Origin of the sequence: Aggregatibacter segnis ATCC 33393, assembly GCF_000185305.1 — a bacterium.
Taxonomy (GTDB): domain Bacteria; phylum Pseudomonadota; class Gammaproteobacteria; order Enterobacterales; family Pasteurellaceae; genus Aggregatibacter; species Aggregatibacter segnis.
In genome coordinates, this window is record NZ_GL622200.1 from 1,046,789 (window position 1) to 1,104,459 (window position 57,671).

The window sequence follows — 57,671 nt, forward strand, 5'->3', positions numbered from 1 at the left end:
TGTTCTTTCGTATTCTTATATTTGGTGTTGATTTCTGTTTCAATCAACTCCGTAATTTCCACCTCTTTTTCTAGCCATTTTTGCTTTAATTCCTGAGTTTGCGCGATTAATACTTGCGAGTAATCGGTAAGTTTTGAAAGAAATTCCTCGAAAGTCCCCTCAAAAAAGTGCGGTCGTTTTTCCGGGAGTTTTAATTCGATTCCGGCAAATTTTTTGATTTTTGTCACAATATTGCTTGGTGAAACCAAATTCTTTTGAATAAATTCGACAACAGCATAAGGCTGTGAATAAAAATGCTCACGCCAAATTTTTTGTGCCAAGTGCAATAGCAACTCATCTTCTTCACCGCTTAATTCTAGATTGAAATGAACGCCTGAATTGAAGGCGTATTGCATCAGCATTCGGCGACAGAAACCATGAATGGTATAGATCGCCGCTAAATCCATATTTTGTTCCGCCAAGGTCAGGCGTTGAATGGCAAGCGGTAAGTCGGTGATGCTCGCAACCAATTCGCGTAAAAAATCATCCTGTCCAAATACTGCCGAATCCTGTGTCTGCTGATAAGCCGTCAATTTTTGTTTGGCATCGTAAATACGTTCACGAATTTTGCGTTTCAGCTCCTCTGTCGCCATTTCAGTAAAGGTCACCACCAAAATTTGCTCGACATTCAACGCATAGGGAAAGGTATTTTCTCCTGCTTGCAGTAACAAACGTAAATAAAGGGAACCCATGGTATAGGTTTTGCCCGTACCGGCAGAGGCTTCAATTAGACTAACAGCATTTAACGGGATAGAAATCGGATTGAGTTGTTGCATGGTTAAGATTACGCGAATGAAAAATTTTGAATAAAATAAGGGCGGAACCGAATCCGCCCAATACTCTCGTTAGAAACTAACGACTTTATCTGCCCATAACGTCCATTTAGAAACATCATCTAAGGTGCCGCGAGTCACGCCATCAATTAGCTTTATCTCGGATAAACCACGCGCTTTAGTGCAGCTTGTACAGAGTTTGACTTCAGCACCTTGCGCTATCAAGATTTCCATCACTTGTTGTACGTTAGACCCTTCATTCGGATGTTGACCGGCAATGCCACTTAACACGGAATCACCAAAACAGAACACTTTAATTTCGACTTCTTTGCCATGTTCTTCCTGTAAATTCACGGCTAAACGTAATGCGTTGAAGCTTTTTTCTGTGCCGTATGGCGATTCATTTAAAATAAAAAGAAGTTTTTGCATCATCATTAACCTACCCAGATAAATTTAATTAAGAATAATAAAGAAACCACCCAAACCGGTGCGTTAACTTCGTGCCAACGCCCCGTTCCGAGTTTCATCACACAATAGCTGATGAAGCCAAAAGCGATGCCTTCTGTGATGGAGTATGTAAATGGCATCATAGCGGCAGTAATAAAGGCGGGAGTCGCTTCTGTTAAGTCGTCCCATTGCACTTTAATTAAGCTGGATGCCATCAAAATACCCACATAAACCAATGCGCCCGCGGTGGCATAAGCAGGCACCATGCCGGCTAATGGGGAGAAGAAAATCGTCAGTAAAAACAATAACCCGACAACAACCGCCGTCATACCGGTACGTCCACCGACAGACACGCCTGCACCACTTTCAATGTAAGTACTGATCGCAGAAGTACCGATATAAGATCCGACAACGGCGCTCGCACTATCAACATATAAGGCTTGTTTCATTTTCGGGAAACGCCCTTTTTCATCGCTAAAACCTGCTTTGTCGGTGACACCAAGCAAGGTACCGGACGAGTCAAATAAGTTCACTAATAAGAAAGAGAAGATGATACCAATAAGTGCCGTATCCAAAGCACCGGCAATATCCACTTGGCCAACCACTTGCGTTAATGCCGGCGGCATGGAAACCACGCCATGGAACATCACACTTTCGTCAAAATACAATGCAAGTGCGGTCACCGTGGCGATAGAAATTAACACACCAGAATAAATATTGCGTGCTGCCAATACCACGATAATAAAGAAGCCAAGGATGCCCAATAACACTTGCGGACTGTGTAGATCGCCTAAAGCAACTAAGGTTGCAGGATTTGCAACCACCAAGCCCATATTTTTGAAACCAATTAAGGCGATAAAGAAACCAATCCCCGCGCCGATACCTACTCTCAAACTGAGCGGAATAGATGCCATCAGCCAATAACGAATTTGGAAAATGGTTAATAGCAATAAGCCCACAGAGCCCCAGAAAATGGTGCCCATGCCCACTTGCCAAGAATAGCCAAGTTTACCGACCACTACATAAGCAAAGAAGGCATTCAAGCCCATTGCCGGCGCCAAAGCGATAGGCAAGTTACTGAATAACCCCATGGCAATCGTACCGAAGCCTGCGATTAAACAAGTGGTCACAAAGACAACTTGCTTATCCATGCCCGCATCCCCCAACACAGACGGGTTCACGAAAACGATATACACCATGGTGAAAAAAGTGGTGATTCCGGCAATAATTTCCGTTTTGGAGGAGGTTCCTTTTTCTTTTAATTTAAAGAATTGTTGTAGAAAAGATTGATTTTCCATTGTAATTTCCAATCAGAGACAAAATAAAAACGATGAAAAACAAGGTTATAAGAAAGGTGTTTTTCCCGCTGATTCTAGCAAAAGATCAGAAAGACTGCGACGGGTTTGGAAAAATAAAAAATGAAATGATAACGAAGAAAAATAAAGGAAGAAAAGATGGTGCGACTGGCTGGACTCGAACCAGTGACCCCCACCATGTCAAGGTGGTGCTCTAACCAACTGAGCTACAGTCGCAGTGAAAAGTGCGCTAATAATAGCTACCTTTTTAGGCTAAAACAAGTTTTTTATTTGATTGCATGGATGACTGCAAAAAAATTAACCAATTCATTATAAAGATAAAAACATTGCAAAAACAAACCGCACTTTCCTTGCTAGAAAAGTGCGGTCAAAAATTTCAATGTTTTTTAGAAATGGTGAATTAGAAACTTGACGTATCTTGGAAAAGGCCTACTTTCAAATCGGTTGCAGTGTAGATCACACGACCATCCACTTCCACTTCACCATCAGCCATTCCCATGACTAATTTACGGTTAATCACACGTTTCATGTTGATACGATAAACGACTTTTTTCGCGCTTGGCAGGATTTGTCCGGTAAATTTCACCTCGCCAACGCCTAAAGCACGGCCTTTGCCTTTGCCGCCAACCCAACCGAGGAAGAAGCCGACTAATTGCCACATAGCATCTAAACCTAAGCAACCCGGCATCACCGGATCGCCGATGAAGTGACACGCAAAGAAAGGTAAATCAGGATGAATATCTAATTCGGCTTCAATATAGCCTTTGCCAAATGTACCGCCATCTTCAGTCATTTTCACAATACGATCCATCATTAACATGGTCGGTGCAGGTAGTTGCGGACCTTCTTTGCCAAACAATTCGCCACGTCCAGAAGCCAATAAATCTTCGTAAGTGTAACTGTCTTTAATGTTTGGAGTACAAGTGTTCATTATTAATCATCCTATAAAATCTGGTTAAACAACATAATGTTGAATGCGGGTTGGATTCTAGCAAAGCATTACGTCATTTAAAATAGCTAACACTTGTACGCCAAACTTGTCCGATCAGTTAATTTTTGATGGCTATTTTGATTTAGCGATTTTTTCTCCCGAAAAACACATCCCATAAACTGAATTTGTGAGATTGCTGTTCAGAATATTGATCAATACGTTGATGAATCAAACGAGACAACGGCAAGGTGTCAAAATCATAGGTTTTATTTTCTTGTTCCACCAAATCCCGCTGCAATAAAATCTCACAGGCTTGATCCACCGTTTCTACTGGATAAATAAAAAATTCCTGATTTTTCACCGCACTGACCACCGACTCCGACAAACTGAGTTGATTTAGCACCGCACTTGGGATCATCACACCTTGCTTACCTGTGAGTCCACGACGTTGGCAAATGGTAAAGAAACCTTCGATTTTGTCATTTACACCGCCCACGGCATGGACTAATCCAAATTGATCGATTGCGCCGGTAATGGCAATAGATTGCGGCAATGGCAAAGAAGACAAGGCACTTAATAAGACGCAAAAACTCGCCAAAGAGGCACTATCGCCATCAATTTCACCGTAAGATTGCTCGAATACTAAAGAAGCGGAAAAAGGCAACTGTGACGGCAATTCAAGCACATTGGCCAAGCAGGCTTCAGCAATCATAATACCCTTGCTATGAATATTACCCGCTAGTTCATTTTTGCGCTCTACATCCACAATTTCGCCATCGCCAAATTGCACGATACAACTGATTCGCGAAGGCTCACCGAAAGACAATGGCGTTCCCGGATATTCAATGATCGATAAACCATTAATTTGCCCCACCATCTCGCCTTCAGTCGCCACATAAATTTGTTCCTGTAAAATGCCATCGTAAGTTTGCTCGCGCAAAAAACCAAATTGTGCTGTTTTATGTTGAAAATAACGTTCAAAATCCACTGCGCTCAGAAGATTAGATTCCGTTAAAAGTGCGGTCTCTGTGAGCATCATTTTTAATTTAAGTGGCGATACATTAATCAAATGGCGATTTTCACTATCACGCACCAATAATTGATACAGTTTATTAAAACCGCTTAAATCCGACGCCGGTAACTGATTTTGTTGGGCAACCCATTGCACATAACGCATCCACTGTTGTTGTTGCTCTGCTGTTTCTACGCTGCAATAGCTTTCAATTTCCGCATAATCTGCTAAATGATAGAGTTCTTCTTCCAACTCTTCTAAAGCCGCTAATTCCGTGCGATTATCTAGCACAATCACTTTCAATGACAAAGGGTAACTCGGAATTTCACAAGGCAACGTTTTAAACGGATGCGCCGAATACCAATCAAACATACCGGTCGTTAAAATCTGTTTCAAACGTTGCCATAAATCAAACTGTGCCAATAACGCGCCCGCAGTCACAATCAGCACGCCGTTGTTCAGCTGGTGAACCAGTCCGGCATGAAGCTGAATATCATGAGAAGACGCGTGCACTTTAAGCGAACCGAATAACTGGAACTGATCAAAATATAACGCCGTAGCAACGCTTTTTTTGGCTGCAAAATTATCTTCTAGCGATTGTGCAGGCTCAGCATAAATACGTGGAAAAGAGAAAGAATCCCCTTGTTCTACAGTATATTGCACACCACACACACCCATTTCAGGTTGGTGTTTTTGAATAAAACCTTCCAATAAAGAGGCATATTCCGCTTGATCATCCGCTTTCAATACCAATAAAGTGCGGTGTGAATTTCGAATGAAATGCCGCACGGCTTCACCAGCACGAGGTTGTAAAGCAAAAAAATCCTGAGGTTGTGAAGGAATGTCGGTCACCGTCAATTCCGGACGTAACGCCTGCCAAGGCAATGTAGTGTTAGATAAAGAAGATAAAGTCACGTTAATCTCTGTTGTCTATTTAATTTGCGCGCATTATCGCACATTTCTTCCCGTCTTTCTTCGCATCGCTTAAAAATCTGCTAGAAAAACACCTATAAACAGCGTATAGTGACAGAGTTACCACGTCACTAAATAGAATTCTTATGAAATATCAAAAGTTAGAAAACCAAGAAGCCCACTGGAAATGGGTGTATTTAACGAAAAAAGCCCGTGAAGGTGAAAATGTCACACGCTATGCAGAAAAAAGTTTGCAAGAAGACATCGTTAAACAACTCATCGGCTGCCAAAACTATCCGCAAAAAATTGAAGAATGGATAAAGGCGCATTTAGCCCCTGAATTGGTGATTAAAATGGATCAGGCTATTCGTGCTAGAAGAAAACGTTTCTTCAATGGTGAAAAACAATCTACAAAGAAAAAATCCATTGATTTGGAATATGCGGTTTGGCTTCGTTTATCAAAATATTCCCGCAAAATGAAAATGACGCTCTCGGAAACCATCATGTATATGATTGATGAACGAGAGAAAAAAGCGTTATATGAAAATCAAATGTCGGCAATGAAAGCCGGATTAAAAGATTTACTCAAATAAAAAAAGACAAGTCCAATTGGGCTTGTCTTTATTTCAATGACTAAATAAGGAAATCTTTATTATTCTGCTACCGGAACAATTTTTGTTGCGTGTGAACCTTTGTCACCGTGAATCACTTCAAACTGAACTTTTTGCCCCGCTTTTAATGAGCGATATCCATCCATTTCGATCACAGAATAATGTGCAAAAATATCAGTATCACTGCCTTCTGCAGAAATAAAGCCAAATCCTTTTGCATTATTAAACCATTTAACAACACCAACTTCCATAATTTAAACCTCTTATGGTTTTCGTCCTTTTAGAACTACGTTTACTTCAATAAGACAATTGCCCTATCACCTTGATATGTTGGCATTTATATTTAAATAAATTTCTCTCGCACGCAATAAGAAAAGTTATAAAATCAAACCGAGATCACAAAAAATAATAAAAATTAATCAGCAAAATCCCTTCAGCTTGTATAATTTACCACTTTATTCATTTTTATTTTGTTTTTGTGTATTTTTTTCCCGTAATTGTTTTGCCACTAAGGCAATGGCTTCACCACTTCCCACCCCTTGCGACATTAATTCTTGAATTTTCTCAACGGCAAGCTGTTGCTGTTCATGCGTTAAATTAAGTAAATCATTCTCTAACATTTTCTTTCCTTTATTATTTATATGAAAAGTGCGGTCGTTTTTTTACGTATTTTTTACCATTGAAAAATCTGCATTAAATTTTGCCATTTCTCATCTAACCCTGCCTGAAGCGTAATTGACTGTTGCGTTAACGGATGAACGAAGGTTAATTTTTCGGCATGTAACATTAAACGAGAACAGCCAGTGTGTTCTGTCAAAGCACGATTCTGGTGTAAATCGCCATACTGCGTATCACCTAAAATCGGATGAAAAATATGTTTCATATGGCGACGAAGCTGATGTTTACGCCCGGTTTTCGGTATTAAGCGAACCAATGAATAACGAGACGTGGCATAGCGCCCTACGCCATAAGGCATTTCAACGGTTTTCAATCCGTCATAAAACGTGACCGCACTTTGAGGTTCTTTATCCTGTTGAGCAAATTTATCGGCAATTTTATCCAATTGAACTTTCAACGGATAATCAATTTTCCCCTGCCCTGTCACATAACCACGAACCACGGCCAAATATTCTTTTTCCGTTTGTTTTTGCTCAAATTGATGGCATAACAAATTTGCTGTTTCACTGTTTAACGCAAATAACAACACACCGGATGTTGGCCTATCTAAGCGATGTATGGGATAAACCAATTGTCCGATCTGATCGCGTAAGGTTTGCATCACAAATTGGGTTTCATGACGATCCAACCAGCTACGATGTACTAGCATACCTGCCGGTTTATTCACCGCCACTATATGCTCGTCTTGATATAAAATCTCTAGTCTCATTGTTGTTGCAGCAATTCTTCGATTTCAATGATCGGGCGTAGTAATTCCGCCAAATACGCCTCTTCTTTTAGAGCTTCTTCCAAATAAGGGCTGATCGCGATTTGGCTTGGCAGCGTAGCTTGGCTTTCTAAAAGTGCATACATGCGCGGAATAAAAATCCATTGCAGCCATTCTGTCGGACTCATGGTGTCCAGTGCAAAAGGTTGCTCACTCAAGAATGCGTCTTCTTGAGGTGGCATCGTTTGCCACAACGCTAAACGCTCCATGGTTTGCTGCAAATTTTGTAAATGTAATCGGGTTTGTTGATACATAAAAAAGGCCTCGTAAAGAACGGCTCATTGTAGAAGATTTCGCGTTTTTGCGCCAGCCATGGCAAATTTAGTGTAAAATTCGCCCTTTCAACTTTAACGTTACCGTCTATGTATCTAATCGAAGCCTTTTTCTCTCTACAAAGTGATCTATTTTCTTTAGAACACCAAAGTCATTGCGTGAACCAAATTATTGAGCAATGGCGCTACAATGGGCAAATTATCGGACGTGAAATTCCACAATTTGTTGCCGAACAGGAAAATCAAACGGGGTTAGCTGTACGCGTTACCTGCCCGGAGCAAACCTCTCTTTTAGCGGAATTCAATAATTCCTCAGTGGATGAAGCCATTCAGGCAGCAGAAAAGTGCGGTGTATTTTTTGAGAGTTTTCAGATTGTGGCAGAAGATCTTAATTCAGAAATTACAGCGACAGAACCACCCTCTTGGCAACTGCTCTACACCACCTATTTGCAATCTTGCTCGCCACTACAAAGCGGTGATACTTTGCAGCCAATTCCGTTATATAAACAACTGAAAAACATACCGCACTTAGCAATGGATTTGATCAAATGGCAGGAAAATTGGCAAGCTTGCGATCAGTTGCAAATGAATGGTTCTGTGTTAGAAGAATCCGCCTTGGCACAAATTACCAACACGCAAAGCACGTTGTTTAAGCATGGCTATCATTTAGCACAGGAAATTGCGCGCCACAGCGGCATTCCAACTTACTATTATTTGTATCGCATCGGAGGCGAAAGCCGCGAGGCAGAGCTGCAATCCTGTTGCCCGCTGTGTAAACGAAACTGGACATTAAGCCAACCGCTTTTTGACTTCCTCTATTTTAAATGTGATCATTGCCGCCTCGTTTCAAATCTCTCATGGCATTGGCAATAAGGAAAACTATGCATTATCAAGATCCCAGCCTGAACGCCTTAAAACTCGGTCAGCAAACTCAATATGCGGAAAAATATGACCGCACTTTATTACAACCGGTCCCTCGCCATCTCAATCGCGACACGTTGGGCATTACACAAACACAGCCCTTTTCCATTGGTGCCGATATTTGGACGGCGTATGAAATTTCATGGCTCAACCTCAAAGGCGTTCCCCAAGTGGCGATTGCCGATGTACAAATTGATTTTTGTAGTGAAAATTTAATCGAATCGAAAAGTTTTAAACTCTATTTAAACAGTTTTAACCAAACAAAATTTGCTGACGCTGCCGAAGTGCAACACATCCTGCAACAGGATTTACAGGATTGCGCCAAAGGTGAAGTTAAGGTGCAATTAAATTCGCTGGCAAACTATACGGCACAGCCTATTGTTGCCCTATCAGGCGAATGTATTGATGAGTTAGATATTGAAATTCAGGATTATGCGTTTAACGCTGAGTTACTGAAAAATTGTACTGGGGATAATGTGGTCGAAGAAACGTTGGTCAGTCATTTGCTCAAATCCAACTGCCTTATTACCCAACAGCCGGATTGGGGGAGCTTGCAGATTCATTATGTGGGTAAACAAATTAATCGTGAGCAGTTATTGCGCTACATTATTTCTTTCCGTCAACATAACGAATTCCACGAGCAATGCGTTGAGCGTATTTTCTGTGACCTCATGCAATATGCAAAACCGGAAAAGCTGACGGTATATGCGCGCTACACTCGTCGAGGCGGGCTAGATATCAATCCATATCGCTCAAACTTTGAAGCGTTGCCACAAAACCTGCGATTAGCACGACAATAAACATCAAGTGCGGTCACAAAATTTGTTAGATTTTATGACCGCACTTTTACGTTCTAAACTAAATTCTTGTCACATCAAACTTCGTTAGATCAATACCGTCTTCCGTGCCGTAAAACTTAACTAACGCTTGTCGCAAAGTTTCGGCCCGTTTTGGTAAACCTTTTTCCGCATAGACCTTCACTTGTTCATAGACCGCCTGTTTAAACGGTTGAGTATCACCAGGTTGCCCATTGAGATTATCAGCGCTGGCAAAATAACGAAAACCGGCAGCGGTTGCCAAAATCCATTCTAATGCTTGCGGTTTGACTTCCACTTTTTCAAATAAACGTTGTTGCTCTTCGCTACGTCCATCAGGTTCATACCAATAGCCAAAATCTTCTAATTTACGGCGTTCTTTACCGGCGACCAGCCAGTGGGAGATTTCATGTAATCCACTGCTGTAAAAACCACGCGCAAAATAAATGGCATTGTAAGGGCAATCCTCATTTGCCGGAACATACAATGGCTCATCGCCCCCTTTGACTAATTTGGTGTTGTATTCTTGTTCAAAACATTGATTAAAAATATGGATTAAATCTTCGATATGATGTTCCATTTTGACTCCAAAAAATAAACCCGCTTAAAGAAGCGGGTTGCAATAATAAAGCCTTTGCGGCGAACCGAAAAGGCTTTTTTTGTTTAGTTATCAGAGGAGGCAGAATCGTCGTTTTTTTCTACCGCACTTTCAGGCTGTTGAGTCTCTACTGCTTTAGGCTCTTCAGCTTTTGGCTGTTGAGGCTCAGCGCTATTAGTGCCCTTCGGTTCTTCCCAACCGGCTGGCGGTGTAACCGGTTGGCGATTCATCAACTGTTTAATTTGCTCTTCTTCAATGGTTTCATATTTTACTAACGCATCTTTCATGGCGTGTAAAATATCCATATTGTCGATCAGAATTTGTCTCGCACGTTCATAGTTACGACTCACAATCGCACGCACTTCCTCATCAATCACATGAGCAGTTTCATCAGACATGTGTTTTGCTTTCGCCATGGAACGCCCCAAGAATACTTCCCCGTCATCCTCAGTGTAAAGAATTGGACCAAGTTTATCGGAGAAACCCCATTGAGTAACCATGTTACGAGCAATATTAGTTGCCACTTTAATATCGTTAGAAGCGCCTGTAGAAATATTTTCTTCGCCGTAAATCAAGTCTTCTGCTAAACGCCCTGCGTACAATGTAGAAAGTTTACTTTCCAATTGTTTTTGACTGATGCTGACTTGGTCGCCTTCCGGTAAGAAGAAGGTTACACCTAAAGCACGTCCGCGTGGAATAATTGTTACTTTATGCACTGGATCGTGTTCCGGCACCAAATAACCGACAATGGCATGACCCGCTTCATGATATGCGGTGGACTCTTTTTGCTTGTCAGTCATGATCATGGTGCGACGTTCAGGTCCCATGTTGATTTTGTCTTTGGCTTTTTCAAACTCAACCATCGTAACGATACGTTTATTGGTGCGTGCAGCAAATAACGCCGCTTCATTCACCAAGTTTGCCAAATCCGCACCGGAATAGCCCGGCGTACCTCGCGCAAGGGTCATTGCATCAACATCCGGCCCAACAGGCACTTTTCGCATGTGAACTTTAAGAATTTGCTCACGACCTTTCACATCAGGCAATCCAACCACAACTTGACGGTCGAAACGTCCCGGGCGGGTTAACGCTGGGTCTAAAACATCCGGACGGTTAGTTGCAGCAATCACGATAACGCCTTCATTACCTTCAAAGCCATCCATTTCAACCAACATTTGGTTTAAGGTTTGCTCGCGTTCATCATGACCACCACCAAGCCCAGCACCACGTTGGCGACCGACGGCATCGATTTCATCGATAAAAATCAAACAAGGCGCATTTTTCTTCGCTTGTTCAAACATATCGCGCACACGAGAAGCCCCAACCCCCACGAACATTTCAACGAAATCAGAACCGGAAATCGTGAAGAAAGGTACTTTCGCTTCACCGGCAATCGCTTTTGCCAATAACGTTTTACCGGTCCCCGGAGGACCAACCATTAAAATCCCTTTTGGAATTTTACCGCCTAAATTTTGGAATTTTTTCGGTTCACGTAAGAAGTCAACGATTTCAGCCACTTCTTCTTTCGCTTCATCACAACCGGCCACATCGGCAAAAGTGGTTTTGATTTGCTCTTGTGTCATCATACGCGCGCGACTTTTGCCAAAGCTCATGGCTTTACCGCCACCACCTTGCATTTGACGCATGAAGAAAACCCAGACGCCGATTAATAACAACATCGGGAACCAAGCAATCAAGATTTGAGATAATAATCCTCTTCTTTCCGGAGGCGTGCCTTCTACTTTGACTTTTTTATTTAATAAATCATTCAGTAAGTTTTTATCTTCTAAAGGAATGACTGTTGTATATCTAGAACCGTCTGCTTTGGTAACTAAAATTTCATTGTCTTCAAACTTAGCCTGACGCACCTGACTATTTTCAACATCAGTAATAAAAGTTGTATAGTCCGTTACACTGCCGGTAGAAGTCGAATTAAAACTTTGATATGCCGTCATCATTACAACAGCAACAATAACCCAAAGAATTAAATTTTTTACCATATCGTTCAAGGCATTACCCCATACTTATAAAGTTAATAAAATGTTGCAAGGTTACTATATTTATTTCGAAAGTTAAAGTTATCAAATTGATTGTCTTTCTTTGTTACTTAACCCATTAAAACTTATAGCCACTTGCAACGATATAAACTTCCCGAGAGCGATCTCGAGAGGCCTCAGGTTTCCGAACTTTTACTACACTAAAGAGAGAACGAATCTCTTTTAAGTATTCATCAAAACCTTCACCCTGAAAAACTTTTACAACAAAACTGCCTTTGTTCGCCAACACCTGTTTGCACATATCTAATGCAAGCTCGACCAAATACATTGCGCGTGGAATATCCACTGATGGCATTCCACTGAAATTAGGCGCCATATCCGACATCACCACATCGACTTTTTCTTCGCCAACGCGTTCTAGCAAAGTACTCAGGACATTTTCATCACGGAAATCCCCTTGTAGGAAATCAACCCCTACAATGGGATCCATCTCCAAAATATCGCATGCGATAACGCGTCCATTCCGACCAATTTGGCTGACGACATACTGCGACCAACCACCCGGAGCGGCACCAAGATCGACCACTGTCATACCCGGTTTAAATAAACGGTCTGTTTGCTGGATTTCATCAAGTTTGAAATATGCACGGGAACGCAGTTTTTGCTTATGCGCTTTTTGTACAAAAGGATCTTTAAAATGTTCGTTTAACCAGCGAGTAGAACTCGCCGAGCGTTTTTTCTTGCCCATAACCTGTCTTGTATTTTGTAATGTCGTTATATATGAAGGCTTAAGCTTTACTTTTCAAGCCTTAAATCATCATTAATAAAAAATCCACCTTTCCTCGATTTTTGACAGAAAGGTGGCTTAAATCAGAATGGTGCTTATTGTAGCAATTAAAGTGCGGTCTATAAAACGATCGTTTTATTTTTATAAACGAAAATACGATCGTGCAATGCCAAATCTAAAGCGCGACTCAATACTGTTTTTTCTACATCACGCCCGGCTTTCATCATAGATTCCGCGCTATAAGTATGGTCAATATTGATCACATTCTGCATAATAATCGGTCCTTGATCCAACTCATTATTAATAAAATGCGCTGTTGCACCAATAATTTTCACGCCGCGTTCATAAGCTTGTTGATAAGGTTTCGCACCAATAAATGCCGGTAAGAATGAGTGGTGAATATTAATAACTCGATTAGGATAACGAGCCACAAATTTTGGATTTAGCACGCGCATATACTTCGCAAGCACAATGTAATCCGGTGCAAATTCATCAATTTTTTCAGCGAGCAACTCATCGTGTTCTTCACGGGTTAAATCTTGATGACTAATGCAGAAAAACGGTACATCAAAACGTTCTGCCAACGTACGCAATGAATCATGATTTCCAATCACGGCAGCAATCTCCACATCAAGACCACCATAGTAATTTTTCATCAAAATATCGCCTAAACAATGCGCCTCTTTCGTGACTAAAATCACAATTCGTTTACGTTTTGTACTGATGAGACGGCAATTGGTCCCTTCAGGTAAACTCAGCGCTAAATCGGCCAACAAAGTTTCTTCATTAAAAATCCCTTGTAGTTCCGTGCGCATAAAAAAATGTTTGGTTTCAAAATCAACAAATTCATTATTATGCACAATATTTAATTGATGCTTATAACAAATATTTGTGATCTTAGAAATAAGTCCTTTCGCATCAGGACAATCTGTCAATAATATTTTATTTTCAACCATATTATCCTCTTAATAAAAAAGAAACCCATAAAAATGGGTTTCTTACGATAATTAAAACAATATTAAATTTCAAAATCGGATAAAGATTGACCTTTATCTAATTTTGTTTGAATCGCTTTTGGCGTACGGCCTTGACCAGTCCAAGTTTTTGTTACGCCATTTTCATCCACATACTGATACTTTGCAGGGCGTGTTTCTCGCTTCTTACGAGGAACTTCCGCACCTAAAATCTCAGCTAATTCATCGACGGTAATACCTTCTTGTTTCAATAAATCTTTATATTTAGCGATGCGTTCTTGACGCTCTTTTTCCTCTTGTTGAATTTTCAAGAGTTCTTCTCTTTTTTCAGAAATAACCAGTTGTAACTTTTCTAAAATACTTTCTAATAATTCCAACGATTCGTTTCGAGCAAGTACACGTAAACTACGAATATTTGTTAAAACTTTTAACACTTCAGCCATTAAATTTACCTCCGATATTCATTATTAATATAAAATCCTTAACTATCATAAACAAATAAATATTCTAGGTAAACAGAATTTATCGAATTTATTTATGACGTAAAATTTCATTTTCCTTATTGGCATTCCTCTTTTTTTATTGTAGTCTTGTGGTGTCCTATACATACGTAGAGGTGCAAACGTTATAAGTATATTTTCAGAGTGGATAACGATGAAGAAAATGGAAAGGAACGTTTGCCGAAATCAGTTAAAAGTCGTTTTAACTGGTTGGTGGCGTCTTCGAAAGAACCGTCACTGTCATAGTCAATAACAACTATGGAGCGCTACTGGTTAGGTTGGGTCTTTATTTACCTGCCGTTTTAAATCATTTCTGATTATTCTAAATATTTAAAGTCAGTGGTTCTCCCTTAATTTTAGGTAGAACAACATATGGAACTCATCGATTATTCATCGTCAATTTGGTCAATACTTCCTCCTTTACTTGCGTTAGTATTAGCGATTGTTACGCGTAAAGTTATCCTTTCTTTAAGTGTCGGGATTCTGGTCGGTGCCACCATGTTGGCGAACTTCGAACCGCTGAATACCTTAGTGTATTTAAAAAATAATATTTCTTCCCTTTTCATTACAGAAGACGGTTTGAATAGCAACAACATTAACATTCTGCTTTTCTTATTATTGCTTGGCGTTTTGACCGCACTTTTAAGCATGTCCGGCAGTAACCGTGCATTTGCCGAATGGGCGCAAAAACACATTAAAGATCGTCGTGGTGCAAAATTAGTTGCCGCAGCACTAGTTTTCATTACCTTTATTGATGACTATTTCCACAGCTTAGCTGTCGGTGCAATTGCTCGCCCAATTACCGATAAATTCAAAGTATCTCGCGCTAAATTAGCTTATATTCTCGACTCTACAGCCGCGCCGATGTGTGTGCTTATGCCGGTGTCCAGCTGGGGAGCGTACATTATTACGTTAATCGCAGGCTTATTTGCAACCTACTCACTCACCGGCTACACCCCTATCGGTGCATTTATGGCAATGAGTGCTATGAACTTTTATGCCATTTTCTCCATTTTAATGGTGTTCTTTGTTGCCTATTTCTCTTTTGATATTGGCTCGATGGCACAACATGAAAAACTTGCATTAGAAGCTGAAAATACAGAAGAAGAACAACTCTCTGACATAAAAGGCCATGTACGTAATCTTGTACTACCGATTTTAACCTTAATTATCGTGACCGTTTCCGCCATGATGTATACGGGTAACGAAGCCTTAGCCGCCGATGGCAAACCTTTCTCTATCTTAGGTGCATTTGAAAATACCACCGTTGGCGTGTCATTAGTGACCGGTGGTTTAAGTGCGGTATTAGTTGCTTCACTTTGTATTTTTGCCGATCGTTTGGTGAATACCTCCGAATACATCAAAGCGTGGGGCGTAGGGATTAAATCCATGTCTGGTGCGATTCTCATTTTATTCTTCGCATGGACAATTAATAATGTGGTAAGCGATGTGAAAACCGGTGCTTATTTAGCCTCTTTAGTTTCCGATACATTGCCACTTGCTTTATTACCTGCACTTTTATTTATTTTGGCATCCGTTATGGCATTCTCCACCGGCACCAGCTGGGGAACCTTCGGTATTATGTTACCTATCGCTGCAGCAATCGCCTCTCACGCAATGCCTGGCTCTGTAGAATTTATGTTGCCTTGCTTATCCGCAGTGATGGCGGGAGCCGTTTGCGGTGACCACTGCTCACCGGTATCCGATACGACCATTTTGTCTTCCACTGGGGCAAAATGCGACCACATGGATCACGTTACCTCACAGTTGCCTTATGCCCTTACCGTGGCAACCGCAACTATTGCGGGCTATATCGTTGTCGGTTTCACCTATTCCGGTCTACTTGGTTTTATCACCACAGGTGCTGTACTTGCCTTACTCGTGTTTATCTTTAAAAAACGCTAAATTGTGATCTAGCGCACAAAACCAAAACAAAAAATATAATTTTGTTAAATTTATAAAATGCGGCATAAAGTCGCATTTTTTATACCTAAAATAAAAATAATTTTATAAAAAACCAAAATTAAAATTTAAAAAGAATTTTATACTGGCAAATTCAGAAAAAATTCATTTTTCCATCAAATTTTAAATAGACAACTTAGCTGCTTTCCATTAAAAATAATTTCATTCCTACAAAGTACCCACATTTACGTTGTTTATGTAAAAGTGCGGTAAAAAAAATCAGCGTTTTTTGAAGCAACATATTAAGAGGTGAAAATGAAAAAATTATCGGGAGCAGAAATGGTCGTTCAATCCTTGCGTGATCAAGGTGTTGAATTTTTATTTGGTTATCCTGGCGGTACAGTTTTAGACATTTATGATGCCATTCATACCCTCGGCGGTATTGAACATATTTTAGTACGCCACGAACAAGCCGCAGTACACATGGCTGATGGTTACGCACGAGCCACCGGTAAAGTAGGCTGTGTTTTAGTTACCTCCGGCCCTGGTGCCACCAATGCCATTACCGGCATTGCTACCGCATATGCGGATTCTATTCCGTTAGTGGTGCTTTCCGGGCAAGTACCATCGGGGTTAATTGGTAGTGATGCCTTCCAAGAATGCGACATGGTGGGGATTTCCCGTCCGGTCGTGAAACACAGTTTTTTAGTTAAAAACCCGGAAGACATTCCGACCATCATTAAGAAAGCCTTTTATATTGCCTCTACCGGTCGTCCAGGCCCTGTGGTCATTGATTTACCAAAAGATGTTGTTAATCCATTAAACAAATTTGCCTACACTTATCCGGAAGAAGTCACTTTGCGTTCTTACAGCCCAACGGTGCAAGGTCACAAAGGGCAAATCAAAAAAGCCTTAAAAGCCTTATTGGTGGCAAAAAAACCGGTGCTTTTCGTGGGCGGTGGTGTCATTTCGGCCAACTGCCACAATGCCTTAACACGCTTTGCTAAACAGTTAAATTTGCCAGTCACATCTTCTCTTATGGGCCTAGGCGCATTCCCGGGTACGGATAGACAATTCCTTGGGATGCTTGGTATGCACGGCACTTATGAAGCCAATACGGCAATGCATAACAGCGACTTGATTTTAGGTATCGGCGTTCGCTTTGACGATCGCACCACCAATAATCTCGCGAAATATTGCCCGAATGCGAAAGTGATTCATGTGGATGTGGATCCCACCTCCATTTCCAAAACCGTACCGGTGGCAATTCCAATTGTAGGCAGCGCAGAAAGCGTATTAGACGAATTTTTATCGTTATTGGAAGATGAAAACCTTGCGAAATCCCAATCTGATTTAACCGATTGGTGGAAAGAAATCGAACAATGGAAAGCAGAAAAATGCCTCAATTTCGATCGTCACAGTGGCGTGATCAAACCACAGCAAGTGCTTGAAACGATTTATCGCCTAACCAAGGGTAATGCCTATGTGGCATCTGATGTAGGACAACACCAAATGTTTGCTGCATTACACTACCCGTTCGACCAACCACGTCGTTGGATCAATTCCGGTGGGCTTGGCACCATGGGCTTCGGTTTACCTGCTGCACTTGGCGTAAAACTTGCCGATCCGAAAGCGACGGTGGTTTGTATTACCGGTGATGGAAGTATTCAAATGAACATTCAAGAACTTTCTACCGCCAAACAGTATGATATTCCTATCGTCGTCATTTGTTTGAACAACCATTTCCTCGGTATGGTGAAACAATGGCAGGATTTGATTTATTCCGGTCGCCATTCGCAAACTTACATGAACTCGTTGCCGGATTTCGTAAAATTAGCGGAAGCCTACGATCATGTGGGTATTCAAATCGCCAAACCGGAAGAACTGGAAGAAAAACTCCAACAAGCGTTCAGTATAAAAAATAAACTGGTCTTTGTTGACGTCAACGTTGATGCCAACGAACACGTTTACCCAATGCAAGTGCGTGGTGGCGCTATGAATGAAATGATTTTGACTAAACCGGAGAATGCATAATGCGTAGAATTTTATCAGTATTACTCGAAAATGAATCAGGTGCGTTATCCCGCGTCGTCGCCTTATTCTCACAACGTGCTTTCAACATTGAAAGCCTTACTGTAGCACCAACAGACGATCCAACGTTATCCCGTATGACTATCGAAACCTACGGTGATGAACAAGTGCTAGAGCAAATTGAAAAGCAACTACACAAATTAGTGGATGTGTTCAAAGTGATTAATTTAAGCGGCTGCGAACACGTTGAGCGTGAAGTGATGTTAATTAAAGTACGTGCACAAGGCGCAGCGCGAGAAGAACTGAAACGTTTGACGGATATTTTCCGTGCGCAAATTGTGGACGTCACCACGAAGTCTTACATCATCCAGCTCACCGGCACCAAAGACAAACTGGACGCCTTCGTGAGTACCCTAAAAGAAGAAGCCGTTGTCATCGAAATCGTCCGCTCCGGTTTAGTGAGCTTACCACGTGGAGAAAAAGGCTATTTATAGTCGCTATATAAACACCAAGTGCGGTCAAAATTCGTTGTAAATTTTGACCGCACTTTTTATTTAATTTTTTAAATACGCAAGAGCAAAGCAAATCCCACTTAACAGTTTGATAAGCTTATTTCCACCCAATCCCAGCATATTTTGAACATATAAACAATTTTGTGACATGCATTCCATTTTTAATAAAATGAGATGCTATAATCTACGTAGTTACATGCAAAATTTGTGCAATTTAATCAATCTACGATCTATTTCTGACATTTATAAGGAGTTAATGTGAAATTAGATGAAATCGCCAAGTTAGCGGGCGTTTCTTGCACAACGGTGAGCTACGTTGTGAATGGAAAAGCTAAACAATATCGCGTAAGCGATAGCACGATAGCCAAAGTGCAGGCGCTGATTAAGCAATATGATTTCAAACCCAATGCCATGGCGGCAAGCTTGCGCGTAGGTAAAAGTAAAACTATTGGTTTGATTATTCCTGATTTTGAAAATATCAGCTACGCAAAAATCGCCAACAAGTTAGAAAATCGCTTGCGAGAAAAAGGATATCAGCTGTTAATTTCTTGCTCCAATGATCATATTGAAAATGAACAAGACTGCGTAAAACATTTATTACAACGTCAAGTTGATGCGTTGGTTGTCTCTTCTGCTCTACCTTATAACACAGATTTTTATCAAAATGCCGATGTACCTGTTATTGGGTTTGATCGCCGTATTCAATCCCCCAATGTGGTAAATGTATTGACCGATGATGAAGGCGATGCATGTCGCTTAGCAGAGGAATTTCTCAAACTGCCAAATCAACAGCAGGTGTTATTCTTTGGCGCACTGTCTGAATTGCCCACTAGCAAGGAGCGTGAGCTGGGTTTTCGCAAAGCACTGAAAGATAAAACGGTAAAAGTTGATTATTTATATACAGATAAATTTCATAAAAACAATGCGGCAAATACATTTGCACAATGGTTATCAGAAAAAGGGAATTTGCCAACAACCATTTTTACCACTTCATTTACGCTATTAGAAGGCGTGATGTTGGTATTATTACAACGTTTTGGGCATGTGCCTCATCACTTAACGATTGCAACCTTTGGTCATTTTGAAATGTTGGAGTTATTAGAAAACCCGGTGATTTGTAGCGTGCAAGATTACGATAAAGTATCGCAATCTCTATTGAATTTGGCATTTGATGCTATTTCGAAAAAACATAAAACAACAGTAAATAGCACGCCTTTAAGCCGTAAAGTCATTAAGTACCACTGTTAGCATCCGTCACATCGGGAATCGTCACCGGTGGGGGCAAAGGTTCCGGTACCCCTAAAAAGTGCGGTTCCCTTTCCATTAATAAATCCCACACAGCCTGCAAGCGGGCAAAAAATTCTCGCACTCGCACTTTTGTATAACCTTGCGGATAATCGGCAACGAAACAAATAGCATCAATGTCATGGAATTTTGCAATAAATAGAGCGCGTTCACAGTGGAATTTTTGTGAAATGATCGTGAGAGAATGAGCTTGAAACACTTGATCGGCACGAACCACGGAATCCAATGTGCGGAATCCGGCAAAATCTAAATAAATAAACTCTTGCGGAACGCCCATCTTTTTCAAATCTTTCAACATGGTACGCGGTTCATTGTATTGCAATGTACGGTTATCACCACTTAACAATAAATAATCTACTTTTCTTTTTTCAAACAAACGTTGAGCAGTCAATAATCGATTGTAATAAAAGAGATTCAGAGTGTTATCCGAGAAATATTTTGACGTGCCAAGCACCAAGCCATAAGGACGATTTGGCACTTTTTCGATGTCATAGTAAATGTCATTACGCACATAGTATCCAATGGTCTGATCAACAATCACCAACAAAATCGCAAAAAAAGCCATAAATAACGCCATGTAACGGGAAAGCCGTTTCATCTGCGTTAGTGTGAAATATATTTGTAACTTTTCTTTTAAATTCAATTTCATTGGCTGTTTTATCAGAAAAAATTGGTATTCAACATAATGAAAAAAAGCCTGGAATTCAAGTGTAATTTCGTTATTTATAGCCTTAAAAACTTCCAGATGTTTAGACGTCTAAAATTTCTTGACAAGGGATAGCCGCAGGATGTAACGTTACTCACCTTTACTGATAACAAGAGAAATTGCGCCGGATTTTGCAATGACAATAAAAAAGACCACCGTTTTTACCCATCAACCTTTACAGCTTACGTTAGGCGGTCAACTGGAACACATCGACGTTGCCTATCAAACTTACGGTGTATTGAATGCGGATAAAAGCAATGCCGTGTTAATTTGCCATGCCCTTACCGGGGATGCCGAACCTTATTTTGATCAAGAGGCAAACCAACAAGGTTGGTGGCAAAACTTCATGGGTGACGGATTGGCATTAGACACTTCGCGCTATTTCTTTATTTGTTCCAATGTGCTTGGTGGTTGTAAAGGCACAACCGGTCCTTCTTCAGTTAATCCGCAAACCGGTCGTCCATACGGCAGTCAATTTCCTACCGTCGTAGTACAAGATATTGTAAAAGTACAAAAAGCATTACTAGACTCACTGGCGATTCCACATTTACACGCCATCATTGGGGGCTCTTTTGGCGGAATGCAAGCCAATCAATGGGCGATTGATTACCCTGATTTTGTTTCCAACGTAGTAAATTTATGCTCTTCTCTGTCTTTCAGTGCAGAAGCCATCGGATTTAATCACGTCATGCGTCAAGCGGTTATCAGTGACCCAAATTTCAATAACGGCGATTATTACGACGGTGCAAAACCGGATAAAGGATTAGCGTTAGCGCGTATGCTTGGCATGCTTACCTATCGCACAGATGTTCAGCTGACCAAAGCTTTCGGACGCGCGACCAAAGCAGAAGGCAATTTGCAGGGGGACTATTTCCAAGTGGAATCTTATTTGAGCTACCAAGGACAGAAATTTCTTGCGCGCTTCGATGCCAATAGCTACCTGCATTTACTACGCGCGTTGGATTTATACGATCCAAGCCTCGGTTATGCCGACTTAAAAACCGCACTTTCTCGCATTCAAGCACGTTACACGTTAGTTTCTGTGGATAACGATCAACTGTTCAAATTGCCGGAATTACGCAAAAGCAAACAGCTATTGGAAGAAAATGGCGTGAATTTAAATTATTACGAATTCAGCTCTGACTATGGTCATGATGCCTTTTTAGTGGACTACGCCTTTTTTGAACATAAAATCCGTGATGGATTAGCAGGAAAAATAGAAAAATGAGTCTAAAAAGAAACCGCACTTTAAAACGAAGTGCGGTTTCTTTTTGATGTGTTTTTCATTAGAAAATGGAAAACGCTAAAACAAGAATCACGCTAAGAGAAAGCGCAACCGTCATCATTGCATAACCGAAAGTCCCCATGATTCACCTCTTTTTTTTGTCTTTATGTTAAAAGAGCCTATATCTTAACAAAAAATTCACATAAAAAGCCAACCAAATATGAAAAAGCCGACAGATTAATAAAAATTCTGTGTTATGCCCTTAACCAAAAGTACTTACCTCTTTATAATAGCCAAAATTTTTTAGGGAGAACGTTATGGCTACCATCAAAGATGTTGCCAAAATGGCAGGCGTATCCACCACCACGGTGTCGCACGTAATCAATAAAACCCGCTTTGTGGCACAAGAAACCGAAAGTTTGGTTTTACAGGCCATCAAAGATCTGAATTATTCCCCAAGTGCGGTGGCGCGTAGCCTTAAAGTGAATACCACCAAATCTATCGGCATGATCGTCACCACCAGTGAAGCGCCTTATTTTGCGGAAATCATTCATGCAGTAGAAGAACACTGCTATCGCCAAGGTTATTCATTGTTTCTGTGTAACACGCAAAATAATGCGGAAAAAATCAAAAACCATTTAGAAATGCTAGCGAAAAAACGCGTAGATGGCATTTTGGTTATGTGTTCCGAATACTTGCCGGATTCGTTAAATCTACTTCATTCCTTTGAAAATATCCCGATGGTCGTGATGGATTGGGGCCCGAACGTACACACAGACATCATCCAAGATAACAGCTTTGATGGCGGCTATTTAGCCACCAAACATCTCATTGAAAACGGCCATAAACACATCGGCATTATTGCCGGTGAGCTCACCAAAACAACCGCGAAAACCCGTTATGAGGGCTTTATCCATGCGATAAAAGAAGCCGGTTTAACCGTTAATCCGAACTGGGTGATGGAAGGCTTTTTTGAACCGGAAGACGGCTATGAGTGCATGAATAAAATTTTAAGCCAAGATAACTTACCAACCGCGGTATTTTGTTGTAACGATCTCATGGCGTTGGGTGCGATTTCCGCGATTGGCGAAAAAGGCTTACGTGTACCGGAAGACATTTCCATTATCGGTTATGACAACATTCATGCCTCCCGTTTTTATTCACCGCCGCTGACAACCGTGCACCAATCTAAGTCTCGTTTAGGTGTGCAAGCGGTGAATTTATTGTTTGAACGCATTAACCATAAATCCGATCAAAAAGAAAAAATTGAAATCTACCCTGAATTGGTGGTTCGCAAATCGGTGAAAAAGATAGTATAAGTAAATAAAAAAGGGGCTAAAAAAGCCCCTTTTCTTCGCATTTAAAACACCATAAAAACCGACCGCACTTTCTCCCACAATTATGCTATGATGAGCCCTCAATTTACTGCATGGAATACACAAATGAGCGAATTCAAAAAACTGGATCCCGATACGGCAATTGATATTGCCTACGATATTTTTCTAGAGATGGCACCGGAAAATCTCGATCCTGCCGATATTCTGTTATTTAATCTGCAATTTGAAGAACGTGGCGCTGTTGAGTTTGTTGAAACCGCCGATAACTGGGAAGAAGAAATTGGCGTGTTAATTGATCCGGAAGAATATGCCGAAGTCTGGATTGGACTGGTGAATGAACAAGATGAAATGGATGATATTTTTGCCAAGTTTTTAATTTCTCACCGAGAAGAAGATCGTCAATATCATATTATTTGGAAAGAATAACGCGTATTTCCGTTCATTCCGGCACGTTAATACCCTCGCCCTGTTCGTCTAACACAGGGCGAAAAACACGGTAAAAACCCACCGCACTTTCAGTCTTTCCTATTCCTCTACAGGCAGCACAAACCAACCAATCGGACGTAACTTAACAAAATACTCGGGCTGATTTGGTATGTAATCATTTGGATTTAAATGCACCAATAATGGCAAACCATGCCATTGCACCTGAATCTCCCAATAACTCCCCATAGAAATCGCCGATTGTACTTCACAACGTTCCGCAGGTTCGCCGGTGAGTGCCAAGAACACGCCTTCAGGGCGAATACCGAGCACATAGTTTCCCTCTTGCGGTGGCACATCTGATTCAATCGACAACGCATTTTCTGCCAGAACATAGTTTCCGTTTTTTACGCTTACCGGAAAGAAAGACACCTCGCCCATGAAGTTTGCCGTAAAACGAGAGGTTGGATGATGATAGAGGGTATTCGGCAAACCAATCTGTTCGACTTTTCCTTGATTCATCACCACTACTGCATCAGAAATAGCAAAGGCTTCTGTTTGATCGTGAGTCACATAAAGCACCGTAATACCGAGTTTTTGTTGTAAATGGCGAATCATCTCACGCATCGTACGACGCAAATTGGTATCCAAATTACTTAACGGCTCATCAAATAATAAAATTTGTGGCGTAATCACCAACGCCCGCGCCAAGGCGACACGTTGTTGTTGTCCACCGGAAAGTTGTTCAATACGGCGATGCTCAAACCCTTCAAGTTCCACCATTTTTAATGCTCGGCTAACTTTTTCAGCAATGTCGGAGGAATGGGTTTCCTGCATTTTTAAACCAAATGCCACATTTTCCCCCACCGTTAAATGAGGGAAAAGCGCGTAGGATTGAAAAACAATCCCCACGCCTCGCTGTTGTGGCGGTAGACAGCTGATATCCTTTCCGTCACATAAAATTTGCCCTTGATCGAGATCTTCCAACCCGGCAATAAGACGTAGAATGGTGGTTTTGCCACAACCTGAGGCGCCCAATAAAGTCGTAAATTTACCTTTTTCAAAGGTAAGATTGAAATCTTGCAATACCTTGGTTGAACCAAAAGCTTTATAAACCTGTTTTAATTCAATATATTGTGTCATGTTATCGTCCTAACTTTGTCTCACCAACCCATCGACCGAATAAGCCGATAACCAGCATCATAATCACAATTAAACTGGCGCCGTACGCCACCGCTAAGCCGTAATCGCCGTCTTCCACCCGATTTAAAATAAATGACGTTGCCACGCGGGTGCTTGGTGTAACTAAGAAAATAATCGCGCTAATGGTCGTCATCGCACGCACAAAACTGGTCACCAAAGCAGACAATAAAGCGGGCTTCAATAAAGGCAAGGTAATAAAACGTAACGTCTGAAACGCGCTAGCTTTTAAAGAATAGGCGGCTTCATCCAATGCCGGATCCAGTTGTTTAAAATTCACTAATGCGGCACGCAAACCAATGGGCATATTGCGCGTGACCATCGAAAGCACAATGATCGCCCCGGTGCCGGTTAAATAGAGCGGCACATTATTGAACGCAAGGATGTAAGACACCCCGGCAACCGTTCCCGGCACCGCAAAACTGAGTAACGTCAGAAATTCAATGTGTTTTTGTCCGAAGAAGCGATGACGAGAAAAGAAATACGCCAATAAAAAACCGCTCATGGCAGTAAAAGGTGCGGCGATCACGGCGAATAATACGGTTTGCACTAAAGACGGAATCGCACCGTTCTTCCAGCCTTGTCCGAATAGCGTGATGTAGTGTTGCAAAGTAAAGGTGTGATTAACACCCCAGTTCTGCATCACGCTGCCGTAAAAAATACTGCCGTACAATACGGCATTGAAGCCAACCCAGGCAGCAAAAATGCTCACAACGGTGATTTTTAAACCAAGAGATAACGGCGTACTGCGTCCTTCAAACCCTTTGCCCGAGAGCGTGACATAATTTTTGCGCCCGATAGAATGATATTGCAGCCAGAAAACGCCGAGAGAAATGCTTAACAAAATAATCCCCAAGACACTTGCGGAGAAATAATCGTTTTGCGCCCCCACAATGTAAAAATAAATTTGCGTTGCTAACACATCAAAATTGCCGCCTAACACGAAAGGCGAGCTGAAATCCGCCAAAGATTGCACCATCACGATTAAAAAGGCATTGGCTAGTGCCGGTTTTAATAACGGCAACACGATAAAACGGAAACTCTGCCAACGATTTGCGCCGAGCATGACGGCGGCTTCTTCCAATTTCGGGGAAAGGTTTTTTAATGCCCCTTCCAACAACATAAATGCCATGGGCGTTAATGCCAACGTGTGGGAAATCAGAATACCGTTAAAACCATAAAGCCAATTCGGGTTCACGCCGAAATGTTGCGCGAGAAATTGTGTCACATAGCCTGAGCGACCAAACATCAACATCACGCCTAAGCTAACAACAAAAGGCGGCGTCACCATCGGCAACAAAGAAAAAACCTTACTGATGAAAAAACTGCGTTTGGCAATTCTTGTGGTGTACAACGCCAAAACAAGCGCAAAGGCAACAGAACATACGCCGACCGCAGACGATACCGCCAAGGAATTGCCAATGACTTTCCACAAGCCAAGGTGGTTTAATAACGTAAAAACATTACCAGACTCACCGGATTCGCCGGTAAAAAAGATCGTAAATAATGCGCTTATCGGATAAAAAATAAAGCCGATCACCAACACGGCAAGCCCGGTGGCGACCGCCAATAAAAAACGCTCCCCCCGTAAAAAACCTAAATGCGCTAAGGCATCCACGAATATGGCGCCGATGGCAATAAACAGGAAAATCACCGCATAGCCGAAACGGAAAGCATAGGCCTCCGCCGAGAACCAAATGAAAGCAACCAAAAGTGCGGTCAAAATAACGGTTATTTTTGCGGAACAACGAGAATCAGGCAGTCGCTGAAAAAAGGGGAAAATCCATAATGCACCAAACCACAGCCAACTGATATTGACCTGAACCCATCCCATCGCGGCAAAATATTCTGTTGCGGTCGCCCCGAAAAGACCATAATCCAAGGCTCGCACCGGCAAACAGGCAAATGCCAGAAAAGCGAGTAAAATCCAAGTGATAGGCTGATGGAATAGGTGTTTTAGCATGGATACGTCAGCATAAGATCTTGCTCGGCACAGCATAGGGTGCCGAGCATCGGTAGGATTATTTCGATAATTTGATGTCAGCCAGCCACTTATTAATTAATCGCTTGCCTTCATCTTTAGAACCGAATTTCACAAAATCAAATTCAACAAAATCTAATTTCTTCGGGTCAACGGATTTTGGTGAAGATTCCGCGTTGGCATTGGTTGGGATTTGATATAAACCGAATTCACGCCATGGTATTTCCTGCACCTCTTTCGACAACACAAAATCCATAAAAAGTTTGGCATTATCGAGGTTGCGTGCGCCTTTAATAATACTCGCACCGCCCAACGCATAACCGGTTTTGCCTTGTGGGATCACCGTTTCCACCGGCGCGCCTTTTTCTTTTTCCGTGGCATACGCATGCACAAAACCAACACTCACCGCACTTTCACCACGAGATAAATTCGCTGTCACCAAATTACTTTTCACATATTGCGAGACATTTTCATTAAGCTTTTTCAAATAATCAAAGGCTTTCTCTTCGCCCCAAAGTTGAATCAAGGTTGCCATGATCGTATAAGTCGTACCGGAAGCACGCGGATCCGGCAGTTGAATTTCACCTTTATATTCCGGTTTGAGTAAGTCTTCCCAGGTTTGCGGCGCAGGCAATCCTAGTTGCGCCAATTTTTGTGTATTCACACCAAAGCCCAACACCAACATGTAGGCTACGGAAGTGAAATCACCCTTTTGCGCCATGAGTGGTTTAAACTGCGGTAAAATTTCCGCTTGTTTTGGCGAACGGTAGGCTTCTAACAAACCCAACTCGCCCGCCTGGAAATGAGGCTCAATGGTGCCGCCATACCAAAAATCTGCCTGCGGATTATCTTTCTCCGCGTTGATCTTGCCAAAAATGGTTTCAGTGCCTCCGTGCACAAATTCGGTTTTCACGTCATATTTTTCACCAAACTGCGTCGTTACCTTTTCACACAAGGCATTTTGCACCGTGCAATACACGGTCAAACGTCCTTCCGCCGCCGCCTGTTGGCTAAAAAATAAAGACGAAAGACACACCAAACCTAAACTCTGTTTAAACCATTTTTGCATTTGAACGCTCTCTTATAACTGACATAACGAAAGGCTCAGATTATATGCCATTACATGAAAAAATCGAAACCGATTGCGTTTAATTTTTATGCCAATGAAAGCCGAATAAATACAGGTACAACCAATATCATGTAAACAAAAACGAGGAACTTGTGGGTGCGGTTTAACATTTGTTGGGAAAAAAGACCGCACTTTTCGTTTTTATCTACTCATTTGATTCTTTAGGTGGTTTTAATCTTTATCAAAACATAACATTAAAGGTAGAATAACGCCTTAATTCTCAATTATTTTTATGATTTCTAAGGAGTTTCAATCATGGCCACTGCAATTCAACAACGAGAAGAGCTTCAACGCCGTATTTGGCAAATCGCGAATGATGTACGAGGCGCTGTTGATGGTTGGGATTTTAAACAGTATGTTTTGGGTACACTTTTCTATCGCTTTATCAGTGAAAACTTTGCCAACTATATTGAAGGTGGCGATGATAGCGTTGATTATTCTGCGTTTAATGATGACAACCCTATTATTGCTGCCATCAAAGAAGATACTATCAAAGCAAAAGGCTATTTTATTTACCCTAGCCAATTATTTAAAAATGTCGTGGCAACAGCCAATACTAATCCGAATTTAAATACAGACCTAAAAAGCATTTTTACAGATATTGAAAACTCCGCTACTGGCTACCCTTCTGAACAGGATATCAAAGGCTTATTTGCTGATTTTGATACCACCAGCAACCGCTTGGGCAATACCGTTGCCGATAAAAACAGCCGTCTCGCTGCGGTATTAAAAGGCGTTGCCGAGTTAGATTTTGGTGACTTTGAAGATAATCATATTGATTTATTCGGTGATGCTTACGAATTTTTAATTTCCAACTATGCCGCTAATGCCGGTAAATCGGGTGGTGAGTTCTTTACGCCACAATGCGTTTCCAAGCTGATTGCCCGATTGGCTTTATATGGACAAGACAAGGTCAATAAAATTTACGACCCTGCTGCCGGTTCGGGTTCTTTATTATTGCAAGCGAAAAAACAATTTGATGAACACATCATCGAAGAAGGATTCTTCGGGCAGGAAATCAATCACACCACTTACAACCTTGCCCGTATGAATATGTTTTTACATAACATCAACTACGACAAGTTTGATATCGCCCTTGGCAACACCTTAATGAATCCTCAATTTGGTGACGATAAACCCTTCGATGCTATCGTTTCTAACCCGCCTTATTCTGTAAAATGGATTGGCTCGGATGACCCAACACTGATTAACGATGAACGCTTTGCCCCTGCCGGCGTGCTTGCGCCAAAATCCAAAGCGGACTTCGCCTTTATTTTGCATGCGTTAAGCTATCTTTCAGCAAAAGGCCGTGCGGCGATTGTCTCCTTCCCCGGTATTTTTTATCGTGGCGGTGCGGAACAAAAAATTCGTCAATATTTGGTGGATAATAACTATGTGGAAACGGTAATTGCGCTTGCGCCAAATCTCTTTTTCGGCACCAGTATTGCGGTGAATATTTTGGTGCTTTCCAAACATAAACCCGATACCCAAACCCAATTTATCGATGCCAGCGGTTTATTTAAATCCGCCACCAATAACAATATTTTGGAAGAGGAACATATCGAGCAAATTCTCAAATTGTTTGCCGATAAAGAAGATGTACCGCATTTAGCCAAATCCGTGTCCTTTGAAGACATCGTTAACAATGAATACAACCTTGCGGTGAGTTCTTATGTGGAACAAAAAGACACCCGAGAGGTGATTGATATCGATAAACTCAATGCGGAAATTAAACAAACCGTTGCTAATATCGACCGCTTGCGTGCGGAAATTGACAAGATTGTGGCGGAGATTGAGGGGTAAAACACCATGAAAAACAACCACACTTTTTTAGAAAAATTATTAGATGGGGCTGAGGTTGAGTGGAAGCCCTTAGATGAAGTTGCCAATATCGTCAATAATGCAAGAAAACCTGTCAAATCATCCTTACGAGTGTCAGGGAATATTCCATATTATGGTGCAAATAATATACAGGATTATGTCGAGGGATATACTCACGATGGAGAATTTGTATTAATTGCTGAAGATGGTTCTGCTAGTCTAGAAAATTACTCTATCCAATGGGCTGTAGGTAAATTTTGGGCAAATAACCACGTTCATGTAGTGAATGGCAAAGAAAAATTAAATAATCGTTTTTTATACCATTATTTAACTAATATGAATTTCATTCCATTCTTAGCTGGAAAGGATCGTGCAAAATTAACAAAAGCTAAACTACAACAAATTCCAATCCCCATCCCCCCACTCTCCGTCCAAACCGAAATCGTAAAAATTTTGGACGCATTGACAGCGCTTACCAGCGAGCTTACCAGCGAGCTTATACTACGCCGGAAGCAATATGAATACTATCGGGAGAGATTGTTATCTTTCGATAGTTTAGAACGATTAAATATGGGGGGGGGCGAAGAAGAAACTTATTGATGTGGCTTATTTCCAAAATGGGAAAGGGCATGAAAAAAACATTGATGAAAATGGTTCATTTATTGTTATAAATTCAAAATTTATTTCAACAAATGGAGCTGTAAAAAAATACTGTAATGACCAGCTTGTTCCTTTATTTAAAGAGGATATTTTGATTGTGATGAGTGATTTGCCAAATGGAAAGGCTCTTGCAAAAACATTCTTTGTAACAGAAGACAACAAATATACTCTTAATCAACGTATAGGAAGAATTACAGTAAAAGAAGAGGTGGAATTACTCCCTAGTTTTGTTAATCATTTTTTAAATAGAAATAAACAATTGACAAAATATGATAATGGTACAGATCAGACAAATTTAAGAAAGGATCAAATACTTGATGTTGTAATACCAATTCCTCCACTCGAAGAACAACAACGTATCGTTTCAATCTTAGATAAATTTGAAACCCTCACCAACTCCATCACCGAAGGCTTGCCTTTAGCGATTGAACAAAGCCAAAAGCGGTATGAGTATTACAGAGAATTGTTATTGAATTTCCCAGGCAGAGAATAATATGACTAAAAGTTTAGACGAAATTGCAAAACAGTTAAGAGATTCCGATAAAAAGGTTAATCTAATTTACGCCTTTAATGGAAGTGGAAAAACCCGTTTATCAAAAGCCTTTAAGAATCTTATCGCACCTAAAGAAAATCATGGTAATGAAGAAGAGCTAACACGAAGAAAAATACTTTATTTCAATGCGTTTACCGAGGATTTATTCTATTGGGATAATTATATTCTTAATGACGCTGAATCTAAATTAAAGATTCAACCAAATTCTTTTATTCGTTGGTTGATTAAAGATCAAGGGGATGAAGGCAAAGTGATTGGAAAATTTCATCATTATTGTGATGAAAAACTTATGCCTAAATTTGATATTGATAATAATCAAATTACATTCAATTTTGCACGTGGAGATGATACACCTGAAGAAAATATAAAACTATCTAGGGGGGAAGAAAGTAATTTTATTTGGAGTATTTTTCATACGTTAATTGAACAAGTTGTTGCTGAATTAAATATTTCTGAACCAACAGAACGCTCTACTAATGAATTTGATGAACTTAAATATATTTTTATTGATGATCCAGTAAGTTCATTAGATGAAAATCATCTTATTCAGTTGGCGGTTGATTTAGCGGAATTAGTCAAAGATAGCCCCAATACTATAAAATTTATTATCACTACACACAACCCTTTATTCTATAACGTTTTATATAATGAGCTTGGAGCAAAAAGTGGTTATATTCTAAGAAAAGATGAAAATAAAAATGAAAACGAAAGATTTGATATAGAGGAGAAACAAGGTGGTTCAAACAAAAGTTTCTCCTATCATCTTTTTCTACGAAATCTACTTGAAAAAGTTGAATCTAAAGATATTCAAAAATATCATTTCATGTTACTGAGAAATTTATATGAAAAAACTACCAACTTTCTTGGTTATTCAGGATGGTCAAATCTATTACCCAATGATGATGCAAGACAAAGCTATTACACTCGTATAATCAATTTTACTAGTCACTCTACGTTATCAAATGAGATAATCGCTGAACCAACAGATGCCGAAAAGAAGATTGTTAAATATTTACTTGAACATCTAATTAATAATTATGGTTTCTATATAGAAGAAAAGATTAAAGAGCCACAAACTGATAATACAACAGAGTAAAAATATGAACGACTTAATCATCTACAATACCGATGATGGCAAATCTCACGTTGCTTTATTGGTTGTCGAAAATGAGGCTTGGTTGACTCAAAATCAGATTGCGGAACTTTTTAACACCTCTGTACAAAATATAACCACCCATATGCAGAACATATTACAAGACAAAGAGTTAGATGAGTTTTCAGTTATTAAGGATTACTTAATAACTGCCCAGAATGGTGAGCAATATCAGGCAAAAACATTGTAAATAGATACTAAAGATTTAGAAATTTTAGAAAACTGGCAAAAAGATCTGAAAAAGCAAAAACATTAATAATTAAGGAACCACTCATGACCCAATACAAAACCATTGCCGAATCCAACCATTTTATCGTTTTAGATCAATATAATAAGCTTGTAGAAGAGCCTAATGCTGGTTATCAAACAGAAGGAAGCCTTGAGCGTGAGTTTATCCGTGATTTGCAGGCACAAGGCTATGAGTATTTACAGGGGCTCAATAACCATGATGCGTTGGTCAAAAACTTACGGACACAGTTACAACGCTTAAATAACGTGATTTTCTCCGATGCGGAATGGCGACGTTTTTTAGAGGAATATTTGGATAAACCCAGTGATAGCCTAATTGAGAAAACCCGTAAAATCCATGATGACTATATTTATGATTTTGTGTTTGATAATGGACGCATTCAGAATATTTATCTGCTAGATAAGAAAAATCTTGCCAATAACACTCTGCAAGTCATCAATCAATTCGAACAAACCGGCAGCTATGATAATCGTTATGATGTGACAATTTTGGTGAATGGTTTACCGCTTGTGCATGTTGAATTGAAAAAACGCGGTGTGGCTATTCGTGAAGCCTTTAATCAAATTCATCGCTATAGCAAAGAAAGCTTCAATAAAGAAAACTCTCTCTTTAAATACATTCAGATTTTTGTCATTTCTAATGGAACAGATACTCGCTATTTTGCCAACACTACCAAGCGCGATAAGAATAGCTATGAGTTCACAATGAATTGGGCTACGGCAAAAAATACCTTAATTAAAGATTTAAAAGATTTTACAGCGACCTTCTTGCAAAAGCATACCCTGCTTAATGTGTTGGTGAATTACTGTGTGTTTGATGTTTCCGACACCCTATTGATTATGCGCCCGTATCAAATTGCCGCCACCGAACGTATTTTATGGAAAATTAAAAGTTCTTATTTGGCTAAAAATTGGAGCAATAAAGAAAGTGGCGGCTACATTTGGCACACCACCGGCTCCGGCAAAACGCTCACCAGCTTTAAAGCTGCACGCCTTGCAACGGAATTAGACTTTATTGAAAAAGTATTCTTCGTAGTAGATAGAAAGGATTTGGACTATCAAACCATGAAGGAATACCAACGCTTTTCACCGGATAGCGTGAATGGTTCGGAAAATACGGCGGGGTTAAAACGCAATATCGACAAAGACGACAATAAAATCATTGTTACCACCATTCAAAAGCTCAATAACCTGATGAAATCGGAAGATAAATTACCGATTTACGATAAACAAGTGGTCTTTATCTTCGATGAATGCCATCGTTCTCAATTTGGTGAAGCGCAAAAAAATCTAACGAGAAAATTTAAAAAATACTATCAATTTGGTTTTACCGGTACGCCGATTTTCCCAAGTAACGCATTAGGTGCAGAAACCACGGCAAGTGTTTTTGGCATTGAACTTCACTCTTACATTATCACCGATGCGATTCGTGATGAAAAAGTACTGAAATTTAAAGTGGATTACAATGATGTTCGTCCACAATTTAAGAGCATTGAAACCGAAAAAAGTCTTGAAAAACTGACCGCACTTGAGAAGAAACAAGCCTTTTTACAACCTAAACGTATCGAGCAAATTGCTCAATATGTTTTAGATAATTTCAAACAAAAAACCCATCGTTTTAATGCGGGTAATCATGGCTTTAATGCCATGTTTGCCGTAAGCAGTGTCGATGCGGCTAAAATCTATTACGAAACGTTCAAACGGTTGCAAAGTGCGGTTAAAAATCCACTTAAAATTGCGACAATTTTTTCCTTTGCCGCCAATGAGGAGCAAGACGCAATAGGAGATATTGCCGATGAAAGTTTTGAAGTAGAAGCGATGAATTCTACTGCCAAAGAATTTTTAAAATCAGCCATTGACGATTACAACAGCTATTTTGCAACAAATTACGACGTGGATGGTAAATCCTTCCAAAACTACTACCGTGATTTAGCCAAACGTGTCAAAAACAAAGAAGTGGATTTATTGATTGTCGTTGGGATGTTTTTAACCGGTTTTGATGCGCCGACATTAAACACCTTATTCGTAGATAAAAACTTACGCTACCATGGTTTGATTCAAGCTTATTCACGTACAAACCGCATTTATAACAGCACTAAAAGTTTTGGCAACATCGTGACCTTCCGTGATTTAGAACAAGACACCATTGATGCCATTACGCTTTTCGGTAAGTCCAATACACGCAATGTCGTATTGGAAAAAAGTTATCAACAATATATGGAAGGCTTTACCGATGCCGGTGTTGCTTGTCGTGGATATGTTGATATTGTAACTGAGCTAAAAGAAAAATTTCCTGATCCAAGTGAAATTCAAACGGAAAAAGATAAGAAAGACTTTGTGAAATTATTTGGTGAATATTTGCGGGTTGAAAATATTCTGCAAAATTATGACGAATTTGCCGCTTTGCAAGCTTTCCAATCGCTTGATACTACGGATGAAAAAGCTGTTGAAGCCTTTAAAGAAAAGTATTATTTAACGGATGACGCTTTTGCTGAAATGCGGCCTATTGATATACCAAGTGAACGCAATATTCAAAATTATCGCTCTACTTACAATGATATTCGCGATTGGCTCCGTCGTCAAAAAGAGGGCGAGGAAAAAGCAAAATCAACGATTGATTGGGACGATGTGGTGTTTGAAGTGGATTTATTAAAATCCCAAGAAATCAATCTGGATTACATCTTAGAATTGATTTTCGAACACAATAAGAAAACGAAAAATAAATCTGAACTCATTGATGAAATTCGCTCTATCATTCGAGCAAGCCTAGGAAATCGAGCAAAAGAAAGTTTGATTGTGGATTTTATTAATCAAACTGACTTGGATAACATTGCCGACAAAGCCGGCATTATTGAGTCGTTCTTCCAATTTGCCCAAAAAGAGCAACAACAAGAAGCCGATGAATTGATGAGCAGTGAAGGACTGAATATTGATGCAGCGAAACGTTATATTAACGTTTCATTAAAACGTGGCTACGCCAGTGAACAAGGCACGGATTTAAATGACGCACTCCCTAAAATGAGCCCGCTTAATCCACAATACCTCACAATAAAACAACGTATATTCCAAAAAATCGCCGCATTTGTTGAGAAGTTTAAAGGGATTGGAGGAAATCTCTAGTCAAATAAAAAAGTGCGGTTGAAATTCAATCTATTTTTTCACCGCACTTTTGATCCCCCAAAACATCTTCGGCTCCGTTTTTAATTCAAAATTTGATCTCGCGCACAAATTTTAATAAATGCCTATTTCCGCCCATAGAAAAATCTTCTTTATTTATAACCAGTTATTTAATGTCAACTAAGAGATAAAAAAATATATCGCTTGAATTCTTTATCTCAACACATTATCTTGTGCCCAATTTTTTGGCTTGCAACTATATGTTGTGTTTTGGGTATATATCTAAGGAGTAGCGTCTTTCATGAATAAAGCATTAATGGTCACCAAACGTGACGGCACACTGGAGCCGATTAACCTCGATAAAATCCACCGCGTGATTACCTGGGCGGCAGAAGGACTGGACAATGTCTCCGTGTCGCAAGTGGAATTGCGTTCTCACATTCAGTTTTACGAAGGCATTCGTACCTCTGATATTCACGAAACCATTATCAAAGCAGCTGCAGACTTAATCAGCAAAGATTCTCCGGATTATCAATACCTTGCCGCACGCCTTGCGGTGTTCCATTTGCGTAAAAAGGCTTACGGCCATTTCGATCCGCCGCGTTTATACGATCATGTGAAAAAATTGGTGCGCATGGGCAAATACGATCATGCCTTATTGGATGATTACACCCGTGAAGAATGGGATGAAATGGACAGTTTTATTGACCATTGGCGCGACATGACCTTCTCTTATGCAGCTGTGAAACAATTAGAAGGCAAATATCTCGTTCAAAACCGCGTGACCGGTGAGATCTACGAATCTGCCCAATTCCTCTATTTATTAGTGGCGGCAAGCCTGTTCTCCAAATACCCGCAAGAAACCCGTTTGGATTATATCCGTCGTTTCTACGATGCAACTTCTACCTTCAAAATTTCCTTGCCAACCCCAATCATGGCTGGTGTACGTACGCCAACTCGCCAATTCAGCTCTTGCGTGTTGATTGAATGTGGCGACAGCTTGGATTCCATTAACGCTACAGCGTCCGCCATTGTGAAATATGTGTCCCAACGTGCTGGTATCGGTGTAAATGCCGGTGCGATTCGTGCGCTGGGTAGCCCAATTCGTGGCGGCGAAGCGTTCCATACCGGTTGTATTCCGTTCTATAAATATTTCCAAACTGCCGTGAAATCTTGCTCCCAAGGCGGTGTACGTGGCGGTGCGGCAACCGTGTATTACCCAATTTGGCACTTAGAAGTAGAAAGCTTGTTGGTGTTAAAAAACAACCGTGGTGTGGAAGACAACCGCGTGCGTCACATGGACTACGGCGTACAGCTGAACAAATTAATGTATCAACGCTTAATCAAAGGCGGCGACATTACCCTATTCAGCCCGTCCGACGTGAAGGGACTTTATGAAGCGTTCTTTGCGGATCAAGACAAGTTTGAAGAACTTTACGTACAATACGAACAGGATCCATCCATTCGTAAACGTACCGTGAAAGCCGTGGAATTGTTCTCTTTATTAATGCAAGAAAGGGCATCCACCGGTCGTATTTACATTCACAACGTGGATCACTGCAATACCCACTCGCCGTTCGATCCGAAAGTGGCACCGGTGCGACAATCCAACCTGTGCTTGGAAATCGCCTTGCCAACCAAACCGTTAAGCCACATTAATGATGAACAAGGCGAAATCGCCCTTTGTACCCTTTCCGCCTTTAACTTGGGCAAATTGGACAACTTAGACGAGCTAGACAATTTGGCGGATCTTGCCGTACGCGCATTGGACGCTTTATTAGATTACCAAGATTATCCGGTGATTGCGGCAAAACGCAGTTCCCTAGCCCGTCGTTCTTTAGGTATCGGCGTCATTAACTACGCGTACTACTTGGCGAAGCACGGCGTGCGTTATTCTGACGGCAGCGCCAACGATTTAACCCACCGCACTTTCGAAGCCATTCAATATTACTTATTGAAAGCCTCCATGAACTTGGCGAAAGAACAAGGCGCATGTGAATATTTCCACGAAACCACTTATGCACAAGGCATTTTGCCGATCGATACGTACAAAAAAGACATCGATAGCTTAACCTCCGAGCCGTTGCATTACGACTGGGAAAGCCTACGCCGCGATATTCAAGAATTCGGTTTGCGCAACTCTACCCTCACCGCCCTCATGCCGTCGGAAACCTCTTCTCAGATTTCCAACGCCACCAACGGTATCGAACCGCCACGCGGCCATGTGAGCGTCAAAGCCTCGAAAGACGGTATTTTGAAACAAGTGGTGCCGGATTATGAAAACCTCGGTGAAAACTACGAATTGCTTTGGGACATCCCAGGCAACGACGGCTACTTGCACTTGGTCGGCATCATGCAAAAATTCGTTGACCAAGCCATCTCCGCCAACACCAACTACGATCCGAAACGTTTTGAAGACGGCAAAGTGCCGATGAAAGTGTTGTTAAAAGATCTGTTAACCGCTTACAAATACGGCTTAAAAACCCTCTACTACCAAAACACCCGTGACGGTGCCGAAGACAGCCAAGAAGATTTAGATGATGGCTGTGCTGGTGGGGCGTGTAAGATTTAGTTTTAAGGATATAACATGATAATTTCATTATCTTTTAGCTCTAAATTTTTAACTGGTTATTCTAAAAGCTATTTAGAAGAGTTTATTCGTTTTTCTCAAAATAAAGTGGCTGAAATTTATCCTGATTGCCAATTAAAAATTAGATCTTTAGGACAAATTTATGTGTCATCCGTAAATCTGTCAGAATTAACTTACATTGCCTATCCAGCAATGGAAGAACCGATTCGTACAATTTGTATCACTATAGGGCGATTGTTGCCCCAATTATGGGAACAATTTGTAAAAGAAAACCCATCCGATAGCGCAAGCGTCCACGCTTGTGCTAAGCAAATAAACTAAAGGCACAAGCGAAGACGCTTGCGCCAGCATAAAAAAACATTTTAAAAACTGACCGCACTTTACTCATAAGATTAAAGGACAAAAAAATGGCATACACCACTTTCTCACAAAACAAAAACGACCAGTTAAAAGAACCGATGTTCTTTGGTCAAAACGTTAACGTTGCCCGTTACGATCAACAAAAATATGAGACCTTTGAAAAGCTCATTGAAAAACAACTTTCCTTCTTCTGGCGTCCGGAAGAGGTGGATGTGTCACAAGACCGTATCGACTATGCGGCGTTGCCTGAGCATGAAAAGCACATTTTCATCAGTAACTTAAAATATCAAACCTTGTTGGATTCCATTCAAGGTCGTAGCCCAAACGTGGCGTTGTTGCCGTTGGTATCCATTCCTGAATTGGAAACCTGGATCGAGACCTGGACGTTCTCCGAAACTATCCATTCCCGTTCTTACACGCACATTATTCGTAACATTGTAAACGATCCGTCTATCGTGTTTGACGATATCGTGACCAACGAAGAAATCATCAAACGCGCGCGCGATATTTCTTCTTATTACGACGATTTAATCCGCGACAGCCAACTTTACAGCCTGTACGGTGAAGGCACTTACACCGTGGATGGCAAAGAATGTGTCGTCACCTTACGTAATTTGAAAAAACAACTTTACCTGTGCTTAATGAGCGTGAATGCGCTTGAGGCCATTCGTTTCTATGTGTCTTTCGCCTGTTCTTTTGCCTTTGCAGAACGTCAATTAATGGAAGGCAATGCGAAAATCATTAAATTCATCGCTCGTGATGAAGCGTTGCACTTAACCGGTACGCAGCATATTTTAAACATTATGGCGGCAGGTCAAGACGATCCTGAAATGGCGGAAATTGCCGAGGAATGCAAACAAGAAGCCTACGATTTATTCTTAGCGGCAGCAGAACAAGAAAAAGACTGGGCGGATTATTTGTTTAAAGATGGTTCCATGATCGGTTTGAACAGAGACATTTTGGTGCAATATGTGGAATACATCACCAATATCCGTATGCAGGCAGTCGGTTTGCCATTGCCATTCCAAGCGCGCTCCAACCCGATTCCTTGGATCAATGCGTGGTTAGTTTCCGACAACGTACAAGTAGCCCCGCAAGAAGTGGAAGTGAGTTCTTATCTTGTAGGTCAAATTGACTCCAAAGTAGATACAAAAGATTTCGACGATTTCGATCTATAATCTTTCATATCGCTAAAAGTGCGGTGGATTTTTCGAGTGTTTTTAAACGCCGGTAAAATCTACCGCACTTTTTTATTTATCAAGGATTGCCTCCTCTACTCACTAAAACAAGCATGTAATCCTTTCATAAAAATCACCGCACTTTTATCTCTTTCTTCTTCACAAAATATATTTGATAGCCGTCACAATTTTGTTAAAAAAATGTTTCTAGTTTATTAAAACAATGCTAATAAATAGCAGCCATGGAGGACATTTATTATGCAAACACAAATCCCTTTCTTCGCTAAATATAAAAGCCTGATTATTCTTGTTTTGGATTTTATCTTGATGTTGGTGCTAATCAACACATTGCCCTTCTCACCAAAGGAAAACCGTGGCTTGGCCTTGCTGACGTTCATCGGTATTTTGTGGTTGACAGAAGCCTTTAATATTACGGTGACCTCGCTTATGGTGCCGATTCTCGCCATTGGTTTAGGGCTCATTAACACACAGAAAGCCCTTGCACCTTTTGCTACCCCGATTATTTATATGTTCTTCGGCGGCTTTGTGATTGCGGCGGTATTACAAATTCAGCAACTGGATAAAATCATTGCGAACTACATCGTGCGACTCGCCAAAGGCAATTTAAAACTTTCCGTGGCGTATTTATTTGGGGTAACCACCTTTTTATCTATGTGGATCAACAATACTGCTGTCGCGGCAATGATGTTGCCACTCACCATCGGGATGTTAAAAGGGCTGAATGCAGAAAAAAATTATCGCCTGTATGCGTTTACCTTATTAGGCATGGCGTTCTGTGCCAGTATTGGTGGCATTGGCACTTTAGTCGGTAGCGCTCCTAATGCCATCTTGGCCTCTCAAATTCAAGTGACTTTCACCGAGTGGTTAGGCTATGGCTTCCCGGTAATGCTGTTCTTGCTACCTTCCATGCTCTTTGCCCTTTGGGTGATTTTACGTCCCAATTTCCAAGTTGAATTTTCCCCTTCTCTTGAAAAAGTCTCTTTCACCAAAAAGAACATCATCACTCTCGTTATCTTCAGCGTGATGGCATTACTGCTTCTGTTTAGTTCACTCATCAACCCGTGGTTCTCCGGTTTACTGGGCTTAGAGAAAAAAATTGATAGCTTCGACAGTATTATCGCCTTAACCGTCGTGGTGATTATCGGCGTAACCGGTGTAGCCAAATGGAAAGAAATTCAAGAACGTGTGGAATGGGGCGTGTTAATGCTTTTCGGCGGTGGTTTAACCTTGAGTATCGTGATGAAAGACTCCGGTGCCAGTAAAATCATGGCAGATACCATTGTGCAATTTACCAATGAAAAACCGCTGTGGGTGCTTTGTTTCGTCGTCAGCGCATTCATCATCTTCCTCACAGAATTCACCTCTAACACCGCCAGCGCAGCATTGATCATGCCGATTGTGATTTCAGTGGCGCAAACCTTAAACTTGCCACCAATCGCCCTCGCTGCCATCATCGCCTGTGGTGCAAGCTGTGCCTTTATGTTGCCAATTGCTACACCGCCGAACGCTATCGTGTTCGCGACAGGCCATGTCAAACAAGTGGATATGGCAAAGGTCGGCTTTATTCTCAATCTTTTCTGTATCGGAATAATTGGCGGCATGGCATATTTCGTGTGGATCTAATTTCGATTACAATACGCCCAATGCTATTTAGAGCAGTTTTTTAACTGCTCTTTTTTATTTTAATGATCATGAAAATTCATTTATTACACAGCCGTCAAACCATCGAACACGATAATCAAATCCCGCTCCTCAATCGCTTGGAACAACATGGCATTTACCATGAATACCAATGCCGCAGTGGCTATTGCGGTTCCTGCCGAGTAAAAATAAAAAAAGGCAAAGTGTCCTATGCGGAAACACCGTTAGCCTTTTTACAACCAGATGAGATTTTATTGTGTTGTTGTCAGGTAGAAGAAGATTTGGAGATTGAACTTTAAAAACGCCGTAAAAAATGACCGCACTTTGATCAATGAAGCTGAACAAAAAAGGGGCTTTACTCGCCCCTACTTTTATAGATTATTCAAATCCAACACATCCGTCATATCAAACAAGCCTTTGTCTTTTCCTTCAAGCCATTTCGCGGCACGCACGGCGCCGTTAGCAAAGGTCATACGGCTGGAAGCTTTGTGAGCAATTTCAACGCGTTCGCCGATATCGGCAAACCAAACGCTATGTTCGCCAACCACATCGGAAGCGCGAATCGTAGAAAAGCCGATTTCATCTCGTTTACGTTCACCGATAATGCCGTCACGGCAAAATACGCCGTGGGTTTTCAAATCACGCCCCAACGTTTTGGCAATGTGCTCGCCCATGGAAAGTGCGGTACCGGACGGCGCATCAACTTTGTGGCGATGGTGTGCTTCAATGATTTCGATGTCGCAATAATCGCCCATCACTTTGGCGGCTTTTTCCAATAATTTAAACACCAGATTCACGCCCACGCTGAAGTTAGAGGCAAACACAACGCCAATATGCTCTGAAGCGGCTTTAATCGCTGCTTTGCCCGCGTCATCAAAGCCTGTCGTGCCAATAATCATATTTTTTTGATTCGCCACACAAAATGCCAAATGTTCCAAGGTGCCTTCCGGACGGGTGAAATCAATCAGCACATCGAATTGTTCTTTTGCCGCGTTTAAATCATCGCCCACTTGAATGCCTAAGTTGCCAATGCCTGCCAACTCACCGGCATCTGCGCCCACCAATGAGGAGCCTTTACGCTCAAATGCCGCACCTAATGCCACGCCTTCTGCGTTTTGTACTGCTTGAATCAACTGACGTCCCATGCGTCCGCCTGCGCCTACGATGGCAATTCTTAACTCCATAATCTTCTCCGATTTAAACTAACTCATGATATTCAACGCACCACTGTAAATTAAGTATGCGCCAAATAAAATAAAAATCACGCCTGATGCGTTATCCATATAGCGACTATATCGGCTATAAAAACGTTTTGCAAAGGGACGTGAAAATAAGAGGGAAATCACATAGAAATAAACAAAGGTTTCTATCGTGATAAGCAAAAGTGCGGTCAACATTTGCTGCGTTTCGGTGATATTGACGAGGACAAAAGACATCACGCTGCTGAAATAAATCACCACTTTGGCATTGGATAAATTCACCAACAAACCTTTGATGATTTCATTTTTAGACGCGGTGTTTTGTACCAAATTGCTTTCATCAAATACCGCATTGGTTGTGATACGAGCCATTTTCACACCGAGATAAAACAAATAGCTACCGCCCAATGCCATGACAATGCCTTGCAACGCCGGCATCGTTTTAAACACAATCGCCAAACCTAACACCGCAGCCGTTGCCCAAATGGTGACACCAATCGTGATGCCAATCACACCATAAATTGTGGTTCGCCGAGAATGTATTGCCGCAGCACGGCTGACATAAAAGAAATCGGGCCCTGGCGAAAGCAATCCCATTAAATGAACGAACATTAAATGTAACATGATGTCGCTAGATAAAATGCGCTAAGGCGAGAATGACGAGAATGCTATAACCTGCTGCCAAAATATCATCCACCATAATGCCAAAACCATTGGTAAGTTTTTCATCGAAATAGCGAATCGGATAAGGTTTTAAAATATCAAATAGACGGAAGGTTACAAACGCAATCGCGCACCAAAATAAAGACACTTGCGGCACGGCTAACAGCACCAAGAAAACGGCGACAATTTCATCCCACACAATACTGCCATGATCATGTACGCCCATGTCGTGGCTAGTGCGTTCGCATAACCAAATGCCAAGAAAGAAACAAAGTGCGGTCAATATAAAAAACGTTTTTGCACCGAGCCAAGGCAATAATAATGCGCCAACGATCACGCCAACCAAACTGCCCCACGTGCCGGGCGCCGGGTGCAATAAACCGGAGCCGAAACCCAATGCGAGAAAATGAATAGGATTACGTAACGTCACCCGTTCAAGGGGATTTTGTGGTGCAGTCATAATAAAAGACCTATTTAAAATGATCGAAACCGCCGTGAGTGACAATCTCTACCGGCTGGCCGTTACGTTGAAATTGAATGCGCTTTTTGCCGGCATGGCGAATTTGTCCAACACAGGTATAAGATATGCCAAGATGCGCCAAGGCTTTTTCTAATTTCGCTTTATGGCTATCCGGCACGGTAAAACATAACTCATAGTCTTCACCGCCCGATAAGGCAAATTGCTCCGCTTGTTCCGCACCGAATTCATCAATTAATTGAGGGGAAAGTGGGAGTTTGTCCAACTCAATCACCGCGCCGCATTGGCTACGCGTTAAAATATGCCCAAGATCGGCAACCAACCCGTCTGAAATATCCACGGCGGCATTCACAAAACCGGTCATGGCCAGTTCCATGCCGAGTAGGACTCTTGGTGTAGGATGTAAATGGCGACGAATTAAATATTCTTGCGCAGAATTGACCGCACTTTTGCCTTGTAACAAGAAAGACAAGCCCGCAGCGCTATCGCCCAAGGTGCCGGATACATAGATCCAATCGCCCACTTTGGCGTGATGGCGACAAAGGCATTTGTTCTTCGCCATAATACCTTGCGCGGTAATGGTGACGCTTAACGGACCTTTGGTTGTATCTCCACCAATTAAATCCACGTTGTAATGATCAAGGATATCAAAAAAACTTTCGCTGAATTCTGCTAACCAATCATGATCAATTTTTGGCAAGGTTAAGGCTAATGAAATCCAAGCCGGCTCTGCGCCCATAGCAGCAAGATCGCTTAAATTGCACGCAACGGCTTTATACGCCAAATCGGCAGGACGAATATTCGGCAGGAAATGGACGTTTTCCACCATGGTATCGGTGGTAATCGCAAGATGCTGATTAGGATTTAATTCGGTGACGGCACAATCGTCACCGACAGAAAGGAGGACATCTTTACGAGGCACACGTTTAGAGGCGGTAAAATAGCGTTGAATAATATCAAATTCACCCTCTGTCATTGTGCCTCCTTGTCTCAATGAAGATTAACGTCGTACAACCGGTGCGATTTTATCCAACACACCGTTGATGTATTTGTGGCTTTCATCTGCGCCAAACACTTTGGCGACTTCGATCGCTTCGTTGATCACCACTTTATAAGGCACATCCGCCTCAAATTGCAGCTCATACACCGCTAAACGCAAAATAGCTTTTTCGATTGGATCCAGTTCCTCTAAACCACGATCCAAGTAGCCTTGCATGGTGCGCTCCACTGCCTCCACATTTTCCACCGTTTGGCGGAATAATTTACGGAAATACGGGGTGTCCACGCCTTTCATGTCCTGTTCGGTCATGAAATTGAGTTCCACGATTTCCGGTGAATTTTGTGAAACCGCCCAAGAATATAAGGCTTGAACGGCACATTCACGCGCACGACGACGAGGAGAGATTTTTTTACTTGTTCCGTCATTGTCACTTACGCTGCCTGAATTTGATTTAAAAGATTCACCATTTCTAACGCAACCAAAGCTGCTTCCGCGCCTTTATTGCCTGCTTTGGTGCCCGCGCGTTCAATGGCTTGCTCAATATTTTCCGTGGTTAATACGCCGAACGCCACCGGAATGTCAGATTCCATCGCCACTTTGCCTAAACCGCTGCTGGCTTCGCCTGCCACATATTCAAAGTGCGCTGTGCCACCACGAATCACCGTGCCTAAAGCCACGATGGCATCAAATTTTTTGCTTTCCGCCAAACGACGCGCAACTAATGGCAATTCATACGCGCCCGGCACGCGAACTAAAGTGATATTTTCGTCTTTTACTTGACCGACACGTTTCAACGCATCAAGAGCACCTTCCAAAAGACTTTCATTGATAAAACTGTTAAAGCGTCCGATAACAACGGCAACTTTCGCTTCTGGTGCAGCAATATGACCTTCTAAAATTTTCATGTGATTTCCTTTGTAAGATGAATAAAAAAGAGTGCGCGGATTCTAGCATAAAATTCATTTTCTGGCAGTAAGAAAAAGCCAAAGTGCGGTTAAAAAACACCGTTTTTTATAACCGCACTTTATTGCTAATTAGCATTGCCAATCAGACAGAATTAACGCCAAGCTTTGAATTGATTAATCAAGCCGTTGGTTGAACTGTCGTGGCTTTCAATTTTATCGTTCGTGACCAATTCAGGCAGGATTCGGTTAGCAAGTTGTTTGCCCAATTCCACGCCCCATTGATCGAAGCTGTAAATGTTAAACAACACGCCTTGTACGAAAATTTTGTGTTCATACATGGCAATCAACGCCCCTAAACTAAACGGGGTGATTTTTTGTAACAAAATGGAGTTGGTCGGTTTGTTACCGGTGAACACTTTAAATGGCACGATATCTTCCACTTCCGCCAAGGTTTTACCCGCTTTTAAGAATTCTGCTTCCACTTGTTCTTTGGTTTTACCGAACGCTAAGGCTTCGGTTTGCGCAAAGAAGTTGGAAAGCAATTTGTTGTGATGATCAGACAACGGATTATGGCTTTGCGCCGGAGCAATGAAATCACAAGGAATTAATGTGGTGCCTTGGTGAATCAATTGATAAAACGCATGCTGACCGTTCGTACCCGGTTCGCCCCAAATAATTGGACCGGTTTGATAACTGTCGATCACTTTGCCATCACGGCCGACATATTTACCGTTAGACTCCATATTGCCTTGTTGGAAATAGGCGGCAAAACGGTGTAAATATTGATCATACGGTAAAATTGCTTCCGTTTGTGCGCCCAAGAAGTTGGTGTTCCACAAGCCCACTAAAGCTAGCGTTGTCGGAATATTTTGTGCTAACGGCGCACTGCGGAAATGTTTATCCATTTCATGCGCACCGCTTAATAACGCTTCAAAGTTTCCAAAACCGATAGAAAGCGCAATAGACAAACCAATAGCAGACCATAAAGAATAACGACCGCCAACCCAATCCCAGAATTCAAACATATTGTTGGTATCAATGCCGAATTCTGCGACCGCTTTTGCATTGGTTGAAAGCGCTGCAAAGTGTTTTGCCACATGGGCCGGATCTTTTGCTGCGGCAAGGAACCAATCACGAGCAGACAAGGCATTCGTCATGGTTTCTTGGGTGGTAAACGTTTTGGATGCCACTAAAATTAAAGTGGTTTCCGGATTCACTTTTTTCAACGTTTCAGCAATGTGTGTCCCGTCCACGTTGGAAACAAAATGCATGGTTAAATGATTTTTATACGGGCGCAACGCTTCGGTCACCATGTAAGGGCCAAGATCGGAACCGCCGATACCGATATTGATCACATCGGTAATAGCTTTGCCGGTATAACCTTTCCATTCACCGGAAATCACACGTTCACAGAACGATTTCATTTTCGCAAGCACGGCATTAACTTCCGGCATCACATCTTTACCATCCACGAAAACCGGCATATTGGAACGGTTACGAAGTGCGGTATGTAATACGGCACGATTTTCCGTACGGTTGATTTTTTCGCCGTTGAACATGGCTTCTTTGGCTTCGGTTAAACCACATTCTTCGGTCAGTTGACGCAATAAACCGAGCGTTTCTTGGGTCAGGTTATTTTTGGAAAAATCGACCAAAATTTCGTTGTTAAAGGTTAACGAATAGTTGGCGAAACGATCTTTCTCTTGCGCGAATAAATCTTGAATCGTTGTATTTTTGCGTTGCGCATGATGTTGGGTTAACGCTTTCCATGCGTTCGTTTGGGTTGGATTGATATTTTGCATAAGCACTCCTTTAAATTTAATCAATGTATTCGGTTAATACACGCGGGGTTAATTTGGTGATTAATTCATAACTGATAACGCCCGTAATTTCTGCGATTTCTTCAATCGGTAATTCTTTACCCCACAAGATCACTTCATCGCCGACCTTGTCTTGACTGTCTGCGCCCAAATCCACGGTGAGCATATCCATGGATACTTTGCCCACAATCGGCACACGGCGACCATTCAGATAAACCGGCGTACCTTGCGGCACATCACGTGGATAACCATCACCATAACCAATGGCCACCACGCCGATTTTCGTATCTTTTTCACTTGTCCAAACACCGCCGTATCCCACCGGTTCGCCTTTTTTATGTTCGCGCACGGCGATTAAGGAGGAGGTTAAATTCATCACCGGCGTTAAACCGTATTCTTTACCCGCTGTATTATTCGGAGAAATGCCGTACATAATAATGCCCGGGCGAATCCAATCTAAATGCGCATCCTGCCAGAACAAAATACCACCGGAAGCGGAAATACTCCGCTCACCGGATTTACCTTCCGTTGCCTGTAAAAAGCGGCTTAATTGTTTTTCTGTGTAACCGCACTCTAGCTCATCAGCACGGCTAAAATGGCTCACAAAGCCAATATTCGGATCAACACACGGAAGCGATTTGAGTTTTTGATAGAAGCTATCCACTTCATCCAAATGCACGCCCAATCGGTGCATACCGGTATCAATTTTCAACCACACTTTCACCGGATTAGGCGTTTGGGCTTCTTCAAGAGCCTCTAACTGTTCTTGGCTATGCACGACAGTTTGAATGTTATTAACGGCTAAAATCGGTAGGTCTTTGGAAGAGAAAAACCCTTCTAACAGCAAAATCGGTTTAGTGATGCCGTTGGAGCGTAATTTTAGTGCTTCTTCTAAACGCGCCACGCCAAAGCAATCCACCAGACTTTCGACGGCAGAAGAAACAAACACGACGCCGTGTCCGTAGGCATTGGCTTTTACTACCGCAATAATTTTACTGTTTGGGGCTTTTTGTTTAATGGTTTGAATATTATGTTTTAACGCAACAGAACTGATTTTCGCTGTTGCAGGTTTCATGTGCATTTTTTATCTCTTTTACGCTGTTATCTAATATTCGTCATCATAATGATGATGTTCTGCTAAGTTATCAAAACGGGAAAAATGACCTTGGAATGCCAACTTCACGCGTCCAATCGGCCCGTTACGCTGTTTCCCGATAATAATTTCCGCAATGCCTTTTTCTTCCGATTCACGGTTATACACTTCGTCACGATAAATAAACATAATCAAGTCTGCATCCTGCTCAATGGAGCCTGATTCCCGCAAGTCCGAGTTGACTGGGCGTTTATCCTGACGGTTTTCTAAGGTACGGTTTAATTGTGACAGGGCGATCACCGGCACTTCCAATTCTTTTGCTAACGCTTTCAAGGAACGGGAGATCTCCGCAATTTCCAACGTACGATTTTCAGAAAAAGCCGGCGCACGCATTAATTGAAGATAGTCCACCATGATCAAACTTAAGCCGTTATTTTCACGATAAACCCGTCTCGCACGGGAACGTAGCTCCGTCGGCGTTAAACCGGAAGAATCGTCAATAAATAAATTCGGCTTTTTAGCCAACATACCCATGGTGCTAGAAATTTTCGCCCAATCATTATCATCCAAGCCCTGACCGGTACGAATTTTAGTTTGGTCCACACGCGAAAGTGACGCCAAGCTACGCATCATAATTTGCTCCGCCGGCATCTCTAAACTGAACACCAATACCGGTTTATCGCTGCCTAACGCCGCATTTTCACATAGGTTCATGGCAAAGGTGGTTTTCCCCATGGAAGGACGCGCCGCCACAATAATCAAGTCGGATTTTTGCAAACCTGCCGTTTTCTTATCTAAATCTTTGAAACCGGTGGAAACGCCGGTAACACCGGAATGATCTTTAATTTGACTGAGCTGTTCGATTTTGTTGATGGTGTTTTCCAGAATGGAAATGATATTTTGTGGGCCTTCGGTACCGGATGTACGCTTCTCAGCAATGGCAAAAACCTCTCGCTCCGCCTCATCCAGCAAATGTTTCACATCCTGCCCTTTCGGAGAATAGCTGTTTTGCGCAATTTTGTTCCCGACAGAAATCAACTCGCGCATGATCGCCTTTTCTCGTACCACATTGGCATAAGCCACCACGTTGGCGGCACTCGGCGTGTTATTGGAAAGCTCCGCCAAATAAGCAAAACCGCCCACCTGTTCGATGACTTCGCGACTTTTTAGTGCCTGTTCTAAGGTAATTAAATCCACCGGCGATTGCTGGGCAATCAGCTTTTCCATTTCCTCGAAAATCAGACGATGTTCAAAGCGGTAAAAATCCTCTTTCACCACATTTTCAGCCACATCATCCCAATACATGTTGTTCAGCAAAATACTGCCCAACACAGCTTGTTCAGCTTCAATAGAATGAGGAGGAATGTTCAAATTGGTGGTGTTTTGTTCTTTTACCGGAGGAGAATTTTTAGACGCCATTATTGCCTCAGTGGATAAAAATAAGTCCCTATATGATATACCAAATCGGGGGGCGGTTTAACTTAAAAGTCAAAAAAAGTGCGGTGGAAATTCGCTCTGAAAATCCACCGCACTTTTGTTTGAAATGAACTGCTTAAAAGAAATATTAGCCGTTTAATTTGCGTTTTGCCGCCACCGCATCAGATAACTCTTGTAAGACTTTTTCGCTGTCTTCCCAACCGATGCAGCTGTCGGTGATGCTTTGGCCATAAGTTAAAGGTTTGCCTTCCACCAAATCTTGACGGCCTTCCACCAAATGGCTTTCAATCATCACGCCGAAAATTTTATTGGAGCCGGCAGCAATTTGACGAGCCACTTCACGGCTCACATCCAATTGTTTTTTGAATTGTTTGCAGCTGTTGGCATGGCTGAAATCTACCATCACATGAGCTCTATATCCTGCTTTGGCAAGTTCATCGCATACGTTAGCGACATCTTGTTCGCTATAATTCGGGCCATTGTCGCCACCACGTAAAATAATGTGGCAGTCTTCGTTACCTTTGGTGGAAACGATAGCTGAATGACCAAACTTCGTGACGGACAAGAAATGGTGTGGCGCTTCTGCCGCACCAATCGCGTCTAAGGCAATTTTTACGCCACCGTTAGTCGCATTTTTAAAGCCAACGGCACAAGATAAACCGGAAGCCAATTCACGGTGTACTTGGGATTCGGTGGTTCTCGCCCCAATCGCGCCCCAGCTCATGAAGTCCGCTAAATATTGCGGTGTGATCATGTCCAAAAATTCACCCGCCGTCGGCACGGTCAAATCGTTAATGTCGGACAATAATTTACGCGCCATACGCAAACCGTCGTTCAAGGCATAGGTATTATTTAAGTGCGGGTCATTAATTAAACCTTTCCAACCCACAGTGGTACGCGGTTTTTCAAAATACACACGCATGATAATTTGTAAGGTATCTTGGTATTTTTCGCGCATTAATTTAATGCGTTTCGCATATTCTAATGCGGCTTTCGGATCATGAATGGAACAAGGCCCGATAACCACAAGTAAACGATCATCTTCACCATGAATAATTTTATGCGCTTCGTGACGGGCATTTTCCACGGTTTTCACCGCAACGCTACTTGCCGGATATTTTTCTAGCAAGGCAATCGGGGGTAACACCTGTTCAATCTTGCCAATTCGCGTATCGTCGTTTTCAATGGAAATATCGTTTTTTGTGTTCATTATTCACTCGCTTATCTTCATAAAATTCTAAAATGACCGAAAAAGTGGTATTACTCTACCACTGCAATTTGTACTAGTAAACTAGTTTATTTGATTTCTTTTTAATGACCGCTTAATACCTGTGCTGGTTGCAATTTTGCCGCACGATTTGCCGGATAAAGGCTGGCAAATAAACTGAGAATTAACGCAGAAAGCAACACCAGCAACACATCTTGCCAATGGAGTTCGGTTGGCAGGAAATCCACGAAATAAATGCCGTCGGACAATAATTTCCTGCCGATCAAACCTTCCAAACCCTGTATAAGTGCGGTCAAATTTAAGGCCAAAATCACGCCCAACACAATGCCAATCAGGCAGCCTTTCATGCCTGCTTGCAAGCCATACCAAATAAAAATACGCTTAATAAACCCATTATTCGCGCCAAGGGTACGCATGATGGCAATGTCGCCCGCTTTATCTTTCACCGCCATGATGAGCGTGGACACGATATTAAAACAGGCCACTCCAATCACTAGCACCATGGCAATATACATCACCGTGCGAATCAGCTGAATATCGCGATACATATAGCCGAATTTACTGATCCAGTTTTGCAGGTAAAGCATCTGCGGATAATCTTGCAACATGGAATAATCAAGGGTTTGAATGTTAAACGGATCGGCGGTTTTCAATTCTACCCCACTCACCTGCTCCGCTTGATAATCCATCAACTGCTGCGCCTGCGCCAAGGGCATCAAGGCATAGCTGTGATCCAACTGGCCGTCTAAACGCAAAATACCGGTTACTTGAATCCGTTCACGCAACGGCTGGGTTAAATTTTCCGTGCCTTTTTGTTGGGAAATTAACAGAGAAACCCAATCCCCTTCTTGCACATCCAAATCCCGTGCAATACCAGACCCCAGCACCAAACCGCCATTCTGGGCAAAATTTTGCCATCCTTGATTTAACACAAAATGCCCAAGAGAACTGACTTGATCTTGCAACGCCGTTTCCACGCCTTTAATTTGTACTACTTTTAATTTCGCGCCATTTTCCACGAGAGCGGTAAAACTGACAAAAGGCGAAACGCCAATGATTTGCGGATTTTGTTTCAACTTAGCGGCAAGATGTTGCCAATGATCAATCGGTGCGTTGCTTTGCCCGCTTGCAGAGGAAATTTCCGCATGGGGCACGACAGCCAAAATCCGTTGATTGAGTTCACGTTCAAAACCGTTCATGGCACTTAAGCCGATAATTAATACCGCCACGCCCAAGGCTATGCCCATGCTGGAAAAAAATGAAATCAGCGACACCAAACGGTTTTTATGCTTACTGCGTTGATAGCGCCAACTAATAAAAAATGGCGTATTCATTAGGCATTTTCCTCGCGCAACATGCCATCTTGCATAATTAAACGGCGATTCAATTTTTCCGCCAAATTCAAGTCGTGGGTGACCAATAAGAAAGCAATCTGCTTTTCTTGATTGAGCTGTTGAATTAGTTCAAAAATACTTTCCGTGGTTTTGTGATCCAAATTGCCGGTAGGTTCGTCCGCCAGTACCAATGCCGGATTATTCACCAACGCACGGGCAATCGCCACACGTTGGCGTTCTCCACCGGATAGCGCAGACGGGCGATGTGAAATTCTGTGCTGCAAACCGACCGCACTTAAGATCTGCTCGGCACGATCCTGCGCTTCCGTTTTGTTTTGTTGCCCTATAAGCATCGGCATCATCACGTTCTCAAGTGCGGTGAAATCTGCCATTAAATGGTGAAACTGATACACAAAGCCTAAATATTGATTGCGCAACTTCGCCAACGCATTCGGTGTCATTTGTTGCAAGGATTGCCCTTTGATAAACACTTCACCGCTGCTCGGTTGATCTAATCCGCCCAAGGTATGTAATAACGTGCTTTTGCCCGAACCGGAACTGCCCACAATCGCGACCAATTCGCTCGGTTGCATAGAAAAAGACACCTGTTTTAACACTTCCGTTTGTTGTGTGCCTTCTTGATAAAATTTCGTGATATTTTGGCAAGATAATAATGCTGTATTCATTTTTTCATCTCTTTTTATTCGTAGCGCAAGGCTTCTGCCGGTTCCACTTTCGCGGCGCGATAGGCCGGATAAATGGTGGATAGCAATGACAATAATAAGGAAAACGCGATAATCGTCAGAATTTGCCAAGGCTCAAGTGCGGTCGGCAAATACATCGTTTTTGCTCCTAAGATATTCACGATAGCGTCCAAATTTAACGTCACTAACACGCCCAATATGGCGCCTACCAAGGTACCCATTAATCCCACCAATAAACCTTGATAAATAAAGATGGAACGCACTTGTCCTTTTGTTAAACCGAGGGTTTGCAAAATGGCGATTTCACCCTGTTTGTCCACCACCATCAGGCTTAAAGACGTAATAATATTGGACACTGCCACCACAATAATTAAGCTCACCAACAAGCCCATCATATTTTTTTCCATACGCACCGCTTGGAAAAACTCGCCTTTTTGTGTGCGCCAATCGATGATTTGCTCCGCCGAAGGAAACGCAGCCGGCAATTCAGTAATTTGGAACGGATCTGTTAAAAATAAACGGAAACCTTGTGCTTCGCCCGGCTGAATTCGCATTAAGCGTCCAATGTCCGTTAAATTGGCAAACGCTTCATAACCGGATACTTCGCCCGTCTCAAAATAGATTTCACTGACGGTAAATAAACGTTGCAACGGCACGCGCCCAAATGGCGTGTATTGGCTGTTTTCAGTAATCATTAAACGCACTTTGTCACCGACATGCAGGTTTAATTTCTGCGCCAGTTGATCGCCAATGATAATTTTAAATTCGCCTGTCGGGAGCAAATCCTCAAAATGCTGCTCAGACAATATGGATAAAATCGGGTCATCCGCAAATTGTCGAATCCCAATCACTTGCCCTGCGCTGACACCGCCCGCGGTTTGAAAAATCACATTCGTCATATTTATCGGCACGGCTTTTTGCACGAAATTCGGCATAGTTGGCTCGGCATCGTCGATCTTCACCTTGCCGTTCGGGCTGACAATGGCGTGTGGAATGGAAGAAAGCACTTGTTGCTTTTGATAGCCTTCCAAACCGTTCATCACAGACAGCACAATAATCAATGCCATCACGCCAAGCACAATGCCGAAACTGGCTAAATTCGTCACCAACCGTCCAAAACGATCGGCACTTTTCGCCCGCCAATAGCGCAATGCAATAAAAAGAGGGGTAGATAAGGTCATAAGGGATAAAAAATCATTAAAAATACGAGAAAAACTGCGCGCTAGTTTAGCATAGACCAAGATAAAAAGCAGAAAATCGGCAAAGAATTCTCTTCTTATGCCTACTAGAAAAACGCGCTAAAAAATCACCGCACTTTTAGAGAGATAACATTTGACAGCGCAAGCACATCTTCCTACTATTCCTCCCATTTATTTGAACTTCAACAAACGGAAAGCTTATTTTGAAAAACACCACTGAAATACTAAAAAATGCCCTTGCCCAACGTATCTTAATTTTAGACGGCGCTATGGGCACGATGATCCAAAAATATAAACTCACCGAAGCGGATTTCCGTGGTGAACGCTTTGCTGAAAGTGCGGTCGATTTACGCGGCAATAATGATTTGCTGACCCTCACACAACCGTTACTCATTTCCGCGATTCACGAAAAATATTTAGAAGCCGGCGCGGACATTATCGAAACCAATACGTTCAGCTCCACGACCATTGCACAAGCAGATTATGATTTGCAATCCATTGCTTACGAACTCAACTTTGCCGGCGCAAAACTGGCACGTCTGGCGGCGGATAAATACAGCACGCCGGAAAAACCAAGATTCGTGGCGGGGATTCTCGGCCCGACGAACCGCACTGCGTCCATTTCCCCGAACGTAAACGACCCGGGTTTCCGTAACGTCACCTTTATGGAATTGGTGGACGCCTATTCAGAAGCCACACGAGGCTTAATCGAAGGTGGTGCCGATTTAATTATGATCGAAACCATTTTCGACACGCTAAATGCCAAAGCGGCAGTGTTTGCCATTGAAACCGTGTTTGAAGAATTGGGCGTGGAATTGCCGATTATGATTTCCGGCACCATAACCGATGCTTCCGGCCGTACCCTTTCCGGACAAACCACCGAAGCGTTTTACAACTCCCTGCGCCACGCCAAACCGCTGACATTCGGCTTAAACTGTGCGTTAGGCCCGAAAGAACTTCGCCAATATGTTGAACAACTGTCTAAAATCAGCGAAACCTACGTTTCCGTACACCCGAACGCAGGCTTGCCGAATGCCTTCGGTGGCTACGATCTTGGCGCAGAAGACATGGCGGCACACCTTAAAGAATGGGCGGAAAGCGGCTTTGTAAACATTATCGGTGGCTGTTGCGGTACCACACCGGAACACATCAAAGCCTTTGCCGAGGCGGTAGAAAATATCCCACCACGCAAATTGCCACAAATTAAAACCGCCATGCGTTTATCCGGTTTAGAACCGCTTAACATTGATGATGAAAGCCTGTTCGTGAACGTGGGCGAGCGCAATAACGTAACGGGTTCGGCGAAATTCAAACGCTTAATTAAAGAAGACAAATTTGCCGAAGCCATTGAAATTGCCATAGACCAAGTGGAAAACGGCGCGCAAGTGATCGACGTGAACATGGACGAAGCCTTGCTCGACGGCAAAAAATGCATGACCCGTTTCCTCAATATTATGGCAACCGAGCCTGATGCAGCAAAAGTGCCGGTGATGATCGACTCCTCCAAATGGGAAGTGATTGAAGCAGGTTTGCAATCGGTGCAAGGTAAGCCGATTGTGAACTCCATCTCGTTGAAAGAAGGCGAAGAAATCTTTATCGAACACGCCAAACTGGTGCGTAAATACGGCGCGGCGGTGGTCGTGATGGCGTTTGACGAAGTGGGACAAGCGGATACCGAAGATCGCAAAGTGGAAATCTGTACCCGTGCCTATAACATCTTAGTCAACCAACTTGGCTTCCCGCCGGAAGACATCATTTTCGACCCGAATATTTTTGCCATCGGTACCGGGATTGAAGAACACAACAATTACGGCGTGGATTTCATTAACGCCACAGGTCGCATTAAACGCAGCTTGCCACATGCCAAAATTTCCGGCGGTGTGTCAAACGTGTCCTTCTCTTTCCGTGGTAATAACGTCATGCGTGAAGCCATTCACGCGGTCTTCCTCTATCATGCCATCAAACAAGGCATGGACATGGGGATTGTGAATGCAGGGCAGCTCGCGATTTACGATGATCTGGATCCGGAATTACGCAATGTGATTGAAGATGCTGTTTTAAACCGCACGCCGGATGGCACAGAGCGTTTATTGGATATTGCGGAAAAATATCGCAACCAAGGCAACGATGAAAGTGCGGTGGATTCTGTCGCCGAATGGCGCACATGGCCGGTGGAAGAACGCTTAAAACACGCCCTTGTGAAAGGCATTACTACGCACATCATCGAAGACACCGAAGAAGCCCGCCAAAAATTGCCAACGCCGTTAGAGGTGATCGAAGGCCCACTCATGGCAGGCATGGACGTGGTGGGCGATTTATTCGGTGACGGTAAAATGTTCCTCCCGCAAGTGGTGAAATCCGCACGCGTAATGAAACAATCCGTGGCGTATTTAGAGCCGTTTATCAACGCCACCAAACAAAAAGGCTCTAGCAACGGTAAAGTGGTAATCGCCACCGTGAAAGGCGATGTGCATGACATTGGCAAAAACATCGTGAGCGTGGTGTTGCAATGTAATAACTTTGAAGTGATTGACTTGGGTGTGATGGTGCCGGCAGATAAAATCATTCAAACGGCGATTGATGAAAAAGCGGATCTTATCGGCTTGAGCGGTTTGATTACGCCATCTTTAGACGAAATGGAATACTTCCTTGGCGAAATGACGCGTTTAGGTTTGAACTTGCCGGTGTTGATCGGCGGTGCAACGACCTCCAAAGAACATACTGCGATTAAACTCTATCCAAAATATAAACAACACGGCGTGTTCTATACCTCAAACGCCTCCCGTGCGGTAACGGTTTGTGCCACGTTGATGAACCCGGAAGGCCGTGCGGCATTGTGGGAACAATTCAAGAAAGATTACGAAAAAATCCAACAATCTTTTGCCAACCGTAAGCCGTTGCGTAAACAACTCAGCATTGAAGAAGCGCGTGCCAACCGTTTTGACGGCTTTAACGGCGAATGGGCGGATTATGTGCCGCCAACGCCAAAACAAACCGGCATTGTGGAATTTAAAAACGTGCCAATTGCAGAACTACGTAAATTTATCGACTGGTCGCCATTCTTCCGCGTGTGGGGCTTAATGGGTGGCTATCCGGATGCCTTTGCTCATCCGGAAAGTGGCGAAGAAGCCCGCCGCGTGTGGAATGATGCGCAAGCGATGTTAGATG

Annotated in this window: 51 protein-coding genes, 1 tRNA gene, 2 pseudogenes and 1 riboswitch (2 of these 55 running past the window's edge); of the genes and pseudogenes, 22 read left to right on the forward strand and 32 right to left on the reverse strand. The window is 42.1% G+C overall.

Translation table 11 applies throughout. The features are described from left to right. The 6 genes from recB to HMPREF9064_RS04550 form a co-directional block, all read right to left on the reverse strand. Positions 1-815 carry the start of an exodeoxyribonuclease V subunit beta gene (gene recB, locus HMPREF9064_RS04575; RefSeq protein WP_006718341.1) on the reverse strand. 2,848 nt of this gene lie to the left of the window's left edge, so 815 of the gene's 3,663 nt are visible here — the first part of the coding sequence; the start codon lies at positions 813-815; its stop codon lies beyond the left edge, outside the window. Positions 816-884: 69 nt separating this feature from the next. Then, on the reverse strand, positions 885-1,241 hold the full coding sequence (locus tag HMPREF9064_RS04570; RefSeq protein WP_032998143.1) for a DsrE/DsrF/TusD sulfur relay family protein: 357 nt from the start codon (positions 1,239-1,241) through the stop codon (positions 885-887). A gap of 5 nt (positions 1,242-1,246) precedes the next feature. Beyond that, the gene (locus HMPREF9064_RS04565) at positions 1,247-2,557 is read right to left on the reverse strand and encodes an NCS2 family permease (RefSeq protein ID WP_006718345.1); all 1,311 of its coding nucleotides are present in this window, start codon (positions 2,555-2,557) and stop codon (positions 1,247-1,249) included. A gap of 157 nt (positions 2,558-2,714) precedes the next feature. Further along, positions 2,715-2,791: transfer RNA gene (locus tag HMPREF9064_RS04560), tRNA-Val, on the reverse strand. A gap of 184 nt (positions 2,792-2,975) precedes the next feature. After that, positions 2,976-3,506 (reverse strand): bifunctional 3-hydroxydecanoyl-ACP dehydratase/trans-2-decenoyl-ACP isomerase, encoded by a 531-nt coding sequence (fabA, locus tag HMPREF9064_RS04555; RefSeq protein ID WP_006718349.1) that lies wholly within the window; start codon positions 3,504-3,506, stop codon positions 2,976-2,978. Positions 3,507-3,648: 142 nt separating this feature from the next. Next, positions 3,649-5,433: an AAA family ATPase gene (locus HMPREF9064_RS04550; protein WP_006718350.1), complete on the reverse strand. Its 1,785-nt coding sequence runs from the start codon at positions 5,431-5,433 to the stop codon at positions 3,649-3,651. 143 nt (positions 5,434-5,576) lie between these two features. Here HMPREF9064_RS04550 and matP point away from each other — a divergent pair, with 143 nt between their 5' ends. Next, positions 5,577-6,023: a macrodomain Ter protein MatP gene (matP, locus tag HMPREF9064_RS04545; protein WP_006718352.1), complete on the forward strand. Its 447-nt coding sequence runs from the start codon at positions 5,577-5,579 to the stop codon at positions 6,021-6,023. Between the two features lie 59 nt (positions 6,024-6,082). Here the strand turns inward: matP and cspD are convergent, their stop codons facing one another. From cspD to HMPREF9064_RS04525, 4 genes are all read right to left on the reverse strand, one after another. Next, the gene (gene cspD, locus HMPREF9064_RS04540) at positions 6,083-6,292 is read right to left on the reverse strand and encodes a cold shock domain-containing protein CspD (RefSeq protein ID WP_006718354.1); all 210 of its coding nucleotides are present in this window, start codon (positions 6,290-6,292) and stop codon (positions 6,083-6,085) included. A gap of 204 nt (positions 6,293-6,496) precedes the next feature. Further along, a complete protein-coding gene (locus tag HMPREF9064_RS04535) occupies positions 6,497-6,661 on the reverse strand; it encodes a YoaH family protein (RefSeq protein ID WP_006718357.1) in 165 nt (54 codons plus the stop codon). Between the two features lie 53 nt (positions 6,662-6,714). After that, positions 6,715-7,428, reverse strand: a complete 714-nt coding sequence (gene truC, locus HMPREF9064_RS04530) for a tRNA pseudouridine(65) synthase TruC (protein WP_006718358.1) — start codon at positions 7,426-7,428, stop codon at positions 6,715-6,717. Beyond that, positions 7,425-7,739 (reverse strand): YqcC family protein, encoded by a 315-nt coding sequence (locus HMPREF9064_RS04525; RefSeq protein ID WP_006718361.1) that lies wholly within the window; start codon positions 7,737-7,739, stop codon positions 7,425-7,427. Before HMPREF9064_RS04525 ends, truC begins: the two co-directional genes overlap by 4 nt. Positions 7,740-7,847: 108 nt before the next feature. Here HMPREF9064_RS04525 and HMPREF9064_RS04520 point away from each other — a divergent pair, with 108 nt between their 5' ends. Further along, complete coding sequence (locus tag HMPREF9064_RS04520; protein ID WP_006718363.1) at positions 7,848-8,630, forward strand: Zn-ribbon-containing protein; 783 nt, start codon at positions 7,848-7,850, stop codon at positions 8,628-8,630. An 8-nt stretch (positions 8,631-8,638) separates the two neighbouring features. Then, positions 8,639-9,478 (forward strand): NADPH-dependent 7-cyano-7-deazaguanine reductase QueF, encoded by an 840-nt coding sequence (queF, locus tag HMPREF9064_RS04515; protein WP_032997889.1) that lies wholly within the window; start codon positions 8,639-8,641, stop codon positions 9,476-9,478. Positions 9,479-9,536: 58 nt separating this feature from the next. Here the strand turns inward: queF and HMPREF9064_RS04510 are convergent, their stop codons facing one another. The 5 genes from HMPREF9064_RS04510 to HMPREF9064_RS04490 all read right to left on the reverse strand — a co-directional run bounded on the left by HMPREF9064_RS04510 (position 9,537) and on the right by HMPREF9064_RS04490 (position 14,292). Continuing rightward, positions 9,537-10,073, reverse strand: a complete 537-nt coding sequence (locus HMPREF9064_RS04510) for an elongation factor P hydroxylase (protein ID WP_006718366.1) — start codon at positions 10,071-10,073, stop codon at positions 9,537-9,539. 83 nt (positions 10,074-10,156) lie between these two features. Further along, entirely contained in the window at positions 10,157-12,091 is a 1,935-nt protein-coding gene (ftsH, locus tag HMPREF9064_RS04505) for an ATP-dependent zinc metalloprotease FtsH (RefSeq protein ID WP_006718368.1), read from the reverse strand. Positions 12,092-12,206: 115 nt separating this feature from the next. Continuing rightward, complete coding sequence (gene rlmE, locus HMPREF9064_RS04500; protein WP_006718370.1) at positions 12,207-12,836, reverse strand: 23S rRNA (uridine(2552)-2'-O)-methyltransferase RlmE; 630 nt, start codon at positions 12,834-12,836, stop codon at positions 12,207-12,209. 158 nt (positions 12,837-12,994) lie between these two features. Further along, positions 12,995-13,831, reverse strand: coding sequence for a formyltetrahydrofolate deformylase (gene purU / locus HMPREF9064_RS04495; RefSeq protein ID WP_006718372.1), 837 nt, complete (start codon positions 13,829-13,831; stop codon positions 12,995-12,997). A 62-nt stretch (positions 13,832-13,893) separates the two neighbouring features. Continuing rightward, positions 13,894-14,292 carry an H-NS family histone-like protein gene (locus HMPREF9064_RS04490; protein WP_006718374.1) on the reverse strand — a complete coding sequence of 133 codons (399 nt, stop codon included), beginning with the start codon at positions 14,290-14,292 and terminating at the stop codon, positions 13,894-13,896. Between the two features lie 160 nt (positions 14,293-14,452). Next, positions 14,453-14,626, forward strand: a riboswitch (Lysine riboswitch). Positions 14,627-14,721: 95 nt separating this feature from the next. On the opposite strand from HMPREF9064_RS04490, the gene HMPREF9064_RS04485 reads away from it, so the two are divergent. The 4 genes from HMPREF9064_RS04485 (at position 14,722) to cra (ending at position 20,042) form a co-directional block, all read left to right on the forward strand. Next, a complete protein-coding gene (locus tag HMPREF9064_RS04485; RefSeq protein ID WP_006718377.1) occupies positions 14,722-16,254 on the forward strand; it encodes a Na+/H+ antiporter NhaC family protein in 1,533 nt (510 codons plus the stop codon). A gap of 312 nt (positions 16,255-16,566) precedes the next feature. Then, positions 16,567-18,285 carry an acetolactate synthase 3 large subunit gene (locus HMPREF9064_RS04480; protein ID WP_006718379.1) on the forward strand — a complete coding sequence of 573 codons (1,719 nt, stop codon included), beginning with the start codon at positions 16,567-16,569 and terminating at the stop codon, positions 18,283-18,285. After that, positions 18,285-18,776: an acetolactate synthase small subunit gene (gene ilvN, locus HMPREF9064_RS04475; RefSeq protein WP_006718381.1), complete on the forward strand. Its 492-nt coding sequence runs from the start codon at positions 18,285-18,287 to the stop codon at positions 18,774-18,776. Before HMPREF9064_RS04480 ends, ilvN begins: the two co-directional genes overlap by 1 nt. 276 nt (positions 18,777-19,052) lie before the next feature. Further along, entirely contained in the window at positions 19,053-20,042 is a 990-nt protein-coding gene (gene cra / locus HMPREF9064_RS04470; RefSeq protein ID WP_006718383.1) for a catabolite repressor/activator, read from the forward strand. On the opposite strand, the gene HMPREF9064_RS04465 is transcribed toward cra, so the two are convergent. After that, complete coding sequence (locus tag HMPREF9064_RS04465; RefSeq protein ID WP_006718386.1) at positions 20,026-20,748, reverse strand: SanA/YdcF family protein; 723 nt, start codon at positions 20,746-20,748, stop codon at positions 20,026-20,028. The genes cra and HMPREF9064_RS04465 overlap by 17 nt on opposite strands. A 193-nt stretch (positions 20,749-20,941) precedes the next feature. On the opposite strand from HMPREF9064_RS04465, the gene metX reads away from it, so the two are divergent. The 3 genes from metX to HMPREF9064_RS04450 all read left to right on the forward strand — a co-directional run bounded on the left by metX (position 20,942) and on the right by HMPREF9064_RS04450 (position 23,793). Further along, positions 20,942-22,033, forward strand: coding sequence for a homoserine O-acetyltransferase MetX (metX, locus tag HMPREF9064_RS04460; protein WP_006718387.1), 1,092 nt, complete (start codon positions 20,942-20,944; stop codon positions 22,031-22,033). Between the two features lie 314 nt (positions 22,034-22,347). Then, the gene (gene purR, locus HMPREF9064_RS04455; protein WP_006718389.1) at positions 22,348-23,349 is read left to right on the forward strand and encodes an HTH-type transcriptional repressor PurR; all 1,002 of its coding nucleotides are present in this window, start codon (positions 22,348-22,350) and stop codon (positions 23,347-23,349) included. Positions 23,350-23,472: 123 nt separating this feature from the next. Continuing rightward, positions 23,473-23,793: an HI1450 family dsDNA-mimic protein gene (locus HMPREF9064_RS04450; RefSeq protein WP_032997890.1), complete on the forward strand. Its 321-nt coding sequence runs from the start codon at positions 23,473-23,475 to the stop codon at positions 23,791-23,793. Between the two features lie 99 nt (positions 23,794-23,892). Here HMPREF9064_RS04450 and HMPREF9064_RS04445 read toward each other — a convergent pair whose 3' ends face one another. The 3 genes from HMPREF9064_RS04445 to HMPREF9064_RS04435 are packed head-to-tail and all read right to left on the reverse strand — an operon-like array spanning position 23,893 to position 28,040. Further along, complete coding sequence (locus tag HMPREF9064_RS04445; protein WP_006718393.1) at positions 23,893-24,933, reverse strand: ATP-binding cassette domain-containing protein; 1,041 nt, start codon at positions 24,931-24,933, stop codon at positions 23,893-23,895. A 1-nt stretch (position 24,934) separates the two neighbouring features. Further along, positions 24,935-26,953 (reverse strand): ABC transporter permease, encoded by a 2,019-nt coding sequence (locus HMPREF9064_RS04440; protein ID WP_006718395.1) that lies wholly within the window; start codon positions 26,951-26,953, stop codon positions 24,935-24,937. Between the two features lie 58 nt (positions 26,954-27,011). Beyond that, on the reverse strand, positions 27,012-28,040 hold the full coding sequence (locus HMPREF9064_RS04435) for an ABC transporter substrate-binding protein (RefSeq protein WP_006718398.1): 1,029 nt from the start codon (positions 28,038-28,040) through the stop codon (positions 27,012-27,014). Positions 28,041-28,355: 315 nt separating this feature from the next. Here HMPREF9064_RS04435 and HMPREF9064_RS04430 point away from each other — a divergent pair, with 315 nt between their 5' ends. From HMPREF9064_RS04430 to yfaE, 11 genes and pseudogenes are all read left to right on the forward strand, one after another. Then, a complete protein-coding gene (locus tag HMPREF9064_RS04430; RefSeq protein ID WP_006718399.1) occupies positions 28,356-29,903 on the forward strand; it encodes a type I restriction-modification system subunit M in 1,548 nt (515 codons plus the stop codon). A 6-nt stretch (positions 29,904-29,909) separates the two neighbouring features. Further along, positions 29,910-30,474 (forward strand): annotated as a pseudogene (locus tag HMPREF9064_RS10105) (restriction endonuclease subunit S); the annotation flags it as partial. Positions 30,475-30,522: 48 nt separating this feature from the next. Beyond that, a complete protein-coding gene (locus HMPREF9064_RS10110; protein WP_006718403.1) occupies positions 30,523-31,074 on the forward strand; it encodes a restriction endonuclease subunit S in 552 nt (183 codons plus the stop codon). A 1-nt stretch (position 31,075) separates the two neighbouring features. Continuing rightward, positions 31,076-32,230: an AAA family ATPase gene (locus HMPREF9064_RS04415; RefSeq protein WP_006718406.1), complete on the forward strand. Its 1,155-nt coding sequence runs from the start codon at positions 31,076-31,078 to the stop codon at positions 32,228-32,230. Between the two features lie 4 nt (positions 32,231-32,234). Beyond that, positions 32,235-32,468 (forward strand): annotated as a pseudogene (locus HMPREF9064_RS04410) (hydroxyacid dehydrogenase); the annotation flags it as partial. Positions 32,469-32,560: 92 nt separating this feature from the next. Next, positions 32,561-35,656, forward strand: a complete 3,096-nt coding sequence (locus HMPREF9064_RS04405; protein WP_006718409.1) for a type I restriction endonuclease subunit R — start codon at positions 32,561-32,563, stop codon at positions 35,654-35,656. Positions 35,657-35,954: 298 nt separating this feature from the next. Continuing rightward, a complete protein-coding gene (gene nrdA / locus HMPREF9064_RS04400) occupies positions 35,955-38,225 on the forward strand; it encodes a class 1a ribonucleoside-diphosphate reductase subunit alpha (RefSeq protein ID WP_006718410.1) in 2,271 nt (756 codons plus the stop codon). A gap of 15 nt (positions 38,226-38,240) precedes the next feature. After that, positions 38,241-38,564: a hypothetical protein gene (locus tag HMPREF9064_RS04395; RefSeq protein ID WP_006718412.1), complete on the forward strand. Its 324-nt coding sequence runs from the start codon at positions 38,241-38,243 to the stop codon at positions 38,562-38,564. 86 nt (positions 38,565-38,650) lie between these two features. Beyond that, entirely contained in the window at positions 38,651-39,781 is a 1,131-nt protein-coding gene (gene nrdB, locus HMPREF9064_RS04390; RefSeq protein ID WP_005700384.1) for a class Ia ribonucleoside-diphosphate reductase subunit beta, read from the forward strand. A gap of 258 nt (positions 39,782-40,039) precedes the next feature. Further along, on the forward strand, positions 40,040-41,425 hold the full coding sequence (locus HMPREF9064_RS04385; RefSeq protein ID WP_006718416.1) for an SLC13 family permease: 1,386 nt from the start codon (positions 40,040-40,042) through the stop codon (positions 41,423-41,425). A gap of 68 nt (positions 41,426-41,493) precedes the next feature. Next, positions 41,494-41,742 carry a class I ribonucleotide reductase maintenance protein YfaE gene (gene yfaE, locus HMPREF9064_RS04380; RefSeq protein WP_032998152.1) on the forward strand — a complete coding sequence of 83 codons (249 nt, stop codon included), beginning with the start codon at positions 41,494-41,496 and terminating at the stop codon, positions 41,740-41,742. Positions 41,743-41,814: 72 nt separating this feature from the next. On the opposite strand, the gene dapB is transcribed toward yfaE, so the two are convergent. The 13 genes from dapB to HMPREF9064_RS04320 all read right to left on the reverse strand — a co-directional run bounded on the left by dapB (position 41,815) and on the right by HMPREF9064_RS04320 (position 54,485). Then, a complete protein-coding gene (gene dapB, locus HMPREF9064_RS04375) occupies positions 41,815-42,627 on the reverse strand; it encodes a 4-hydroxy-tetrahydrodipicolinate reductase (protein ID WP_006718418.1) in 813 nt (270 codons plus the stop codon). Between the two features lie 18 nt (positions 42,628-42,645). Further along, positions 42,646-43,266 carry a LysE family transporter gene (locus HMPREF9064_RS04370; RefSeq protein WP_006718419.1) on the reverse strand — a complete coding sequence of 207 codons (621 nt, stop codon included), beginning with the start codon at positions 43,264-43,266 and terminating at the stop codon, positions 42,646-42,648. Positions 43,267-43,273: 7 nt separating this feature from the next. Next, positions 43,274-43,765 (reverse strand): phosphatidylglycerophosphatase A family protein, encoded by a 492-nt coding sequence (locus HMPREF9064_RS04365; RefSeq protein WP_006718420.1) that lies wholly within the window; start codon positions 43,763-43,765, stop codon positions 43,274-43,276. Between the two features lie 10 nt (positions 43,766-43,775). After that, positions 43,776-44,759: a thiamine-phosphate kinase gene (thiL, locus tag HMPREF9064_RS04360; protein WP_006718421.1), complete on the reverse strand. Its 984-nt coding sequence runs from the start codon at positions 44,757-44,759 to the stop codon at positions 43,776-43,778. A gap of 24 nt (positions 44,760-44,783) precedes the next feature. After that, positions 44,784-45,188, reverse strand: coding sequence for a transcription antitermination factor NusB (gene nusB / locus HMPREF9064_RS0109470; protein ID WP_032997891.1), 405 nt, complete (start codon positions 45,186-45,188; stop codon positions 44,784-44,786). A 26-nt stretch (positions 45,189-45,214) separates the two neighbouring features. Continuing rightward, positions 45,215-45,688 (reverse strand): 6,7-dimethyl-8-ribityllumazine synthase, encoded by a 474-nt coding sequence (gene ribH / locus HMPREF9064_RS04355; RefSeq protein ID WP_006718423.1) that lies wholly within the window; start codon positions 45,686-45,688, stop codon positions 45,215-45,217. A 152-nt stretch (positions 45,689-45,840) separates the two neighbouring features. Then, positions 45,841-47,490, reverse strand: coding sequence for a glucose-6-phosphate isomerase (gene pgi / locus HMPREF9064_RS04350; protein WP_032997893.1), 1,650 nt, complete (start codon positions 47,488-47,490; stop codon positions 45,841-45,843). Between the two features lie 16 nt (positions 47,491-47,506). Further along, a complete protein-coding gene (gene alr, locus HMPREF9064_RS04345; RefSeq protein ID WP_197712343.1) occupies positions 47,507-48,583 on the reverse strand; it encodes an alanine racemase in 1,077 nt (358 codons plus the stop codon). A 30-nt stretch (positions 48,584-48,613) separates the two neighbouring features. Next, complete coding sequence (locus HMPREF9064_RS04340) at positions 48,614-50,020, reverse strand: replicative DNA helicase (protein ID WP_006718426.1); 1,407 nt, start codon at positions 50,018-50,020, stop codon at positions 48,614-48,616. A 145-nt stretch (positions 50,021-50,165) separates the two neighbouring features. Further along, the gene (gene aroG / locus HMPREF9064_RS04335; protein ID WP_006718429.1) at positions 50,166-51,248 is read right to left on the reverse strand and encodes a 3-deoxy-7-phosphoheptulonate synthase AroG; all 1,083 of its coding nucleotides are present in this window, start codon (positions 51,246-51,248) and stop codon (positions 50,166-50,168) included. A gap of 101 nt (positions 51,249-51,349) precedes the next feature. Then, positions 51,350-52,600 carry a lipoprotein-releasing ABC transporter permease subunit LolE gene (gene lolE / locus HMPREF9064_RS04330; RefSeq protein WP_006718431.1) on the reverse strand — a complete coding sequence of 417 codons (1,251 nt, stop codon included), beginning with the start codon at positions 52,598-52,600 and terminating at the stop codon, positions 51,350-51,352. After that, the gene (lolD, locus tag HMPREF9064_RS04325) at positions 52,600-53,286 is read right to left on the reverse strand and encodes a lipoprotein-releasing ABC transporter ATP-binding protein LolD (RefSeq protein ID WP_006718433.1); all 687 of its coding nucleotides are present in this window, start codon (positions 53,284-53,286) and stop codon (positions 52,600-52,602) included. Before lolD ends, lolE begins: the two co-directional genes overlap by 1 nt. 14 nt (positions 53,287-53,300) lie before the next feature. Continuing rightward, positions 53,301-54,485, reverse strand: a complete 1,185-nt coding sequence (locus HMPREF9064_RS04320) for a lipoprotein-releasing ABC transporter permease subunit (RefSeq protein ID WP_006718435.1) — start codon at positions 54,483-54,485, stop codon at positions 53,301-53,303. Between the two features lie 218 nt (positions 54,486-54,703). Between HMPREF9064_RS04320 and metH the strand changes: the two genes are divergently transcribed. Further along, positions 54,704-57,671, forward strand: partial view of a methionine synthase gene (gene metH / locus HMPREF9064_RS04315; RefSeq protein ID WP_111704460.1) — the 5' portion only. Its footprint extends 725 nt past the window's final position; the window shows 2,968 of its 3,693 coding nt (coding positions 1-2,968); the start codon lies at positions 54,704-54,706; the stop codon falls past the right edge of the window.

What these genes read in the sequence shown, in the direction of transcription:
- HMPREF9064_RS04535 (WP_006718357.1), bottom strand. Translation starts at nt 6,661, where the DNA reads ATGTTAGAGAATGATTTACTTAATTTAACGCATGAACAGCAACAGCTT.
- fabA (WP_006718349.1), bottom strand. Translation starts at nt 3,506, where the DNA reads ATGAACACTTGTACTCCAAACATTAAAGACAGTTACACTTACGAAGAT.
- purU (WP_006718372.1), bottom strand. Translation starts at nt 13,831, where the DNA reads ATGGTTGAAAATAAAATATTATTGACAGATTGTCCTGATGCGAAAGGA.
- cspD (WP_006718354.1), bottom strand. Translation starts at nt 6,292, where the DNA reads ATGGAAGTTGGTGTTGTTAAATGGTTTAATAATGCAAAAGGATTTGGC.
- HMPREF9064_RS04465 (WP_006718386.1), bottom strand. Translation starts at nt 20,748, where the DNA reads ATGAAATTGAATTTAAAAGAAAAGTTACAAATATATTTCACACTAACG.
- matP (WP_006718352.1), top strand. Translation starts at nt 5,577, where the DNA reads ATGAAATATCAAAAGTTAGAAAACCAAGAAGCCCACTGGAAATGGGTG.
- HMPREF9064_RS04430 (WP_006718399.1), top strand. Translation starts at nt 28,356, where the DNA reads ATGGCCACTGCAATTCAACAACGAGAAGAGCTTCAACGCCGTATTTGG.
- alr (WP_197712343.1), bottom strand. Translation starts at nt 48,583, where the DNA reads ATGAAACCTGCAACAGCGAAAATCAGTTCTGTTGCGTTAAAACATAAT.
- ftsH (WP_006718368.1), bottom strand. Translation starts at nt 12,091, where the DNA reads ATGGTAAAAAATTTAATTCTTTGGGTTATTGTTGCTGTTGTAATGATG.
- HMPREF9064_RS04445 (WP_006718393.1), bottom strand. Translation starts at nt 24,933, where the DNA reads ATGACACAATATATTGAATTAAAACAGGTTTATAAAGCTTTTGGTTCA.
- HMPREF9064_RS04490 (WP_006718374.1), bottom strand. Translation starts at nt 14,292, where the DNA reads ATGGCTGAAGTGTTAAAAGTTTTAACAAATATTCGTAGTTTACGTGTA.
- aroG (WP_006718429.1), bottom strand. Translation starts at nt 51,248, where the DNA reads ATGAACACAAAAAACGATATTTCCATTGAAAACGACGATACGCGAATT.
- metX (WP_006718387.1), top strand. Translation starts at nt 20,942, where the DNA reads ATGACAATAAAAAAGACCACCGTTTTTACCCATCAACCTTTACAGCTT.
- truC (WP_006718358.1), bottom strand. Translation starts at nt 7,428, where the DNA reads ATGAGACTAGAGATTTTATATCAAGACGAGCATATAGTGGCGGTGAAT.
- HMPREF9064_RS04565 (WP_006718345.1), bottom strand. Translation starts at nt 2,557, where the DNA reads ATGGAAAATCAATCTTTTCTACAACAATTCTTTAAATTAAAAGAAAAA.
- pgi (WP_032997893.1), bottom strand. Translation starts at nt 47,490, where the DNA reads ATGCAAAATATCAATCCAACCCAAACGAACGCATGGAAAGCGTTAACC.
- HMPREF9064_RS04395 (WP_006718412.1), top strand. Translation starts at nt 38,241, where the DNA reads ATGATAATTTCATTATCTTTTAGCTCTAAATTTTTAACTGGTTATTCT.
- nrdB (WP_005700384.1), top strand. Translation starts at nt 38,651, where the DNA reads ATGGCATACACCACTTTCTCACAAAACAAAAACGACCAGTTAAAAGAA.
- HMPREF9064_RS04435 (WP_006718398.1), bottom strand. Translation starts at nt 28,040, where the DNA reads ATGCAAAAATGGTTTAAACAGAGTTTAGGTTTGGTGTGTCTTTCGTCT.
- HMPREF9064_RS04385 (WP_006718416.1), top strand. Translation starts at nt 40,040, where the DNA reads ATGCAAACACAAATCCCTTTCTTCGCTAAATATAAAAGCCTGATTATT.
- thiL (WP_006718421.1), bottom strand. Translation starts at nt 44,759, where the DNA reads ATGACAGAGGGTGAATTTGATATTATTCAACGCTATTTTACCGCCTCT.
- HMPREF9064_RS04525 (WP_006718361.1), bottom strand. Translation starts at nt 7,739, where the DNA reads ATGTATCAACAAACCCGATTACATTTACAAAATTTGCAGCAAACCATG.
- HMPREF9064_RS04370 (WP_006718419.1), bottom strand. Translation starts at nt 43,266, where the DNA reads ATGTTACATTTAATGTTCGTTCATTTAATGGGATTGCTTTCGCCAGGG.
- HMPREF9064_RS04520 (WP_006718363.1), top strand. Translation starts at nt 7,848, where the DNA reads ATGTATCTAATCGAAGCCTTTTTCTCTCTACAAAGTGATCTATTTTCT.
- purR (WP_006718389.1), top strand. Translation starts at nt 22,348, where the DNA reads ATGGCTACCATCAAAGATGTTGCCAAAATGGCAGGCGTATCCACCACC.
- rlmE (WP_006718370.1), bottom strand. Translation starts at nt 12,836, where the DNA reads ATGGGCAAGAAAAAACGCTCGGCGAGTTCTACTCGCTGGTTAAACGAA.
- HMPREF9064_RS04450 (WP_032997890.1), top strand. Translation starts at nt 23,473, where the DNA reads ATGAGCGAATTCAAAAAACTGGATCCCGATACGGCAATTGATATTGCC.
- ilvN (WP_006718381.1), top strand. Translation starts at nt 18,285, where the DNA reads ATGCGTAGAATTTTATCAGTATTACTCGAAAATGAATCAGGTGCGTTA.
- HMPREF9064_RS04485 (WP_006718377.1), top strand. Translation starts at nt 14,722, where the DNA reads ATGGAACTCATCGATTATTCATCGTCAATTTGGTCAATACTTCCTCCT.
- HMPREF9064_RS04480 (WP_006718379.1), top strand. Translation starts at nt 16,567, where the DNA reads ATGAAAAAATTATCGGGAGCAGAAATGGTCGTTCAATCCTTGCGTGAT.
- HMPREF9064_RS04415 (WP_006718406.1), top strand. Translation starts at nt 31,076, where the DNA reads ATGACTAAAAGTTTAGACGAAATTGCAAAACAGTTAAGAGATTCCGAT.
- HMPREF9064_RS04570 (WP_032998143.1), bottom strand. Translation starts at nt 1,241, where the DNA reads ATGCAAAAACTTCTTTTTATTTTAAATGAATCGCCATACGGCACAGAA.
- HMPREF9064_RS04340 (WP_006718426.1), bottom strand. Translation starts at nt 50,020, where the DNA reads ATGGCGTCTAAAAATTCTCCTCCGGTAAAAGAACAAAACACCACCAAT.
- HMPREF9064_RS04405 (WP_006718409.1), top strand. Translation starts at nt 32,561, where the DNA reads ATGACCCAATACAAAACCATTGCCGAATCCAACCATTTTATCGTTTTA.
- ribH (WP_006718423.1), bottom strand. Translation starts at nt 45,688, where the DNA reads ATGAAAATTTTAGAAGGTCATATTGCTGCACCAGAAGCGAAAGTTGCC.
- HMPREF9064_RS04510 (WP_006718366.1), bottom strand. Translation starts at nt 10,073, where the DNA reads ATGGAACATCATATCGAAGATTTAATCCATATTTTTAATCAATGTTTT.
- lolE (WP_006718431.1), bottom strand. Translation starts at nt 52,600, where the DNA reads ATGAATACGCCATTTTTTATTAGTTGGCGCTATCAACGCAGTAAGCAT.
- HMPREF9064_RS04365 (WP_006718420.1), bottom strand. Translation starts at nt 43,765, where the DNA reads ATGACTGCACCACAAAATCCCCTTGAACGGGTGACGTTACGTAATCCT.
- nrdA (WP_006718410.1), top strand. Translation starts at nt 35,955, where the DNA reads ATGAATAAAGCATTAATGGTCACCAAACGTGACGGCACACTGGAGCCG.
- HMPREF9064_RS04320 (WP_006718435.1), bottom strand. Translation starts at nt 54,485, where the DNA reads ATGACCTTATCTACCCCTCTTTTTATTGCATTGCGCTATTGGCGGGCG.
- queF (WP_032997889.1), top strand. Translation starts at nt 8,639, where the DNA reads ATGCATTATCAAGATCCCAGCCTGAACGCCTTAAAACTCGGTCAGCAA.
- HMPREF9064_RS04440 (WP_006718395.1), bottom strand. Translation starts at nt 26,953, where the DNA reads ATGCTAAAACACCTATTCCATCAGCCTATCACTTGGATTTTACTCGCT.
- yfaE (WP_032998152.1), top strand. Translation starts at nt 41,494, where the DNA reads ATGAAAATTCATTTATTACACAGCCGTCAAACCATCGAACACGATAAT.
- dapB (WP_006718418.1), bottom strand. Translation starts at nt 42,627, where the DNA reads ATGGAGTTAAGAATTGCCATCGTAGGCGCAGGCGGACGCATGGGACGT.
- lolD (WP_006718433.1), bottom strand. Translation starts at nt 53,286, where the DNA reads ATGAATACAGCATTATTATCTTGCCAAAATATCACGAAATTTTATCAA.